The organism is Candidatus Baltobacteraceae bacterium, from assembly GCA_036488875.1.
GTDB lineage: Bacteria > Vulcanimicrobiota > Vulcanimicrobiia > Vulcanimicrobiales > Vulcanimicrobiaceae > JAFAHZ01.
The window spans coordinates 57,672-115,018 of the sequence record DASXGW010000012.1 but is presented as its reverse complement, the minus strand read 5'-3'; the positions used below and the strand labels follow the sequence as shown (position 1 = coordinate 115,018).

The 57,347-nt window shown below is 63.4% G+C and carries 58 protein-coding genes and 1 tRNA gene (1 of these 59 only partly in view); 27 read left to right on the top strand and 32 right to left on the bottom strand.

Annotated elements, in window-relative coordinates:
- Positions 1-10: 10 nt before the first annotated feature.
- A complete protein-coding gene (locus VGG89_13540) occupies positions 11-1,285 on the top strand; it encodes a hypothetical protein (GenBank protein ID HEY1977572.1) in 1,275 nt (424 codons plus the stop codon).
- A gap of 25 nt (positions 1,286-1,310) precedes the next feature.
- Here VGG89_13540 and VGG89_13535 read toward each other — a convergent pair whose 3' ends face one another.
- Genes VGG89_13535 through VGG89_13525 form a run of 3 tightly spaced genes read right to left on the bottom strand, consistent with a single transcriptional unit; the run spans position 1,311 to position 4,238 of the window.
- Entirely contained in the window at positions 1,311-1,805 is a 495-nt protein-coding gene (locus tag VGG89_13535; GenBank protein HEY1977571.1) for an isoprenylcysteine carboxylmethyltransferase family protein, read from the bottom strand.
- Positions 1,802-2,959: a sulfotransferase gene (locus tag VGG89_13530; GenBank protein ID HEY1977570.1), complete on the bottom strand. Its 1,158-nt coding sequence runs from the start codon at positions 2,957-2,959 to the stop codon at positions 1,802-1,804. Before VGG89_13530 ends, VGG89_13535 begins: the two co-directional genes overlap by 4 nt.
- A gap of 7 nt (positions 2,960-2,966) precedes the next feature.
- Positions 2,967-4,238, bottom strand: a complete 1,272-nt coding sequence (locus tag VGG89_13525; protein HEY1977569.1) for a 3-oxoacyl-[acyl-carrier-protein] synthase III C-terminal domain-containing protein — start codon at positions 4,236-4,238, stop codon at positions 2,967-2,969.
- A 148-nt stretch (positions 4,239-4,386) separates the two neighbouring features.
- Between VGG89_13525 and VGG89_13520 the strand changes: the two genes are divergently transcribed.
- The 4 genes from VGG89_13520 (at position 4,387) to VGG89_13505 (ending at position 7,978) form a co-directional block, all read left to right on the top strand.
- Positions 4,387-5,244 carry a PhzF family phenazine biosynthesis protein gene (locus tag VGG89_13520; protein HEY1977568.1) on the top strand — a complete coding sequence of 286 codons (858 nt, stop codon included), beginning with the start codon at positions 4,387-4,389 and terminating at the stop codon, positions 5,242-5,244.
- 131 nt (positions 5,245-5,375) lie between these two features.
- Complete coding sequence (locus VGG89_13515) at positions 5,376-5,654, top strand: hypothetical protein (protein ID HEY1977567.1); 279 nt, start codon at positions 5,376-5,378, stop codon at positions 5,652-5,654.
- A gap of 4 nt (positions 5,655-5,658) precedes the next feature.
- Positions 5,659-6,612: an L-threonylcarbamoyladenylate synthase gene (locus tag VGG89_13510; GenBank protein ID HEY1977566.1), complete on the top strand. Its 954-nt coding sequence runs from the start codon at positions 5,659-5,661 to the stop codon at positions 6,610-6,612.
- A gap of 28 nt (positions 6,613-6,640) precedes the next feature.
- Positions 6,641-7,978, top strand: coding sequence for a S41 family peptidase (locus VGG89_13505; protein ID HEY1977565.1), 1,338 nt, complete (start codon positions 6,641-6,643; stop codon positions 7,976-7,978).
- Here the strand turns inward: VGG89_13505 and VGG89_13500 are convergent.
- Complete coding sequence (locus tag VGG89_13500; protein ID HEY1977564.1) at positions 7,975-8,403, bottom strand: ATP-binding protein; 429 nt, start codon at positions 8,401-8,403, stop codon at positions 7,975-7,977. The genes VGG89_13505 and VGG89_13500 overlap by 4 nt on opposite strands.
- 109 nt (positions 8,404-8,512) lie before the next feature.
- Positions 8,513-9,745 (bottom strand): hypothetical protein, encoded by a 1,233-nt coding sequence (locus VGG89_13495; protein ID HEY1977563.1) that lies wholly within the window; start codon positions 9,743-9,745, stop codon positions 8,513-8,515.
- A 160-nt stretch (positions 9,746-9,905) separates the two neighbouring features.
- On the opposite strand from VGG89_13495, the gene VGG89_13490 reads away from it, so the two are divergent.
- From VGG89_13490 to ileS, 5 genes are all read left to right on the top strand, one after another.
- A tRNA-Val gene (locus VGG89_13490) sits at positions 9,906-9,978 on the top strand.
- Between the two features lie 122 nt (positions 9,979-10,100).
- Complete coding sequence (locus VGG89_13485) at positions 10,101-10,892, top strand: enoyl-CoA hydratase (GenBank protein ID HEY1977562.1); 792 nt, start codon at positions 10,101-10,103, stop codon at positions 10,890-10,892.
- A 173-nt stretch (positions 10,893-11,065) separates the two neighbouring features.
- Complete coding sequence (locus VGG89_13480; GenBank protein ID HEY1977561.1) at positions 11,066-13,075, top strand: DUF5693 family protein; 2,010 nt, start codon at positions 11,066-11,068, stop codon at positions 13,073-13,075.
- Complete coding sequence (csaB, locus tag VGG89_13475) at positions 13,076-14,161, top strand: polysaccharide pyruvyl transferase CsaB (protein ID HEY1977560.1); 1,086 nt, start codon at positions 13,076-13,078, stop codon at positions 14,159-14,161.
- On the top strand, positions 14,158-16,989 hold the full coding sequence (gene ileS, locus VGG89_13470) for an isoleucine--tRNA ligase (GenBank protein HEY1977559.1): 2,832 nt from the start codon (positions 14,158-14,160) through the stop codon (positions 16,987-16,989). The genes csaB and ileS overlap by 4 nt, the downstream gene beginning before the upstream one ends.
- Here ileS and VGG89_13465 read toward each other — a convergent pair.
- From VGG89_13465 to VGG89_13440, 6 genes are read right to left on the bottom strand one after another with little or no spacing between them, the layout of a single operon-like run.
- A complete protein-coding gene (locus VGG89_13465) occupies positions 16,972-17,637 on the bottom strand; it encodes a type 1 glutamine amidotransferase domain-containing protein (protein ID HEY1977558.1) in 666 nt (221 codons plus the stop codon). The two genes, ileS and VGG89_13465, sit on opposite strands and share 18 nt — an antisense overlap.
- Before the next feature lie 60 nt (positions 17,638-17,697).
- Positions 17,698-17,991 carry a hypothetical protein gene (locus VGG89_13460; GenBank protein ID HEY1977557.1) on the bottom strand — a complete coding sequence of 98 codons (294 nt, stop codon included), beginning with the start codon at positions 17,989-17,991 and terminating at the stop codon, positions 17,698-17,700.
- A gap of 21 nt (positions 17,992-18,012) precedes the next feature.
- A complete protein-coding gene (gene tgt, locus VGG89_13455; GenBank protein ID HEY1977556.1) occupies positions 18,013-19,110 on the bottom strand; it encodes a tRNA guanosine(34) transglycosylase Tgt in 1,098 nt (365 codons plus the stop codon).
- Complete coding sequence (locus tag VGG89_13450) at positions 19,097-19,996, bottom strand: RluA family pseudouridine synthase (GenBank protein ID HEY1977555.1); 900 nt, start codon at positions 19,994-19,996, stop codon at positions 19,097-19,099. Before VGG89_13450 ends, tgt begins: the two co-directional genes overlap by 14 nt.
- Positions 19,974-20,462 (bottom strand): signal peptidase II, encoded by a 489-nt coding sequence (gene lspA / locus VGG89_13445; protein ID HEY1977554.1) that lies wholly within the window; start codon positions 20,460-20,462, stop codon positions 19,974-19,976. The genes VGG89_13450 and lspA overlap by 23 nt, the downstream gene beginning before the upstream one ends.
- A complete protein-coding gene (locus VGG89_13440; protein ID HEY1977553.1) occupies positions 20,440-21,171 on the bottom strand; it encodes a cytochrome c biogenesis protein CcdA in 732 nt (243 codons plus the stop codon). The genes lspA and VGG89_13440 overlap by 23 nt, the downstream gene beginning before the upstream one ends.
- 20 nt (positions 21,172-21,191) lie before the next feature.
- Here VGG89_13440 and lgt point away from each other — a divergent pair, with 20 nt between their 5' ends.
- The 6 genes from lgt to VGG89_13410 are packed head-to-tail and all read left to right on the top strand — an operon-like array spanning position 21,192 to position 25,714.
- Positions 21,192-22,040: a prolipoprotein diacylglyceryl transferase gene (gene lgt / locus VGG89_13435; GenBank protein ID HEY1977552.1), complete on the top strand. Its 849-nt coding sequence runs from the start codon at positions 21,192-21,194 to the stop codon at positions 22,038-22,040.
- Positions 22,037-22,690, top strand: a complete 654-nt coding sequence (locus VGG89_13430; protein HEY1977551.1) for a YggS family pyridoxal phosphate-dependent enzyme — start codon at positions 22,037-22,039, stop codon at positions 22,688-22,690. Before lgt ends, VGG89_13430 begins: the two co-directional genes overlap by 4 nt.
- The gene (sepF, locus tag VGG89_13425; GenBank protein HEY1977550.1) at positions 22,691-23,116 is read left to right on the top strand and encodes a cell division protein SepF; all 426 of its coding nucleotides are present in this window, start codon (positions 22,691-22,693) and stop codon (positions 23,114-23,116) included.
- Positions 23,116-23,643, top strand: coding sequence for a DivIVA domain-containing protein (locus VGG89_13420; GenBank protein HEY1977549.1), 528 nt, complete (start codon positions 23,116-23,118; stop codon positions 23,641-23,643). The genes sepF and VGG89_13420 overlap by 1 nt, the downstream gene beginning before the upstream one ends.
- Positions 23,640-24,713, top strand: coding sequence for a 3-isopropylmalate dehydrogenase (gene leuB / locus VGG89_13415; protein ID HEY1977548.1), 1,074 nt, complete (start codon positions 23,640-23,642; stop codon positions 24,711-24,713). The genes VGG89_13420 and leuB overlap by 4 nt, the downstream gene beginning before the upstream one ends.
- Positions 24,710-25,714, top strand: a complete 1,005-nt coding sequence (locus VGG89_13410; GenBank protein ID HEY1977547.1) for a ketoacyl-ACP synthase III — start codon at positions 24,710-24,712, stop codon at positions 25,712-25,714. The genes leuB and VGG89_13410 overlap by 4 nt, the downstream gene beginning before the upstream one ends.
- 98 nt (positions 25,715-25,812) lie before the next feature.
- Here VGG89_13410 and VGG89_13405 read toward each other — a convergent pair whose 3' ends face one another.
- Positions 25,813-26,166: a hypothetical protein gene (locus tag VGG89_13405; GenBank protein ID HEY1977546.1), complete on the bottom strand. Its 354-nt coding sequence runs from the start codon at positions 26,164-26,166 to the stop codon at positions 25,813-25,815.
- Positions 26,167-26,219: 53 nt separating this feature from the next.
- Between VGG89_13405 and VGG89_13400 the strand changes: the two genes are divergently transcribed.
- Both VGG89_13400 and VGG89_13395 read left to right on the top strand, forming a co-directional pair.
- Positions 26,220-26,735 (top strand): flagellar basal body rod C-terminal domain-containing protein, encoded by a 516-nt coding sequence (locus VGG89_13400; protein ID HEY1977545.1) that lies wholly within the window; start codon positions 26,220-26,222, stop codon positions 26,733-26,735.
- 9 nt (positions 26,736-26,744) lie between these two features.
- Complete coding sequence (locus tag VGG89_13395) at positions 26,745-27,470, top strand: flagellar hook-basal body protein (protein ID HEY1977544.1); 726 nt, start codon at positions 26,745-26,747, stop codon at positions 27,468-27,470.
- On the opposite strand, the gene VGG89_13390 is transcribed toward VGG89_13395, so the two are convergent.
- Positions 27,467-27,694 carry a hypothetical protein gene (locus VGG89_13390; protein HEY1977543.1) on the bottom strand — a complete coding sequence of 76 codons (228 nt, stop codon included), beginning with the start codon at positions 27,692-27,694 and terminating at the stop codon, positions 27,467-27,469. The genes VGG89_13395 and VGG89_13390 overlap by 4 nt on opposite strands.
- 93 nt (positions 27,695-27,787) lie before the next feature.
- On the opposite strand from VGG89_13390, the gene VGG89_13385 reads away from it, so the two are divergent.
- From VGG89_13385 to VGG89_13375, 3 genes are read left to right on the top strand one after another with little or no spacing between them, the layout of a single operon-like run.
- Positions 27,788-27,970, top strand: coding sequence for a hypothetical protein (locus VGG89_13385; GenBank protein ID HEY1977542.1), 183 nt, complete (start codon positions 27,788-27,790; stop codon positions 27,968-27,970).
- Positions 27,967-28,635, top strand: coding sequence for a sigma-70 family RNA polymerase sigma factor (locus VGG89_13380; protein HEY1977541.1), 669 nt, complete (start codon positions 27,967-27,969; stop codon positions 28,633-28,635). Before VGG89_13385 ends, VGG89_13380 begins: the two co-directional genes overlap by 4 nt.
- Positions 28,619-28,927 (top strand): hypothetical protein, encoded by a 309-nt coding sequence (locus VGG89_13375; protein ID HEY1977540.1) that lies wholly within the window; start codon positions 28,619-28,621, stop codon positions 28,925-28,927. Before VGG89_13380 ends, VGG89_13375 begins: the two co-directional genes overlap by 17 nt.
- Before the next feature lie 148 nt (positions 28,928-29,075).
- On the opposite strand, the gene gpmI is transcribed toward VGG89_13375, so the two are convergent.
- From gpmI to VGG89_13345, 6 genes are read right to left on the bottom strand one after another with little or no spacing between them, the layout of a single operon-like run.
- Positions 29,076-30,623 (bottom strand): 2,3-bisphosphoglycerate-independent phosphoglycerate mutase, encoded by a 1,548-nt coding sequence (gpmI, locus tag VGG89_13370; GenBank protein ID HEY1977539.1) that lies wholly within the window; start codon positions 30,621-30,623, stop codon positions 29,076-29,078.
- Positions 30,620-31,363 (bottom strand): triose-phosphate isomerase, encoded by a 744-nt coding sequence (gene tpiA / locus VGG89_13365; protein HEY1977538.1) that lies wholly within the window; start codon positions 31,361-31,363, stop codon positions 30,620-30,622. Before tpiA ends, gpmI begins: the two co-directional genes overlap by 4 nt.
- Positions 31,356-32,555 (bottom strand): phosphoglycerate kinase, encoded by a 1,200-nt coding sequence (locus VGG89_13360; protein HEY1977537.1) that lies wholly within the window; start codon positions 32,553-32,555, stop codon positions 31,356-31,358. Before VGG89_13360 ends, tpiA begins: the two co-directional genes overlap by 8 nt.
- A gap of 7 nt (positions 32,556-32,562) precedes the next feature.
- A complete protein-coding gene (gene gap, locus VGG89_13355) occupies positions 32,563-33,576 on the bottom strand; it encodes a type I glyceraldehyde-3-phosphate dehydrogenase (GenBank protein HEY1977536.1) in 1,014 nt (337 codons plus the stop codon).
- A 35-nt stretch (positions 33,577-33,611) separates the two neighbouring features.
- Complete coding sequence (whiA, locus tag VGG89_13350; protein ID HEY1977535.1) at positions 33,612-34,487, bottom strand: DNA-binding protein WhiA; 876 nt, start codon at positions 34,485-34,487, stop codon at positions 33,612-33,614.
- Positions 34,487-34,762, bottom strand: coding sequence for an RNA-binding S4 domain-containing protein (locus VGG89_13345; GenBank protein ID HEY1977534.1), 276 nt, complete (start codon positions 34,760-34,762; stop codon positions 34,487-34,489). Before VGG89_13345 ends, whiA begins: the two co-directional genes overlap by 1 nt.
- Before the next feature lie 61 nt (positions 34,763-34,823).
- Between VGG89_13345 and VGG89_13340 the strand changes: the two genes are divergently transcribed.
- The 3 genes from VGG89_13340 (at position 34,824) to VGG89_13330 (ending at position 38,167) form a co-directional block, all read left to right on the top strand.
- Positions 34,824-36,158 carry a hypothetical protein gene (locus VGG89_13340; GenBank protein ID HEY1977533.1) on the top strand — a complete coding sequence of 445 codons (1,335 nt, stop codon included), beginning with the start codon at positions 34,824-34,826 and terminating at the stop codon, positions 36,156-36,158.
- Positions 36,159-36,227: 69 nt separating this feature from the next.
- Positions 36,228-36,746, top strand: coding sequence for a helix-turn-helix transcriptional regulator (locus VGG89_13335; protein HEY1977532.1), 519 nt, complete (start codon positions 36,228-36,230; stop codon positions 36,744-36,746).
- A 2-nt stretch (positions 36,747-36,748) separates the two neighbouring features.
- Positions 36,749-38,167, top strand: a complete 1,419-nt coding sequence (locus VGG89_13330; GenBank protein ID HEY1977531.1) for an MATE family efflux transporter — start codon at positions 36,749-36,751, stop codon at positions 38,165-38,167.
- On the opposite strand, the gene VGG89_13325 is transcribed toward VGG89_13330, so the two are convergent.
- Entirely contained in the window at positions 38,159-39,505 is a 1,347-nt protein-coding gene (locus VGG89_13325; protein HEY1977530.1) for an alkaline phosphatase family protein, read from the bottom strand. The genes VGG89_13330 and VGG89_13325 overlap by 9 nt on opposite strands.
- 53 nt (positions 39,506-39,558) lie before the next feature.
- Between VGG89_13325 and VGG89_13320 the strand changes: the two genes are divergently transcribed.
- Complete coding sequence (locus tag VGG89_13320) at positions 39,559-40,830, top strand: choice-of-anchor tandem repeat GloVer-containing protein (protein ID HEY1977529.1); 1,272 nt, start codon at positions 39,559-39,561, stop codon at positions 40,828-40,830.
- A gap of 18 nt (positions 40,831-40,848) precedes the next feature.
- Positions 40,849-42,252, top strand: a complete 1,404-nt coding sequence (locus VGG89_13315; protein HEY1977528.1) for a PQQ-binding-like beta-propeller repeat protein — start codon at positions 40,849-40,851, stop codon at positions 42,250-42,252.
- Here VGG89_13315 and VGG89_13310 read toward each other — a convergent pair.
- The 10 genes from VGG89_13310 to VGG89_13265 form a co-directional block, all read right to left on the bottom strand.
- Positions 42,249-43,262 carry an NHL repeat-containing protein gene (locus VGG89_13310; protein ID HEY1977527.1) on the bottom strand — a complete coding sequence of 338 codons (1,014 nt, stop codon included), beginning with the start codon at positions 43,260-43,262 and terminating at the stop codon, positions 42,249-42,251. The two genes, VGG89_13315 and VGG89_13310, sit on opposite strands and share 4 nt — an antisense overlap.
- Positions 43,252-44,592 (bottom strand): alkaline phosphatase family protein, encoded by a 1,341-nt coding sequence (locus tag VGG89_13305; protein ID HEY1977526.1) that lies wholly within the window; start codon positions 44,590-44,592, stop codon positions 43,252-43,254. The genes VGG89_13310 and VGG89_13305 overlap by 11 nt, the downstream gene beginning before the upstream one ends.
- A gap of 2 nt (positions 44,593-44,594) precedes the next feature.
- The gene (locus VGG89_13300; GenBank protein HEY1977525.1) at positions 44,595-44,951 is read right to left on the bottom strand and encodes a hotdog domain-containing protein; all 357 of its coding nucleotides are present in this window, start codon (positions 44,949-44,951) and stop codon (positions 44,595-44,597) included.
- A 23-nt stretch (positions 44,952-44,974) separates the two neighbouring features.
- Positions 44,975-46,171 carry a nucleoside triphosphate pyrophosphohydrolase gene (mazG, locus tag VGG89_13295; protein ID HEY1977524.1) on the bottom strand — a complete coding sequence of 399 codons (1,197 nt, stop codon included), beginning with the start codon at positions 46,169-46,171 and terminating at the stop codon, positions 44,975-44,977.
- 70 nt (positions 46,172-46,241) lie between these two features.
- Positions 46,242-47,171, bottom strand: coding sequence for a peptidylprolyl isomerase (locus tag VGG89_13290; GenBank protein HEY1977523.1), 930 nt, complete (start codon positions 47,169-47,171; stop codon positions 46,242-46,244).
- 123 nt (positions 47,172-47,294) lie between these two features.
- Positions 47,295-47,702 (bottom strand): ATP-binding protein, encoded by a 408-nt coding sequence (locus tag VGG89_13285; protein ID HEY1977522.1) that lies wholly within the window; start codon positions 47,700-47,702, stop codon positions 47,295-47,297.
- A 62-nt stretch (positions 47,703-47,764) separates the two neighbouring features.
- Positions 47,765-51,265, bottom strand: a complete 3,501-nt coding sequence (mfd, locus tag VGG89_13280) for a transcription-repair coupling factor (protein HEY1977521.1) — start codon at positions 51,263-51,265, stop codon at positions 47,765-47,767.
- Complete coding sequence (locus tag VGG89_13275) at positions 51,262-52,641, bottom strand: hypothetical protein (GenBank protein ID HEY1977520.1); 1,380 nt, start codon at positions 52,639-52,641, stop codon at positions 51,262-51,264. The genes mfd and VGG89_13275 overlap by 4 nt, the downstream gene beginning before the upstream one ends.
- The gene (locus VGG89_13270) at positions 52,608-53,876 is read right to left on the bottom strand and encodes an O-antigen ligase family protein (protein HEY1977519.1); all 1,269 of its coding nucleotides are present in this window, start codon (positions 53,874-53,876) and stop codon (positions 52,608-52,610) included. Before VGG89_13270 ends, VGG89_13275 begins: the two co-directional genes overlap by 34 nt.
- Complete coding sequence (locus VGG89_13265) at positions 53,873-54,811, bottom strand: glycosyltransferase family 2 protein (GenBank protein HEY1977518.1); 939 nt, start codon at positions 54,809-54,811, stop codon at positions 53,873-53,875. Before VGG89_13265 ends, VGG89_13270 begins: the two co-directional genes overlap by 4 nt.
- A gap of 78 nt (positions 54,812-54,889) precedes the next feature.
- Here VGG89_13265 and VGG89_13260 point away from each other — a divergent pair, with 78 nt between their 5' ends.
- Positions 54,890-55,489 carry a hypothetical protein gene (locus VGG89_13260; GenBank protein ID HEY1977517.1) on the top strand — a complete coding sequence of 200 codons (600 nt, stop codon included), beginning with the start codon at positions 54,890-54,892 and terminating at the stop codon, positions 55,487-55,489.
- On the opposite strand, the gene VGG89_13255 is transcribed toward VGG89_13260, so the two are convergent.
- Both VGG89_13255 and VGG89_13250 read right to left on the bottom strand, forming a co-directional pair.
- Positions 55,486-56,370 carry a hypothetical protein gene (locus tag VGG89_13255; protein HEY1977516.1) on the bottom strand — a complete coding sequence of 295 codons (885 nt, stop codon included), beginning with the start codon at positions 56,368-56,370 and terminating at the stop codon, positions 55,486-55,488. The two genes, VGG89_13260 and VGG89_13255, sit on opposite strands and share 4 nt — an antisense overlap.
- Positions 56,367-57,347, bottom strand: partial view of a hypothetical protein gene (locus VGG89_13250; protein HEY1977515.1) — the 3' portion only. The gene runs 939 nt beyond the window's last position; the window shows 981 of its 1,920 coding nt (coding positions 940-1,920); its start codon lies beyond the right edge, outside the window — the gene reads right to left on this strand; it ends in the stop codon at positions 56,367-56,369. Before VGG89_13250 ends, VGG89_13255 begins: the two co-directional genes overlap by 4 nt.

Here is a 57,347-nt window from a genome sequence, read left to right as displayed (position 1 = left end):
TAGTGAAAGCATGCCGCGCCTCGCCCCATTCGCTCTCTGCGCACTCGCCGCGTGCACCCAGCTCTTACCGGCAGAGCGGCAACCCCAAGTCGCGGGGACCGAGCGTGCCGCCGCGGAGCGCACCGCCGCGGCCGTCGTTTCGCTGCGCGGGATCGTCGAGGACGTCGGATCCGATCGATTCGTGCTTCGAACGCACGACGGGCGCATTCCGGTGAATCTCTCCTCGCACACGGTCGTGCGCGGCCGCTTGCATAAGGGCGAATTCGCGCAAGTCGTCGGCCACGGCGAGCGACCCGACCGCGCGCGCTACGTTGCGGTGTGGCGCTCCGCTCCATCGCTGCTTACCGTGACCGGGAGCGTGGCGGCATCGAGCGAGCTGGGGTTTTCACTCGATCGGACGGGCAGCTCGTCGGCAACGATCGTCGTCCTCGCGTCGTCGACGAAAACGCCGCCGTCGCTACCGGTCGGTCAAGACGTTACCGTGGTCGGTTTTGGCTCCGCGGCGCGCGGCATCGTCGCGACCCGCGTCGCGCTGAATGCGGCGTCGCCGTCTCCGTCGCCGAGCGTCGCACCAACCGGTACGTCTGCCCCGACCGCGACGCCGAAACCGACCCCTACGCCTAAGCCGACTCCCACGCCGGCTCCTACGCCCACGCCCAAGCCCACCGCGACGCCGAAGCCGCCCAGGGGGATCTCGCTGTATGACGGCGAGGTCGTGGGGGAGGATAATCTCTTCACACCGCCCGACGGCAACACGGCAAGCGGCGGACAGAGCCAGACCGTTGACGGTATTCCGTGTTCGCCGACCATGACCGTGAACGAGTACCACGTCCACGTCTACCTCGGCCTCTACGTCAACGGCAACCAGGTCGCGATTCCCGATCAAATTGGTCTGTACCAGCCGGGACCGATTTCGAACGGCTTTACGAACACGGCGAAGTGTTTCTATTACATCCACACGCACGATGCGTCGGGCAAGATCCATATCGAATCGCCCAGCACCGCCCCGAAAAGCTCATCGATGTTCACGTTGCAGAACGTCATGGACGTGTGGGGCATGACGGTCAATAGCAACGGCGTGGGGCCGTTCCAGGGGCCCGTTCGCGTCTTTATCGGCCAGGCAAAATACGGTAGTCAGTACGTGTACTCCAGCAGCTACTCCGAGTACTTCGGCGATCCCAACGCCATCGCGCTCTACTCACACACGGCGATTTGGCTGGAAGTCGGCGCTCCGTATCACACGCCGCCCGATTTACCCGTGATCAACTTCGAGAACGAGTACTAGCGGCGTTTCGCGGTTGCGACGGACGCTATCGCGCCGGGGCGAGGAGACGATCCTCGTCCCGAATGCGCCACAGAATCAGCGACGCGTACAGCGCCCCAAAGATAAGGCCGATATCCCAGCGGCCGAACGCAGCCGGCAGCAGCACGATCTCGGCCAAGACGGCGACGTAGTTCGGATGTCGAAGAATGCCGTACGGTCCGCGGCGTACCAGCCGCGCGCCCGGAACGAGCACGACGCGCGTCGACCAGTACGGTCCGAGCGAGGCGATCGCCCAGGAATGAAAGATCTCAACCATCGCCGCGGCGCCGAGAATCCACCAGTTGGGATTCCCGTGCGCCGGTATGAGGATAGCCATACTCGCCAGCCACGCGAACTGCGCCAACGCGATCGTCGGGAATTGAGCCTTGCCAACCTCGACGCCGCCTGCGGCGAGCATCTTCTTCGTATTGCCGGCGGAGTAGATCACTGTGACGATCCGCTGCGCGGCGACGACCGCGAGCGCGATCCACAGCACGCTCACGCCGGCGCGCCGCTCCTCGCCGCGAGCGCTTCGACGTCGTAACCGAACTTGGCGGCGACGTCGCCCGTAACGTTGACGATGTCCGCCAGCTCGGCCGGGCTGAAGCTCGGCTTGTAGTAGTCTGGGAACGATAATTTCTCGACGTACGCCGCGCGCGTCGCGCGGAACGGCTCTTCGGCCAGCCCGGTATGTGCGACGATGCGATCGATGGTCTCGGAAGGCGTACTGCAGAGATCCTCGTACCGTACGACCTCGACCGCCTCGCGAAGCGACGGATCCGCCGCGAGTAGCCGCAGCACGTAGTCGTAAATGTACGCCCAAATGCGAATGCGAGCGCGAACCTTGTCGCCGCCGTCGAGCATCGCGCGGATCTCGCGGATCTGCTCCCCGTTGCCGACGTTGGCGAGCACTTGATGCGAACCGAACTCGTGGTGCGCCGTCATTTCGAGAATCTCGATTTGCCGCGGATCGTTGGCCGCTACTTCGTCGAAGATGCGGTCTTGTTTGAGAATCGAGGCTATCTGGTCGACCGGGTTGCGAACGTACAGCAGGAAACGCGCGCTTGGAAAGAGCTTGCGGATGTACTGCATCCGCAACACGCACATAATCGCCTTCGACGCGTACCGCGAGCGACGATGCACGAGCAGCAGCTTGGCGATGTTTTCGCGATAGAACTTTTCAAACGCGGGGTTCGACGTAGTCGCGTCGAGCGTGCTGGGCTGCGACTCGTCGTAGAGATCGAAGAATCTGTCCCAAATAATCTCTTCGACCATCTCGACGCTATCGCGGGTAACCGATATGCGATCGCGATGAATGCGCGCGACCGGCTCCTTCATCGTGTTGACCGGTACCTTCGGAAAGATCCAGTTCCAGGCGTACGGCGCGTACGGCATCAAGAAATCGGCGTACTTGTGCGTTCCGACGTCGGGATGCTCGCTGAGCATCTGCAGCGAGATCGTCGTGCCCGCGCGCGGAAGGCCGCAGATATAAATCGGCCGGTCGATGGCGGCGCCGCGCAGCTTGCCTGCGAGCAGCTTCGACTCCAGGTTGCCAAGGCCCACGAAGAATCCGGCACCGGCGTGCACGCCGCGAACGCCCCAATAGAATGCAGGAGGAACCGAGAAGCGCTGCGGCTTCGTATCGTTACTGGCCATCGAGCTCCTAGACTTTTTCGAAAATGGCCCCGATTACTGTCAGCCCGGGTCCGAAGGCCATGCTAAGGACCTTCGTCCCCGCCGGAATCTCGGGCGATTCGGCGATGCGCTGCCAGATATGGGGTGCGGTGGCCGAAGCCATATTGCCGTGATCGCGAAGCACCTGACGGCTCAATGCGATCTGCGATTCGTCAATGCCCAGCTTGTTGCGGATTTGGTTGAGAATCGCCGGACCGCCGGGATGAATTGCGAAGACCATGTCGCCTTTTGCGCTCTCGAAGTCGAGGCCGGCTTGGCCGCAGAGCGACGTCACGAAATCGCCGACGTTGTCGCGGATCAAAAACGGAACCTTCTTCGATAGCGACATGTCGAACTGGAACGGTCCCGGGCGCAAGGTCATTTCCGGAAGCGAAGCGGGAAGAATTTGTTCCTCGATCGCCAGAACCTGCAGTCCGCTCTTGCCGGTGCGCGCGAACTCGGCCTGCGGCGACGCGGTGTACTTGATGAAACCGTCGGCAAACAGCGTCGAGGTAACGAAGTTGTCGGGCGCTTCGCCGAGCAGGTCGAAGTGCAGCGAAAGAAACTCGGTGTGCACCAAATCCACGCGCCGTCTAGGCTGCGGAAGCGACGAGTACGACGAGCCGACTAGGCCGACCGCGGTGCGAACTGCCGGGAACGCACCGTAACATCCCATGTGATACGAATGCGTGACCCCGGTGCGATACCAGCTGCGTTTAGACAAATAGGTCTGTACGGGGCTGGGCGAGAGATAACCGGAGCAGCTGACGTGCACGATATCGTCGGGCGCGGCCGTGGCTTCGGCGTAGATGCGTTCGAAAACGGTCTCCGCGGTGTCTTCGAAGAGCGACATCCTGGCGTCGAGCATTTCGCCGGTCGGCGTGCGCAAGCCGCCGTATTGCGCGACCGCTCCCGTCGCGCCGTCGATGTGTTTGACGAAGTAGGAGCTCAAAACGCTGACCTGGCGCGCCGCAATGTATTCGGCCGAGGTTCCGAAGCGTTCCATGCGATCGGCGATCGTTTGGCCCATCGCCTCGCGCTCGGTCGCCGAGGTCAAACCGCGCTTGGCGGACTGCGCCAAGGTCATGAAGTGCACTTGGATGCGCTTGAGCTCGTCTTGCGGACAGGGCTCGGTAAGCTGGACGCGCTGGAAATCGGAAAGCACCACCGGAACGCGCAGCGGCGCGGCCCCTTCGATGGTGCCGGCGTCGTGGGTTGCGGTCCGCGGTTGCGCGAAAGCGGATGATCTGTCCGGAGTCATAGAGCCGTTAGAGCATATAGTAAATCGGCGGATGCAGCTAGCGCCTGAGTAGCGCATGAGCTTTCCGTTAGTGATTAAGACCCATTTGGCAAACCAAGCATCACTGAAAGGTAACTAGAGTCAACTTTATATGCGCGAAGTGAGGTACATGCTGTTCGACGTCTTCACCGACGTGGCGTTTGCCGGCAATCAACTCGCAGTATTTCCCGATGCCGCGCTGGACGACGCGACGATGCAGCGCGTCGCGCGCGAGCTCAATCTCGCCGAAAGCGTCTTCTTGACGCCGGCCGAGGACGTCGTCGCATCGCTGCGCATCTTTACGCCGCTGGCCGAAGTGCCGTTTGCGGGACACCCTACCGTCGGTGCCTCGATCGCCCTCGTCGATCACCTCTGGTGGATCGGACCGAACGAAACGGAGTTCGTGCTGCGCGAAAAGATCGGCGACGTGGCGATCCGCGTCGAGCGCACAAAGCCCACCACCGCGTGGCTCACGACGCCGCCGGTGGAGTTCGGCGGCACCGTCAGCCGGCCGGACGCCGCCGCCATCTTGGGCCTCGACACCGGCGACGTGCGCGACGATCTTCCGTGCGAGTTTGCCGGTGCCGGCAACATCTTCTTGTACGTGCCGCTGGTATCGAAGGAGGCCGTGGACGCAGCCATCTACGATACGAGCGCGATTCGCCGGCTGCTGCCCTGGGCCCCGATCGTGGACGCCTATTGCTTCGCGCAGTCCAGCGACGGCGCGTACGCGCGCATGTTCGCGCCGATGTTCGGCATCGCCGAAGACCCGGCGACCGGAAGCGCCACCGGTCCGCTCTACGCCTATCTGGCACGACACGACAAGCTCGAGCGCAAGGAGCGATTCACGGCCGAACAAGGCGTGGCGATGGGCCGGCGGTCGGTGCTGCACGTCAAACTCGCGTGGGACGGCAACGACCTTCGCGCCGTGGAAGTCGGCGGCAGCGCCGTCTTCATGGGCGAGGGGAAACTCAGAGTTCCGTCTTAACCGGCGCTGCAAGGCGCTTTCTGTAAAGGTTCGGCTTTTTGGCCGGAGGGGTGCCCCTTCGGTCGTATCCGCGACGTGTGCGCGGAAGGCATGCTCTCCAAACAGTTTCACTTCGTTTTTCGGAGGATCGTTTGAAGAAGCTCGCTGCCACCATGTTGTTCGCTGCTGCGGCCATCGCGCCGGTCGCATCGTTTGCCGCAACGGTGGATTCCGGTTTGATTCCGGACGGCACCTACGTCGTCAAAGTCGAGAAGGTGCAAGACTCGCAGCACGTTCTGGTCGTGATGCAGAACGGCGTCGAGACGACGTTGATCGCGCGCAGCAACATCGATTTCAACAAAGTGAAGACGAACGACGTCATCAAAGTCTCGCTGATCAAAGGTATCGTTCCGGTTTACGTAGTTCAATAACGGTGTGCCCGTCGTCGACGCGAACGCCGAAAGCCTAAACCGCGCAGCATCGCTGCTGCGCGCCGGCGGCGTGGTCGCCTTTCCGACGGAAACCGTCTACGGGCTCGGCGCCGACGCGTTCGACGCGAAAGCCGTCGCACGCATCTTCGAAATCAAAGGCCGGCCCGCGTTCGATCCGCTGATCGTTCACGTTCTCGACGAAGCGATGCTCCGGCGCGTCGCAGCCGACATCTCACCCGCGGCCTCGGAGCTTGCGGCCCGCTTCTGGCCCGGGCCGCTTACGCTGGTGCTGAGCAAACGCCCGGAGGTCCCGGAAATCGTTACCGCGGGTTTGCCGACCGTCGCGGTTCGCATGCCGGCCCATCCCGTCGCTCGCGCGCTGCTCGAGCTTGCCGCCCGGCCACTGGCAGCTCCAAGTGCCAATCCATTCGGCTACCTGAGTCCGACTCGTGCGCAGCACGTCGCGCGCATGTTGGGCGACCGTGCCGATCTCATCCTCGACGGAGGCCCCAGCGACTTCGGCTTGGAGTCGACGATCGTACGCCTCACCCCTCGGCCCGAACTGCTGCGCCGCGGCGCCATTGCGGTCGAGGAGATCGAAGCGGTCGCCGGTCCCCTCTCCGAGCCCGAGGGCGAAGCGTCGCCGCTTTCGCCAGGCCGGCTCCCGCAACACTACGCCCCCGCGACCCCGGTTCGGATCGTCGAGTTCGCAGCCGTGCCGTCGGACGACCGAGCGGGAGCGGCGGCACTAGCGTTCCGCGACGCCCCCGCAGGGTACGCCCACGTACGCGTATTATCCGAGCGCGGCGAACTACGCGAGGCGGCCGCTCGTTTCTTTGAGTGTATGCACGATCTCGACGCGGCGGGACCGTCGCGCATTGACGCGGAGCCGCTGCCGGAGACGGGGCTCGGCGCGGCGATGATGGAACGCCTGCGCCGCGCCGTAGCCTCAGCTTGACTTGGGTTTGGCCGATAGAGGAATAGCGATGACGAGAACCTTTTCCGCAGCGCGGCCGATGGCCGCGTTTGCCATGTCTCTGTTCTTTTGTTTGGGGGCGGCGCCCGACCAACCGATTCCCGGTCCGGTTGCCGCCGACGTTCACGAAAGCTATCGGCTCCTGACGTCGAGTTACTACGATCCCGTCGATCCGCAGACGCTGCTGGCCGCCGCTTCCGACGCGCTCGTCGCCGCGGCCCGCAAACACGGCACGACGATCCAGCCCGCGACCTTGCGCGCGGACGGACAAAACGACGAAATCATGGCCGAGCTCGACGCCGCCATCGCATCGGCCGCCGATTCCGCACACGCCCCGGTCACCGAGTTCGCCTACGCCGCGATCGAGGGAATGACGCACGCCATCGGCGATCGCTACACGCAGTTCTTTACGCCCGAACAGTTTCGGCAGTTCAACGATGCACTCGATCCGGAAAAGATCAGCGGCATCGGCGTCATGATCGCGGCCGACGATGCGTCGGGTAGCGTGCACGTAACGTACGTCGTTCCTGGGACGCCCGCGGAGCACGCCGGTTTGCGCGTCGGCGACGTGTTTATCGCGATCGACGGGACGGTCGTGAAAGGCATGACGGTCGACAACGCCAGCCGTTTGCTGCGCGGAAGCGCCGGAACGCTCGTCGCGGTGAACGTGCAGCGTCAGGGTGACGCGCAACCGCTCGCGTTTTCGATCAAGCGCGAGGAAGTCCAGCCGCCGACGGTCGTTTTCCGCATGCTGCAGGGTGACGTCGGCTACGTGTGGGTGATGGCGTTTGGAAAAGGAACGCCGGATGAGTTCAATACCGCGATCACGCGGCTCAAGGATCAAGGCGCCCGCGCGCTCGTGTTCGATTTGCGCAACGACGGCGGCGGATACGTCGACTCGGCGCTGCGAATCAGCCAGCGATTCATCGCCAACAAAGCCCTCGTGACCGTCGAGGAGCGCGGCGAGCACGCCACGACGATCGAGGCCGACAATCAAGCGACGATTGGGTTGCCGGTTACGGTGCTGGTCAACCAATATACGGCGTCGGCGTCGGAGATCACGGCCGGAGCTCTGCAGGACGACGGCATCGGCGATCTAGTCGGAACGAAGACGTACGGCAAGGGTGTCATGCAGACGCTCACCCCGCTTCCGGACGGCGCGGCGATCAAAATCACGACGGCGCACTATTTGACGCCGAATCATCGCGACATCAATCTACGCGGCATCGATCCCGACGTGCGCGTCGAGGAGCCGCGCGACGCGCGATTCGGCGACGTGGACAAGGACGCGCAACTGCGCGCGGCGCTGCAGCTGTTGCAGCGCAAGATCGCGTCGGCGAAGCCTTAGTCGAAGATCGCTCGAACGGTCTGATCGACCTCGGCCTGCCGCTTACGCGCCAGCCGAACGAGCGTGCCGTTGTGCGAGTACGAGACGTCGTCCATCAAACGACGCATTAAATAAATGCCCAGACCGCGTTCGCGATCGATCGGCGGAGTCGAAACGTCGTCGAAGGGCGAGAAGCCGGAACCGTTGTCGCGCACTTCGACCACGAGCTGATCGCCGTCGAAGGTGCAGCGCACCGAGAAACCACTCGAGCGAGGGCTCTTTCCATGCTCGACCGCGTTGCCGAGCGCTTCTCCAGCCGCTAATCGAATGTCCGCGACCTCTTCTTCAGAGAAGCCGCACACGCAGGCAAAACTCGCGATGCTCCTACGTGCGAGTGACGCATTTCGTGGATCGCTGGTGAAGGTGGCGCGGTAACTAGTGCTCACGATAGTTGTTCCGGGACGCTAAGGCTCTACCCGAAAGCCATTGTGAATAAACGAACGAGCGCCGGCAAAGTGCCGGCGCTCGTCAACGCGTATACGCGACGTTAACGCGTTAGTACGGGAAGCTCACCGTATTCGAAACGCCGCCCGCAGCGATTCCGGTGACGGTGACGTTCGCGCCACCCGCCGGCGTACAGTGCGTCGGATTCTCCGTGGGGGCGAACTGCACGTACACTTGCGTTTGCGTGCTCGTCAACCGGTACGTCGACGTAAACGTCGCCGGATTGGTCGTCGTCCCAAACGTTACGGCGCAGGAGTTGCTCGAGAACTGGATCGGGTTGGTGAGCGACTCACCGAACGGAATCGTTCCGCCCGAGCCGGAGGCCGCGACGAACAGCGGATACACGCCCGTGGCCGCCGTGTCCGGATTGTTCAAGAACGATAGCGTGAGCCCGGTGACGGTCGCCGTTCCTCCTAATATCGAGAACTGCGCCGTGTTGGGTGACGCATCGACGTCGAAGGCCGTAAGAACGATCGTCGTCGGCGGCGTGCACGTCGTGCTCGGCGGCGAGTACGTAACGGTTACCGAACCCGGCGCCTTCGCCAGAGTTACGGACGTTCCCGAGGTGCCGTTTGCCGAGTAGCTGATGCTGCACGACGAGTTGCTCGTCAGCTGGATGGGATTAACGAGCGTCGTACCGGGCGTGAGCGCCGTTCCGGTCGGTCCGAAGGCCGTTACGACGAGCGTGAAGGTTCCGGGGCTCAGCGGGTTCGGCGTCGCCGGCATCGCGAGCGAGATCTTCTTCACGATCGGCTGCGGCGGCGGCGTCGGTGACTTCGTCGGTTTGGACGTCGGTCCAGTCGACGGCGTTGCCGAGGGCTTCGTCGACGGACAATCGGCGACGACGTTAAAGGTGTCGTTTTGCGGACTGGCGTTCTGGTTGAACGCCACGATGCCGACCACCGGATTGCAAGGATCCGACGGTGCGGTATACGTTACCGTAATCGTCGCCGGCGCCGATCCGAACGCGGCCGAGTTGACTTGCTTGCCGTTAACGGCAAACGTCACGCCCGTCCAGTTGGTGTGCAGCGTGATCGGATTCGCGAGCGTCGTTCCTTGCGGTATCGCTTGACCCTTACCAGTGTAGGCCGTGATGTACAGTTTGAAGACCGCGTGCTTGGTGTTCGGACCGGCGACGATCGGCATCGACAGCGCAAGTCTCTTGACGACCGTCGGTCCCGGCGTTGTCTGACGGAACTCCCCGAAATGATCCCCTGTATCGCCGCATGCCGCGAGAATCGCGGCGGAGATCAGCACTAAAAACGCAACGGTCAAGCGACGCATGAAAACCTCACCTATAACGAATACCGAATGTGGCAATTGCCGCAGCCGGTTCTTGCGTGTGGCGTTCGCCGATGGTAACTTCGGTCCTCCGGGCAGCCGCCCGCACTATCGGTTTGACGCACCCGTCCCGCTCGTGCGAAGATGCTTGCGCACGCGCTGTGGGCGATTAGCTCAGCTGGGAGAGCGCCTCCCTTACAAGGAGGATGTCGGCGGTTCGAGCCCGTCATCGCCCATGATTCCCCAAACGCTAGTCGCGTTTGGGGACCCCTGAAGTTTGATAGGCACTCCGCATCGTGCGCGATGCTGCGCGCCCCCCCAACTGCGTTGGGGCCCCCTTACGGGACCAAGGATTCAGATGCAAACAAGTTCATGCGTTAACGTCGAGCGCGACGGCGATGTCGCCGTTCTCACCCTGAGCCGTCCCGAGAAGCGCAATGCGCTGTCGCTCGACATGATGCGCGAGCTGGACGGCGCACTGGCCAGCGCCGGGGCCGATCCCGAGGTTCGCGCCGTCATCCTGCGCGCCGAGGGCCCCGCGTTCTCGGCGGGCCACGATCTGCGCCAGCTCGTGGGCCGCGACGTCGAGGCCTATCGCGAGGTGTTCGACGTCTGCGTCAAGCTCATGGAGCGCGTCCAGTCTATTGCTCAACCGGTCATCGCCGAGGTTGCCGGCGTGGCGACCGCGGCGGGATGCCAGCTGGTGGCGACCTGCGATCTCGCGGTGGCGTCGACGCAGGCGACCTTCGCCACGCCGGGGGTACGCATCGGCCTTTTCTGCAGCACCCCGATGGTCGCGCTGACCCGTGCCGTCGGCCGCAAGCGCGCGATGGAGATGCTGCTTACAGGAGATTCGATCGACGCGGAAACGGCGCGCGACTGGGGGCTGGTCAACCGGGTCGTGCCGCCGGACGAGGTGCACGCCGAAGCCGTCGAGCTGGCGCGAAAGATCGCCGCGGCCAGCGGCGTGGTCGTTGGAATCGGTAAGGCCGCGTTTTATCGTCAGATCGATTTGGAACAGTCGAGTGCCTACGAGTACGCTAAGGAAGTGATGACGTCAAATGCGCTCGAGGAAGACGCTCAGGAAGGCATGAGTGCCTTCTTGAACAAGCGCGTTCCGCAGTGGAAGGGGTCGACTTCGAAGGGTTGAAACGTAGCCGTCCGCGCTGCCGAATCGTGGGCTTACGGCACGCGCGATGAACCACAGACGTCGCCCACACCCGGTATGTGCAAACCCGACAAAAAGGGCATCGCGCATACGCGACGGCAACAGGACTCGCCTATGGCGGGTCCTGTTGTTTTTGGCTCGAAATGGGCGGCTTCGTGAAATTCATCGACTCGCGTACGCGTTATGCCGCAATCGTCTTGCTCGTTGCCCTGCTCGCTTCGCTCGCCGTCGCGGCGTTTCGAGCGCGCGCCGAATCGCACGCCAAACGCGTCGAGCTAGCGATGGACTTCCAAGATTTCGCCGCGCTCGCGCGCTCGTATAACTATAATCCCAGCGCGTTTTTGATCGCGTTGCGGCGCGCGGGGCTCACGTCGCTCGCGCTGACCGAGGAGCTCGGCGGGGCCGTCGGCTACGACGGTAAGGCCTCCGTCTCGACGGGCGCGCAGCTTTTGAATCAGGCGGACATCTCGCCCATCGGCAACCCCACGATCGCGGGACTCATGGCGGCCAAGCGCCTCGACCCCGGCGCGGTGTACCTGCTCGTTGCCGATCCCTCGTCGTACCATCGCTACTTATCGCAGCTGGCGCTGCACTTCGAGCCTAAGAGCGTGCGCGTGCTGCACGCCTCCAAGCCGTATCTCATCGAAGTGCGCACGCAGATCGATTACTTCAACAACACCGCACTGGGAATTCCGACCGATCAACTCGAGCTCGCGCATCATCTCGGCCTGCTCGTCATTCCGCGCTTCCAAAACGACGAGCGTTTCCAAGAGCCGCAGATGAACGCGCTCTTTCGCGACGTACTGAAATACGATCCGAAAGTATCGACCGTCATTTTCTTCGGGCTGCGCAATCAGGTGCTCGGATATCCCGATCACATCGACGACGCGGCGGCAGCGTTCAAAGCGCACACGTTCAACTTCGGAACGATCGAGACGTACGACGACAGTCAGATCCAAAAAGGCAACGTCAGCTTGGCGCGGCTCATCCCGGGCCGCACCGTTCGCGTGCAGGCGATCGCCAAGACCGAGCTGGACAAGATCAAGCTCGACGAGGTCGTCGGGCGCTACGTGCTCGGCGTGCGCGAGCGCAACGTTCGCGTCGTGTACTTGCGGCCGTGGGACCATCAAGACGGATCGCTGTCGATCGAAGCCACCAACGTGGAAATGGTCAAGGCCGTCGCCGACGAGCTAAAAGCCAACGGGTTCAAACTTGGACGCGCGACGCCGATTCTGCCGTATCGCGGCAACAACCGGGCTCTCGTGGGAATCTGCGCGCTTGCCGTTCCGTCGATCTTCGTGCTGCTGCTCGGCTTCTTCGGCTGGTATCGTCCCGGCTGGGCCATCGCGGCCTACGCGCTGACGATCCTCGTGTACGCGGCGGGTGTCGCCAGTCATCACGACTTGGTGGCGCGTTCGATCGTCGCGCTCGCCGGCGCGCTGCTCTTTGAGATCGCCGCATTCCTCGTATTGATTCCGGCGTTTGCCGAGACGCCGTCCCCGCGCAGCGGCGAACAGATCGCGCGCAGCCTCGGCTGGACGCTCGCCGCAACCGGCGTCGCGCTGCTCGGCGCGCTCGTCGTCGTGGGCTTGATGAGCTCGCCGCTGGCGATGGAGGAGATCGAGCGTTTCCGCGGCGTCAAAGCGGTACTGGCCTTCGCGCCGTTCGCCGCGCTGGTGCTCTATATGTTCGACAAGCGGTACGGCTCGGGCGTCGAGCGTCCGCGCGACGTGTTCCTGTCGCCCGTACTGACGTATCAACTCTTCGCGGGCATCGTTATCGTCGCCGCCGGCATATTGCTGGTGATGCGCAGCGGCAACGAGAGCGACGTCTCGCCGTCGCAGATCGAGCTGACGTTGCGGCACGTGCTGACGAGTATTTTGAGCGTGCGTCCGCGCTTCAAAGAGTTCTTGATCGGATTCCCGTGCATGATGCTCGTGTCCGCGCTGTTGCCGCTGCACCGGCGCGCGATCGGCTGGCTGCTCGCGCTCGGGATCGGCGTCGGCATCGGCGACGTTGTCGATACGTTTTCGCACCTGCACACGCCGCTGGCCGTCTCGATATTGCGCGTCTTCAACGGCCTGTGGGTTGGAGCCATCATCGGCATCGCGCTCATTTGGCTCTATCGCCGGTTCGCTCGGCCTGTCTCCACAACGACACGATAAATGCGCGTTCTGATCTCGGGCTACTACGGGTTCGGCAACCTCGGCGACGAGGCGTTGCTGGAAGTCATCGTGCAGCGTCTGCGCGAGCGCTTTCCGCAGCTCGATCTCGAGGTGCTGTCGGCCACGCCGCAAGCGACCGCCGCGGCATATAACGTTGCCAGCGTGCCGCGTTGGCAGTGGCGATCGGTACGCGAAGCGATCGGGCGCGCCGACGTCGTGGTTTCGGGCGGCGGCGGACTGCTGCAAAACGCCACCAGCTTGCGCAGCCTGCTGTATTACGTGGCGATTCTGCGCGACGCGATTCGCTCGAAACGCAAAACGATGATCTTCGCGCAATCGGTCGGGCCGCTCGACGGATTGGGGCGCTTCATCGTGGGGCGCTACTGCCGCGGCCTCAAACGCGCGACCGTTCGCGACGAGCGCTCGCGCGAGCTGCTGCAATCGATGCTGCCGCGGACTCCCGTCGAGCGTACGTCGGATCCGGTGTTTCTGTACGACGCACCCGACGCGGAGGTCGATCTCTCAGGCGAAGGGTTAGGACCGGAAAGCGGACCGTACGCCGTCGTGAGCGTGCGCAAAACGAGCGGAATGCAGGACGGCGGCCGCGTCATCGCGCGCGCGGTCGACCGGTTAGCCAAAGAGCACGGCATCCGGACGGCATTTTTGCCTCTGGGCGGGATCGGCGACGCCGAGGTGTCGACGGCGATCATTCGGCAATGCACCTCGACGCCGGTGTTGCTGCCCGAGTCGACCTTACCGCGGGCGGCCGCGGTGTTGCGCGGCGCGCGCGTGGTCGTCGGCATGCGGCTGCACGCGTTGATCCTGGCCGCGCGGTACGCAGTGCCGTTCTTGGCGGTTCCCTACGATCCCAAGGTCGCGGCGCTGTGCAGCGATCTCGCGTATCCGCTCGAACCGCTATGGACTCCCGGGCGGCCCAAGTCCGACGACGAAACGGTCGACGCACTCGTCGACAGGCTGGTTGCCGAGCGCGACGCTCTTTCCGCCCACCTGTCCGGGCGGGTCGAGGCGGTACGGCGGTTGGCCGAGCGGAACTTCGACGTCCTGGACGAGTTAATGAAGGAGTGAGCGAGAACACCGTGGCCCGCGATTATCGCGAGACGTTGAACCTACCCAAGACCGAGTTCCCGATGAAGGCGGATTTGCCGAAACGGGAACCCGACCGCGTGCGCTGGTGGAAAGAGCACCGGACGTACGAGCGCCGCTTGGAGCATAACGCTCCCAACGGCCCCTGGGTCTTTCACGACGGACCGCCGTACGCCAATAACGAGCCGCACATGGGCGGTTTCTTCAACATGGTTCTCAAGGACATGTTCGTGAAGATCGCGCTGCTCGGCGGCAAGTACGCAAAGTTCGTTCCGGGCTGGGACATGCACGGACTGCCCATCGAGCTGGAGACGCTCAAGCATTTGGGCATCAAGGATTTCCACGACATCGACCCGCTCGAGCTGCGCCGTCAGTGCGCGGAACGCGCGCTCTTTTGGCTGGACAAGCAGCGCGAGATTCGCATCCGCATGGGGAACTTCGGGTTGTGGGATCAGCCGTATCGCACGATCGATCCTTCGTTCGAAGCGACCATCGTCAACGCCCTCGCCGATCTCGCCGAGAAGCAGCAAATCTATAAAGGTTTGCGCTCGACGTTGTGGTGCGTGCACGACGAAACCGCGCTGGCCGAAGCCGAGATCGAGTACGAGACGAAGAAGTCGCCCTCGATCTACGTCCGCTTTACCGCTAATGACGAACAGCGCAGCGCAATTGCTAATGTCATCCTGAGCGTAGCGCCCGAAGGGCGCGAAGTCGAAGGGCAGGCGTTTCTCCACGATAGCAAGATCCGGCTCTCGTTTCTCATTTGGACGACGACGCCGTGGACGTTGCCGGCTAACGTGGCAATCGCGCTGCGCCCGGACGCCACCTACGGGTTGTATCGCATCGGCGAAGAGTTGCTCATCCTTGCGACCGCGCTCGCGCCGCAGGCGCTGGGCGAGCGGTTCAAGGATGCCGAGCTGCTCGCGCAGGTTGCCGGCAAGGAGCTCGACGGATTAGCGGTGCGCCATCCGTTCATGGATCGCGATTGCGCAATCGTGCTCGCCGATTACGTCGACCTCGAAACCGGAACGGGCGCGGTGCACACGGCGCCGGGGCACGGAGCCGACGACTTCGATACGGGCGTCAAATACAATCTGCCGATTCTCAATCCCGTCGACGCGCGCGGACACTTCACATCGGAAGCGGGTCCGTACGCCGGCCAGTTCATCTTCAAGGCCAACAAAGCAATTGTGGAAGATCTCGAGCGCAGCGGCGCGCTGTGGAGCGCCGGCGAAATCGAGCATTCGTATCCGCACTGCTGGCGCTGCCACAATCCGGTGATCTTCCGCGCGACCGCGCAGTGGTTCATCGCGATGGATCAAAACGTGCTGCGTCAGCGCGCCGTCGACGCAATCGACGACGTCGAGTACACGCCCCAATGGGGCAAAATGCGCCAGCGCCAGATGATCGAGACGCATCCGGAGTGGTGCATCTCACGGCAGCGTACGTGGGGCACACCGATTCCGGCGATCGTCTGTCTGAACTGCGGCGAATCGACGCTCGACCCGCGGGTGGCGCGGCTGGCCGCAAAACGCTTTGCCGACGTGGGTGCCGGCGCGTGGTGGAGCGATCCGGTCGAAACGTACCTTCCGGAAGGTTTTGCCTGTCCGTCGTGCGCCGGTACGACGTTCGAAAAAGAGTTCAACATCGTCGACATCTGGTTTGAGTCCGGCGTCACGCATCTGGCAGTCCTGGGGCGCGAGGGTCTTCCGTGGCCGTCGGACATGGTGCTCGAGGGCGCCGACCAGTATCGCGGCTGGTTCCGCAGCTCGCTCATCACGGGCGTTGCGATAAAAGGGCGCGCGCCGTACAAGCACGTCGTGACTCACGGCTGGGTCAACGACGAACAGGGTCGCGCGATGTCCAAATCGCTCGGCACCGGCATCGGGGCGCGCGAGGCAATGGAGAAGTTCGGCGCCGACGTATTGCGCCTCTGGGTTGCGTCGGTCGAGTTCTTCGACGACGTGCGCTTCGGTCCGAACGTGGTCGATCAGATCGGCCGCGTCTACCGGAACCTGCGTAATCGCATCCGCTTCATGCTCTCCAATCTCGAGGATCTCGCGCCCGCGGACGTCGTCGAACGCGACGCGATGCAGCCGCTCGACCGGCTCGCGTGCAACGTCACCGATCTGTTCGTTACCGGCGTCAAGCTCGCGTACGACCGGACGAACTTGCACGACGCATATTTGGAGATCGTCAATTTCGAGAGCGCGATGTCGGGCCTGTATTTCGACGCGCTCAAGGATCCGCTCTACTCGCGCGCGAGCAACGATCCGCGACGGCGCAGCGCGCAATCGGCGCTGCTCTACGTGTTAACCAGCTTTCTGACCGCGATCGCGCCGGTGCTGTCGTTTACGGCCGAGGAAGCGTGGCAGGCGCTCCCCGAGGCGCTGCGCGGCGACGCCGAAAGCGTCTTCGACACGTCGTTCCGCACCGTGCACGGAAAGGCGGAATCGCTGGAAGCGGACCTCGCGCTGTGGGACGACCTGCGCGCCTTGCGCGCGCGCGTCGCGGCCAGCGAATCGCCGCGCGATTTCGAAGCACAGCTGCGCCTGGACGTGGCCAAACCGTTGTACGCGAAACTGGCGGCACTCGGCGACAACCTGCGCGAGGCGCTCGTCGTCTCGCAGCTCGAGCTCAACGAGGCGCAGACTACGGACGGCGCGACGGGTGTAACTGGATTCGAGCTACGCAACGCCGCCGGCGAGAAGTGCCAGCGCTGCTGGAAGTTTCGGCCGTTGGGTGTCGACCCCGAGCACCCGGCGATCTGCGCGGATTGCGCCGCGGTCGTCTCACACGCGCGCGCGTAGCGCTTCGATCACGGCTCGAGCGGCGCTCTCGCTCGATTGCGGATTCTGTCCGGTGACCCAGTTCCCGTCGACCTCGACGTGATCGGACCAATCCGGCCCTTCGACCACGTTCGCGCCTTGCGAGCGCAGCTTGGACGCGAGCAGAAACGGCATCAACGCGTCGAGTTTGGTCGCGCGCTCTTCGGCATCGGTAAAGCACGTGATACGCCGTCCGTCGACGAGCGTGCGCGGCTGGGCGGCGCGAATGGCGTCGACGAACGCGGCCGGTCCGTGGCAGACCGCCGCGACGATCTTTCCCTGCGCGTCGAGCTCGCTGACGAGCGCTTTGAGCGGCTGGCTCTTCGCGAGGTCGAACATCGTTCCGTGACCGCCGGGAAGAAAGACCGCGTCGTATTGGTAGGCGTCGCCGGCCTGCTGCAAAGTCACGGTGTTCTCGAGCGCGTGCATCACCGCATCGTCGGCTTTGACACCTTCGAACGAGCGCGGATCGACCGGCGTCGCTCCGCCCCGTAGACTCGCGGTAACGACGTCGAAGCCCTCGCGCCGGAAGGCCGCGTACGGCGCGGCATATTCCTCGTACCACAGTCCCGTTGGGTGCTGCGCGTCGATTTCGGAGTGTCCGGTGACGATTATCAGTATCTTCGCCATAACTCACCTTCGAACAGCGCAGCACCGTGACGGGATTCAGGGGTCGGGTCGGTCGCTAGGTTAGCACCAGTGACCCGGAGTGTACCACCATCCGCGCGCTGGTGTGTGGTGCCACCCGCCGGGGCACCAGTGTCCCGCATGCAGTACATAATGCCCGTGTACCCACACGTACCGCACGCCGTTCCATCGGTAGTAACCCGGCACCCAAACGTAGCCGTGCCCGGGCGAAACGGGAATGGTTTCGACTACCGGCGCCGGTGGGGCGACGGTAACGTAGACTTGGGCCGCTGCCGGCAGAGCCGCTGCGAAGAACGTAACAGCCGCCAGCACAGCCGCTGCGATGTGCTGTTTCATCTGCCCGTTCTACCCAGACGGTTACGATGGACCCGCTTGCTTGAGGTGCGCGTCCCTGAAATCTAACCAACGATGCGACGCGATCGCGTCGCGAGCCGCAGACATGAGTTCGTCGAGAACGCAGACGTTATGGAGCGAGAGCAGCCGCGGTCCGAGCATCTCCTTCGAGCGAAAGAGATGCGCGAGATACGCGCGTGAGAACGTCGTGCACGTGTAACAGCCGCACGATGCATCGACGGGCGCGAAGTCGTTGACGAAGGCCGCATTGAAGATGTTGAACTCGCCGTCGCGCGTCATCGCGCGCCCGTTGCGTCCGCAGCGCGTCGGGTAGACGCAGTCGAACATATCGATGCCGCAATCGACTGCGGTCAAGAGATCGCGCACCGTTCCGACGCCCATGAGGTAACGCGGTTTCTCCGCGGGCAGCAGCGCCGCCGTCGCGCGCGCCGTCCCGTACATCTCTTCGCGAGTTTCGCCGACCGAAAGCCCGCCGATCGCGTATCCCGGCAGATCGAGCTCGGCGATTTCGCGCGCGCTGCGCTCCCTTAAGCTCGAGTCTAAACCGCCTTGCACGATGCCGAAGAGCGCGCATCCGGATCGCGTTCGCGCGGCGGCAGAACGGCGCGCCCAATCGGTCGTGAGCCTTACGGATTCTTCGAGTTGCTCGCGCGTCGCGGGAAGCTTCACGCAGACGTCGAGCACCATCGCGACGTCAACGCCGATGTTCTCTTGAAATGCGACGACGTTTTCCGGCGTGAAACGATGCTCGCTGCCGTCGAGATGCGACCGAAACGTCACGCCCTCGTCGTCGAGCTTCCGGCGGCCCTCGAGGCTAAACACTTGAAACCCGCCCGAGTCGGTCAGAATCGGGCCGTCCCACGCCATGAAGCGATGCAGACCCCCGGCGGCCTCGATCGTCGCCAAACCCGGACGCAGCCACAGGTGATACGTATTCGCAAGCACGATTTGTGCGTGCGCTTCGCGCAGGTCGCGCGGCGTCAAACCTTTGACCGTTGCCGCAGTTCCGACCGGCATGAAGCAGGGCGTTTCGACGGTGCCGTGCGTGAGCCGCAGCGTCCCGCGGCGTGCCTGCCCGTCGGTTGCGTTAAGGGCGAACACGCAGCGACTCGCGGGCTTGCGTGTATTCGGGCGGAGGATCGGCTTCGAAGACGAGCGTCTTGCCCGTGCGTGGATGGTCGAGCGAAAGACGCCACGCGTGAAGTGCTTGTCCGGGCATTCCGTACTGCGACTCGGACCGTCCGTAGACCGGATCGTTGAGAATCGGATGACCCATCGCGGCGACGTGCACGCGAATCTGATGCGTCCGTCCCGTCTCCAAGGTAAACGTGAGTTCCGCGTGGCGTGCGAACGTTTGGCGTACCGCATAGTGCGTGACCGCGGGTTTGCCGTCGGCGACGATCGCGAACTTCAAACGGTTGTGAGGATCGCGGCCGATCGGACCGTCGATCGTGCCGCGCGCGTGCTCGGGAACCCCGTGTACGAGGCCGAGATACTCGCGCGAAATCTCGCGCCGTTTCATCGCGATGCCTAACGCCGATAGCGCGCGCTCGGTCTTGGCCACGACCAGCAGCCCCGACGTATCGCGATCGAGCCGGTGCACCAAGCCCGGACGGACCTCGTGCCCGGGCAGCGCGCCGCCGGCGTGCGCGAGCAGCGCGTTTACCAGAGTTCCGCTCGTGGCGCTGCGCGCGGGATGCGTGATCATCCCGGCCGGTTTGTCGACCACGATGATGTCCTCGTCTTCGTAGACGATCGGGATATCGATCGCCTCGGGCTGTGCGATCAGCGGCGGCGCCGGCGCAACCTCGTACTCGAGCAGGTCGCCGTCTTCGAGCAGGCGGCTTGCCTTAGCCGTCTCGCCATTGACGCGCACGCTTCCGTTTCTAATCGCGGTGGCGACGAGCGAACGGGACGCGCCGGTGCGCCGCGCGACGGCGACGTCGACGCGCTTGCCGGCCTCCTCAGGCGTGACGGCGTGAGACAAGGGAAGAAAGGAGCAGCAGCGCGACGCCCACGGTAATGCAGGAGTCGGCTACGTTGAAAATGTTGGGCCAAATGCGGTAGAAGTCGACGAAATCGATGACGTATCCGTAGTGCAGCCGGTCGACGATGTTCCCGATCGCGCCGCCGACGATCATGCCGAACGCGACGCGGACGAGCCGCGAGCGTTCCGCCGCGTCGCGGAAGCTGTACCAGAAGAGGACCAAGACGACGATCGCCATGCCGATGAGCAATACCGCGTTGCTGCCGAAGAGGCCGAACGCGCCGTGAAAGTTTCGCTCGTACGTCCACTTGAGAAAGTGGGGAACGACGTAGCGGCTTTCTCCCGGCAAGAACGACCCGACGACGAGGTGTTTGGTGTACTGATCGAGCCAAAGAACGGCGATGGCCACCGCCGCGATCACGAGCGCGTTGACGAGGCCGATATTAAATTTTCGGTTGCGGAACAAAACTGTAAAACCATCCTGCGACGTTGAGAAATGCGTTGTTGATCAAGACGAAGCCGACGGCGATGAGAAACGCACCCGAAGCGAACTCGATCGCGCGAAGGTAACGGCGCAGTCGCGCCAGTGCGGGAAGCACGGCGCCGATGGCGGCGGCCGTAATGAGAAACGGCAGCGCCAGGCCGAGGGAGTAGAAGGAGAGCAGCGCGGCGGCTTCGCCGTTATGCTGTTGCGACGCGAGCGCAAGAATCCCAGCGAGAATCGGGCCGATGCACGGCGACCAGCCGGCCGCAAACGCCATGCCGACTACGAGCGACGTCCAAAACGATCGCCGGTCGTGCTGCAGGTGCGCGCGTTTGTCCATCATGAGAAACGGAATTCGAAGAAGACCCATCATTTGCAGGCCGAGAATAACGACCAGCACGCCGCCGATCTGCGAAATGAGCGTTCGGTTCGCGTTGAGCGCGCCGCCGATGGCGCTGGCCGTGAGCCCCAGCGCGATGAAGACGACGCTGAACCCGAGCACGAAGGCGACCGCGTGCCCCATCGTCTGCGCGCGCGCGTTTGCCGCCGTTTCCGCCTTCAAATCCTCGAGACTCTCGCCGGTGAGCAGCGACAGGTACGCGGGCACCAGCGGGAGGACGCACGGCGAAACGAAGGAAACCAGGCCCGCCAGGAAGGCAATGCCGGCCGTAAGATGCGTTGTCGAGCTCATGCGATTGAAGTGGATTTTTGATGCAACATTGGTTCACCTATCCGACGAATATCGACCCCGTAGCCATCCACCTGGGGCCCATCCAGATCCATTGGTACGGAATCGCCTATCTGGTTGCGTTCGCCCTCGTCTACCTGTGGCTGAGCCGCCCGGCGGGGCGGGCTAGGCTGGGTTTGACCAGGGAACAGATACAGGACTTCCTTTTTTATGCGCTGATCGGCGTTTTGGTCGGCGGCCGCACCTTTTTCGTCATCAACGACATCATCAGCAAGCACGACCTTTCGTTTTATACGTCAAACCCCGTTAATTTCGTCGCCGTCTGGAACGGAGGCATGGCGTTTCACGGCGGTCTGGTGGGCGTGATCGTGGCGATCGCCTTATTCGTGCGAAAACACAAGGGTTTGCGCTATACCGTTTTGGGCGACGAAGTCGTCGTGACGCTTTCGATCGGCATCGCGCTCGTTCGCATCGTCAACTTCATCAACGACGAGCTGTGGGGCGACGTCTGCAATCCCGACCATCCGTGGTGCATGGTTCCCAAAGACACGACGGTTTGGCAGGGCTACTATCGTCACCCGGCCCAAATTTACGAGGCGATCCTCGATATTCTCACGTTCCCGATCGTGCTGCTGGTCTACCGGCTCAAACCCAAGGACGGCGTGGTTGCGTGGACGTGGTTTACGCTCTACGGCATCACGCGCACGATCGCCGAAATTTGGCGCCAGGCCGATTTTACGTGGATGGGATTGACCGGAGGTCAGCTCTACGCGCTTCCGATGATCGTTATCGGCGTCATCGGCATCGCGTTCTGCATGCGCCGTCCAGGACCGCGCACCGACGTCGCGCCGTCTTCTACACCGGCGGTGTGATCGCGGATCGTTACCAATCGCTCGTTCGTGAGGTCGATGAGGAGCTCGTGAAGTACGGCCGCTCGCGCGGGAGCGTGACGGTCGTCGGCGTGAGCAAGCGCCAGCCGCTCGAGCGTGTCGCGGCGGCGATCGCCGCCGGCCTGACGGACATCGGCGAAAACTATCTCCAGGAGGCGCAGGCCAAGTTCGCCTCGCTTGCGCCGGTGAGGAAGCACTTCATCGGCCACCTGCAGACCAACAAGGCCAAAGCCGTGGCGCAGCTCTTCGACGTCGTTCAAAGCGTCGATCGCATCGAGGCCGGCGAGGCTCTGGCGCGGGCCGCTCGCGCCTTGGGGAAGACATTGCCCGTGCTGCTGCAAGTCAACGTCTCGCCGTCGGAGCGCTTCGGCTGTCCGCCCGCCCAGGCGCCGCAGCTCGCCGAGGGGCTGCGTGCCTTGGAAGGCCTCCGCTTGGACGGCGTCATGGCGATCGGCCCGTTCACCTCAAGCGCGGATGAGATATCGCGTGGCTTCGAGCTGGCAGCCAAGACGTTTGCCCTGGTTGGTGGAAGTACGCTGTCCATCGGCATGTCGGGCGACTGGCCGCAGGCCGTGCGCGCAGGGTCGACGATGATTCGCATCGGGACCGCATTGTTCGGTGGGAGGCATTAGGTGAGCGTGTTCAGCAAGATCGGGTCGTTCTTCTCGATCCGTGATGACGAGGAAGAACTCTACGACGACGACCCCGTGCCGGCCGGCGGCCGCGTCGTTCCGCTCGCGCATCCGCGCCGGGGCGGCACCGAAGTCAGCGTCTATTCGCCGCGTACGTATCAAGACGTCGTCGAAATCGCCGATTCGCTGCGCAACCGTCAAGTCGTCATCATCAATCTGCAAAACGCCGACCGGACGCTGCTGCAGCGCGTGGTGGATTTTACGTCGGGCGTCGCCTACACCATCGACGGAAAAATTCAAAAACTCGCGGAGGCCATCTACCTGGTGGTCCCGGCCGGAGTAGTCGTCAACGCCGCCGGATTGCGCGACTCGATGTTGGGTAACGACACCACGTTAGACTTCATGTCTACGAGGGGCACCATTTAGTGGAAAAGATTACGCCGATCGACATCCAGCACAAGCAGTTCAAAAAAGCGCTGCAAGGCTACGACCGCGCGGAGGTCGACGGGTTTCTCGACGAGGTCATCGAGACGCTCGAAGACGAGGCGCAGCACCGCGCGGCGCTCGAAGCGGATATTGCCGATCTCAAAGAGCGCATCAGCCATTTCAAAGCGATGGAAGAGTCGCTGCAGAACACGCTCGTACTGGCCCAGCGCACCGCCGATGAGGTTAAAGCCTCGGCGCACAAGGAAGCCGATCTGATCAAAGAGCAAGCGCGGCTTGCCGCCGAGCGCGAGCTGGCCAACTATAACGACGCGACCTCCGACGCTCGCCGCGAGCACCAACGCGCCGTCGAGGCCGCCGAGAAGGCGCGCAGCGAGCTGCGCAGCCTGCTGATGACGCACCTCGCGCTGCTGGAAAAAGCCACGATCGAGCCGCCGGCGCCGTCGAGCGGCAACGCCGTCAACGGCGGTACGCCCAGCACCGACACCACGCGAATCAACGTGGTTTGAGCGACACCGTCGCATTGTTGCCCGGCGACGGCGTCGGGCCGGAGGTCATGCGCGTCGCCGCGTCGGTGCTGTCGCACGTGCGTCCCGACGTCGAGTGCGTCGAAGCCCCAGTCGGCGGAGCGGCGTTATCGCGCGGACTACCGGCATTACCCGACGAGACGCGCGCGCTCTGCGATCGCAGCGACGCGATCCTCTTCGGCAGCGTCGGACTTCCACAATACGAAGGCAAGCCGCTCGAACAACGGCCCGAGTACGCGCTCTTCGTGCTGCGCAGAGATTACGAGCTCTACGCCAACATTCGTCCCGTGCGCGTCTTCGCCGGTCTCGAAGACGCGTCGTCGCTGCGGCCGGAGCTCGTTACCGGACTCGATCTCATCGTCGTGCGCGAGTTGACCGGCGGCATCTATTACGGCCGTCCTAAGGAACAGCGCACCACGGACGGCGTCGAGGAGGCGGTCGACACGATGATCTATCGCGCGCCCGAGATCGAGCGCATCGCCCACATTGGATTCGAGCTGGCGCGCGGCCGGCGCAAACGGCTGACGTCGGTCGACAAGCAAAACATTCTCGAAACGTCGCGCCTGTGGCGCCGGGTCGTCGAGCGGGTCGCTAAGGAGTATCCCGACGTGGTGCTGGATCATTTGCTCGTCGATAACGCGGCGATGCAACTGGTGCGCCGGCCCGGCGACTTCGACGTGATCGTCACCGAGAACATGTTCGGCGACATTCTCTCGGACGAGGCGGCCATTCTCACGGGTTCGATCGGAACGCTTCCCAGTGCGAGCTTGGGAACGAAAGGAAGGCCGGGGCGTCAGTTCGGTTTGTACGAGCCGATCGCCGGGAGCGCGCCCGACATCGCGGGTAAAGGCGTCGCCAATCCGACCGCGGCGATTCTTTCAGCCGCCATGCTGTTGCGGTACAGCCTCGACGACGACGCGGCCGCGACGCGAATCGAGCGTGCGGTGGAAGCCGCATACCGCAACGGAGCCCGAACCGCCGAACTCGCGCGCAACGGCACCGCGCCGTTATCGACGCACGCGTTCGCCGGCGCGGTGGCGGCACAGCTATGACGACCGATACGCGGCAACGGGTCGTTAGCGCGCCGGCGCGAATCGCGGGGCTGGGCATGTACGCGCCGCCGCGCGTGCTGACCAATGCCGACTTCGAGCGCATGGTCGACACCACCGACGAGTGGATCGTCAAGCGTACGGGCATCCGGCGTCGCCACGTCGTGAGCGAAGGCCAGTATACGAGCGACTTGGCAATCGCGGCCGTCGACGATCTCTTGGCGCATCATCCCGACGTGAACATCGAAACGATCGACTACATCGTCGTCGGCTCCACCACCCGAGATTACGAGTATCCGAGCCTGTCGGCGATGCTTCAGGCGCACTACAAGTTGCCGCTGACGGTCGGAGCGTTCGACATCAGCACGGCGTGTGCGGCCTTTGCGTACGGTCTGAACCTCGGTGCCGGATTGATCGGCACGGGCCAGGCCAATCGCGTCTTGATCGTCACGGCCGACGCGCTGACGCGCTCGGTCGACTACACCGATCGCTCGACGTGCGTTCTTTTCGGCGACGGCGCGGGCGCCGCGTTGCTCGAGTACAGCCGCCACCCGGCCATCTTCGGTATGGATGCCGGCGCCGACGGCAACGGGGGCAAGTTTCTCTATCGCACCGCGATGCGCACGGAAATCAACGGTATCGAAGACCCGTCGCGACTCTTACGCCAAGAAGGCCAGGCGGTTTATCGCTGGGTGATGGAAAACGTGCCCGAATTTACGTATCGCGTCGTCGCGCGTGCCGGCTTGGCGCTCGAAGATATCGATTGGTTCGTGCCGCACAGCGCCAACTTGCGCATGATCGAAGCGCTTTGCAAACGCTTGCCGTTTCCGATCGAGCGCACGTTGCTTTCGGTGGAAGAGTACGGCAACACGTCGGCGGTGAGCATTCCCCTCGCGCTCGTTCCGGCGGTACGCGACGGCCGGGTGCAGCCGGGGCAGCGTATCCTGCTCATGGGCTTCGGCGGCGGCTTAGTCACCGCCGGCAGCGTCCTTGTTTGGACTTAAGAGGTCCTGATCTATCCCAGCTCTTCGTCGCTACGGTCCTCGTGTACCGTAGTACACTTCGGCCCTAGGCTCCTCGATCTGGAATACATCAGAACCTCTTAAAGTTTGGCTTGATTGGTCCAGATCGTGCGGCCGATAAAATCCATGAGCTTTAAGTGGATCGTTGCGTGTTGGCCGGGGTGAGCTTGTTGCCACGCCTTGCGCCACGTCGCGGAGATGACCTTTTCCATCGCGTCCTGATCGTCGTCACCCATCCCGTTATAGTTCTGTAGGTCGAGGCTGACGATCAGCGTCTCGTTGGGCTTGAAATCGAAGCCCATCACGACGTCTTGATACTTCTGCTTGAGGGGCGTCAAGGTCGCCAGCTCCTGGTTTTGCGCGGCTTCCTGCGGCGAAGGCGAAGAACACGACGCCAGCAGCACGATTGCCGCCGCGGCAATAAAGCGAGACATTCCGAACATATACCGGCATCGTTTCGGTCACTCACGCTCGATACCATGCGTCCATGGACGGCATCGCATGGGCGGGCAGCGCGATGGAGGCGGCGCAGTCGCGACTCGACATTGCAACCGGGAATCTCGCCAACGTCTCCACCGGCGGCTTCGAGCCGCTCGTCGCGCGCGGTGCGCTGACCAAAAACGGGGTATCGATCGTCGTCGAGCGCGGCGAACGGCACGGGGCGCTGCGGCCGACCGGCCGCGACCTCGATTTGGCTATTGCCGGCGACGGTGCGTTTATCGTTCGCGATCGAAACGGAAAGCTTTGGCGCACGCGTGACGGCGCGTTCGTGCGCAATCGCGACGGCTCGCTGAGCGATCCATTGGGCCGCACGCTCGTGCGAACCGATGTATCGCGCGGCAGCGCCGTTCGCCACGGCTTCCTGGAAACGTCGGGCGCCGACGCGATCGCGGAGATGATCGACGTCCTGTGGGCGCAGCGCTCGTTCGAAAGCGCCCAAAAGGCAGTTTCAGCTATCGACGGTGCTCGTCAGCGCGCGGCCGACGCCGCGCGGCTGAAGTAGGCGCTCGGGATGGATCGCGCGCTCTTCATCGCGGCGGGCGGCATGGCCGCGCAACAGCAGAATCTCGACACCATTGCCGCCAATCTCGCTAACGCCGACGTTGCGGGATTCAAAGGATCGGTGCGCCGGTTCGCCGAGCTCGACGCGCCCGGCGAGTCGCTCGGTACCATTGCGCTGGGCGAACGCGTGCTGCTTACGCAGGGAAAACTCACTAAAGGCGGCGGCCCGTGCGATCTGGCGATCGACGGTCCGGGATTTTTTGCCGTCGACGACCCGCGCGGCGGCATCGCGTACGTGCGTGGCGGCGCGTTCGCTCGCAGCGCCGACGGCGGCCTGCGCGACGAACGCGGTTTGCGTCTGCACGGCATCACCGTGCCGAGCGACGTCCTGTCGATGACGATCGCGGAAAACGGCAGCGTTCGTGCGACGTTTGCCGGCGGCACGCGCACGATCGGCAGGCTCCAACTCTACGAGTTTCCCGCACCCGACCGTTTACGCGCGGTTGGCGGAACGCTCTTCCAGCGTACGCACGAATCCGGCGCACCGCACGCGATCGAGTCGGGTCGCACGAGCGGTCCCACGATTCGCTTCGGGATGCTCGAGCAGTCCAACGTCTCGATCGTCGACGCGATGATGCAAATTCTTACCGCGCAGCGCGCGTACGAAGCCAACGCCAAGGGCGTACAGGCCGCCGACGAACTGTTGCGGATCGCGAATAATTTGCAGCGAAGTTAGCGGGAGTCGCGGGCGCCGTCATCATCCGCGACGACACGCCGGATGCAAAGTATCGCATTGCCGACGATTTCTTCCCCGCCCTCGTCGATCTGACGGTTGAGGGGCAAGGAACGCTGACGTACAACCGAATCGTTTCGGCAGACGGCCGCTGGTTGGGATATCGCTTGAAGATTTTTAAGCAAGGCATCTACGGCCAGATGTTCTTCAACACGCGCATATCGCATTACGCATCCAGGCTCGACGAGGTCATGGCGTCGCCGGCTTAGCTTACGCCGGCTCGTACTGCGGTCGCTAATCGGTAACGCACGGGCGACAATTTGGCAATAGCCGCGACGTACTATCGCGGCATGAACTTTTCCGCACAAGTCATCGTTCCGGCGGAGGCGATGCTGCTCGAGCCGGTGCTCGCGCCGCTCTTCGCCGGGTGCGATGCGATCGGACAAGTCGAAGCCGGCGAGTTCGCCCTCCAACTCGCAAAGCAGCTGCAGGTGCGGCCGTGAACGATCGCGAGGCGACGATCGCGTCGTATTTGCCGCTGGTTCGCAAGATCGCACGTCGGATCAAACGTCTGGTTCCCGGTCTCGATCTCGACGACTTGGTCGGCGACGGCAGCGTCGGCTTGATTCGCGCGATCGATACGTTCGATCCGCAGCGCGGGCCGTTGTTACGGCAATACGCGCGCCGCTTGATCGTCGGCGCGATGCTCAACGGGATCCGCCGCATGGATCCGGTTTCCGAACGCGCGCGGCGCACCGCGCGCGATGGTGAGAATCAGCGCTACGCAATCGCGGTGGAACGGGGCGAGCTTCCATCGATGGCCGAGATGAACCGGCGGACGCCGGGCTTCGAACGCGCGGTCGCTGCAACGCGGTGGGGACAACCGCTCTCCCTCGACGCGCCGTTGCCCGAAGGCGAGAGCGTGACCACGAACTGGCACGGGGATCCTGCGCGCGTCGTGGAGTCGCGTCACGATCGGGCCGCGCTGCAGCAGCTGATCGGAACGCTGCCGCCGCGACAGCGGCGCGTCGTGACGTCGCACTATTTCGGAGGCCGATCGCTGCGCGCGATCGGCGCGCAGCTCGCAGTCTCGCCGCAGCGCGTATCGCAGCTGCATCTTACCGCCATTGCCGCCTTGAGGGAGCGCGCGCGTGCTGCGCAGCGTTGAAGCGGACGAGCGTGCAAGCGCGCTCGGTGCGGCTACCGTAACGCGCGCTTCCGAACCGGCGGTTACCGCGCTGGCCGAGGCGAACCTGGATGACAACCAGCTGCCCAACGATCATCCGCGGTGGGTGCGCGACGCCGTCGCGATCTCACGTGCGGCGCGCGACCTCGTCGCGCGGCTCAGACCGATCGTCATCGGGGTGCTGACGATCTGGGATCACGGCGTGCGCTGCATCGCCATAGGCGGCCGCCGCGTCGGCGTCGACGCGAGCGGCAGCTACAGAATCGAGTCTTAGCGCAGGTGCGCTGCGACCGCTGCGGCGACCGTCGCCGCGCCGATGAACACGAAGTAGATCAGAGCGGACGCGATCTGGATTTCTTCGGTGCGTTTCATTCCGCCATTGTGGCGGCTTAGGCTGGTAGGCGGCTGGATCGCGGCTGAGGCTAGGATGAGAAAAGCTCTCTACCGGTCATCGCTTTGGGTACGGCAAGGCCCATGATCTCGAGCAGCGTGGGCGCGAGGTCGCCGAGCTTTCCGCCGGACTCTAGCGTGCCGTGCAGACCCTTTGCGATCAGGAGAAACGGAACGGGGTTGGTCGTATGAGCGGTGAGCGGATTGCCGTCGGCGTCGATCTTCTCTTCGGCGTTGCCGTGATCGGCGGTGATGGCGAGCAGGCCGCCCGCGGCGAGCGTCGATTCGGCCAATCGTTCCAGGCACGCGTCGAGCACCTCGACGCCTTCGATCGTCGGCTGCCACTTGCCGGTGTGTCCGATCATGTCGGCGTTGGCGTAGTTCATCACGATGACGTCGTAGGTACCGGCCTTGATTGCGTCGACGGCGAAATCGGTAATCTCGCGTGCGCGCATCGCCGGCGCGAGATCGTAAGTCGCGACGCTGCGATCCGACGCAATGAGCTTGCGGTCTTCGCCCGGCAGCTGCTCCTCGCGTCCGCCGTTGAAGAAGTACGTCACGTGCGCGTACTTTTCGGTTTCGGCCAGCCGCAGCTGGCGTAGTCCCGCTTTCGAGACGACGTCGCCGAACGTGTCGTGCTGCGGGCGCGGACCGAACAACACCGGATTGGTGTAGTTCTCGTCGTACTTCGTCATCGTCGCGAAGAGGAGCTTGTCGTAGCGCTTCGGCGCGAACTCGTGGAAGTCGCCGTGAAAATAGATCGTCGTTCCCGCATCGAACGCGGTCGTCAGCTGGCGCGCGCGGTCGGGCCGGAAGTTGAAGAAGATGCATGCGTCGCCGTCTTCGACCGGGCGAGCGTCGCCGACGGTCGTGGGCTGCACGAACTCGTCGTCCTCCTTGCGACCGTATCCCATGTTCACCGCATCGGCCGCAGTGCCGGCGTGGAAGCCGCTCTTGCCCGTCGTCAACATCGCGTACGCGCGTTCGGTACGATCCCAGCGCTTGTCGCGATCCATCGCGTAAAAGCGGCCGCACACGTCGGCAATCGACCCTTGCCGGCCGACGGCCGCGAGCTTTTTCTCCAGCCGATCGACGTACGTTAGCGCGGAGCGCGGCGGCGTGTCGCGGCCGTCGAGAAAGCAGTGGACCACGAGGGGCACGTCCGCGGCGACCGCGGCGTCGACGAGCGCGAAGAGATGCTCGATCGAGCTGTGCACCTGACCGTCCGAGAGCAGTCCCATGAGGTGAAGCTTGCCGCCGTTGGCTTTGGCGTGCGCGATCGCGTCTTGCAGCGTCGTGTTCTTCGCGAAAGCGCCCGATGCGATGTCGTCGTCGATGATGACGACGCCTTGCGGCACGACGCGGCCGCTGCCGATGTTGAGATGGCCGACCTCGCTGTTGCCCATGATGCCCTTGGGCAGTCCAACCTCTTCGCCCGAAGCGTCGAGCATCGTCCAGGGATACTTGTTGAAGAACGCGTGCCAGTGCGGCAGGTCCGCGGCTGCGATGGCGTTCCCGTGCGTCTTGTCACTGCAGCCCCAACCGTCGAGCACGCACAGCACGACGGGCCGGAACTTCATACTGCGGCGTTCTCGACGAGCGCGGCGAAGCCGTTGGGATCGAGCGACGCACCGCCGACCAATCCGCCGTTGACGTTCGGTCGCTCCATGTACGACGCGACGTTTTCGGGTTTCATGCTGCCGCCGTAGAGAATCGGCGTATCCTCTAACCCCGAAACGCAATCGCGAATGACGGTCATGACGCGATTGGCCTCCCCGGGATCGCAGTTCTTTCCGGTGCCGATCGCCCAGATCGGTTCGTATGCGAGCACGACTCGGTCGAGCAGGTTGCGAGCGATGCCGTCGAAGGCCTCGCGCGTTTGCGCGATGACGCGGTCGTCGGTCTGTCCGGCGTTGCGCTCGTCGGCGGTCTCGCCGACGGCGACGATGGGCGTAATGCCCTGGGCGAGTGCGGTGGAAACCTTGAGGTTGACGCTTCGGTCGGACTCGTTGCAGTACGCGCGGCGCTCCGAGTGGCCCACGATGACGTAGCTGACGCCGAACTCCAGCAGCATCGTCGCGCTGACCTCACCGGTGAACGGCCCCTGCAGCTCCCAATGCATCGTTTGCGCGCCGAGTTTGATGTTGGTGCCCGACAAGCGCGTCGCGACGGCGGGAATCGCCGTAAACGGCGGCGCGATCACCACTTCGACCGCCGGCGGCAGCGAAGCCGCGCGCGCGAGGAACGCATCGAGGAACGCGCCGGCTTCCTGCGCCGTCTTGTGCATCTTCCAGTTGGCGGCGACGATCGTTCTAGGCACGCGGTTGTGCAGATTCCAACGCGGCGACGCCGGGAAGCGTGTGCCCTTCTAAGTATTCCAGAGTAGCGCCGCCGCCGGTCGAGACGTGCGTCATTTTATCGGCAAAGCCGAGGATGTGCGCCGCTGCCGCCGCGTCGCCGCCGCCGACGACGCTGACCGCGCCGTTTTGCGTCGCGCGCGCGATCGCGTCGCCCACGACCGCCGTTCCGGCGCGATACGCGGGTTTCTCGTACACACCCATCGGCCCGTTGAAGACGACCGTCTTGGCCTGTTCGATGGCTTTGGCGTACGCTTTTGCCGTCTCGGGGCCGATGTCGAGGATCATGTCGCCGGCGCCGACCTTGTTGATCGACACGACGTGAGCTTGGTCGTCGGCGTCGAAGGCCGGTGCGACGACGGCATCGATCGGCAGATGCAGGTCGACGTGGCGCTGCTTGGCGAGCGCGAGAATATCGTTGGCGGGCGTGAGGTCGTCGTCGCGCAGCGATTTGCCGACGTTGACGCCTTGAGCGGCCAGAAACGTATTGGCCATGCCCCCGCCGATGCAAAACGCGTCGACGCTCTCCATCAGCTTGCGAAAGAAGTCGATCTTGTCTTTGATCTTCGCGCCGCCGATGACGCAGACGAACGGCTTGGCGGGATGTTCGATCAAACGATGCAGCGCAGACAACTCCGCGAGCATCAGATCGCCCGCAGCGTGCGGCAGCAGGTGCGCGACGCCCTCGGTCGAGGCGTGCGCGCGATGCGCCGTTCCGAACGCGTCGTTGACGTACACGTCGCCCAGCTTCGCCAGCTGCGCGGCGAAGGCGGGATCGTTGCGCTCTTCCTCGGGATGAAAGCGCACGTTCTCGAGCAGAAGGACGTCGCCATCCTTGAGCTCCGACACGGCTTTTTCGGCTTCGGGACCCACGCAATCGCCGACGAATCCGACGCGAATGCCCAGCCGGTCGGCAAGCGCCTGCGCGACCGGACGCAGCGAGTACTTCGGATCGGGCTTACCGTTGGGCCGGCCGAGGTGGGACATCACGATCGTGCGCGCGTCGTGGTCGTGCAGCCAGCGCAACGTCTCGATAGCTGCGTCGACGCGAGTGTAGTCGGCAATCTCCGTGCCGTTCATGGGGACGTTGAGATCTTCCCGGACCAAGACGCGCTTGCCGGCAACGTCGAGATCCTCTACGAACGGAAACGCCACCCCTGCGCTACGCTCGGGCCGGGATTTTATCCAATACCATCGCGGTCAGATCCGCGAGCCGGCACGAATATCCCCACTCGTTGTCGTACCAGGCGGCGATCTGCACCATATCGCCGTTGGCGTTGTTGAGCTTGGAGTCGATGATCGAGCTGTGCGGATTGCGCTTGAAGTCGGCCGATACGAGCTCTTCCTCGGTGTACTGCACGTACTTCTGCAGCTCGCCGTCGGCCGCGCTGCGCAGAATCCGGTTGAGCTCGTCCTTGGTCGTGGCTTTTTTCGTCTGTGCGACGAGGTAGATCATCGAGACGGTCGGCGTCGGCACGCGCAGCGCGAAGCCGTCGAACGTTCCTTCGACTTCGGGGATCGTGAGAAACAACGCTTTGGCGGCGCCGGTCGACGTCGGTACGATGTTGGTTGCGGCGTTGCGCGCGCGGCGGATATCCTTGTGCGGCGCATCGAGGATGTTCTGGTCGTTGGTGTACGAGTGGATGGTCGTCATAAAACCCTTGACCCATCCTAAGTTGTCGACGATCGGCTTGACCGCGGTCGCCAGACAGTTGGTGGTGCACGACGCGTTCGAAATGACGTTGTGCTTGCTCGGATCGTACGACTTGTCGTTGACGCCGAGAACGAGCGTGATATCCTCACCTTTGGCCGGCGCCGAGATGATCACTTTCTTCGCGCCGCCGCCGTCGATGTGCGCGCGCGCTTTGACGGCGTCGGTGAACAGCCCGGTCGACTCGATCACGAGATCGACGCCGAGATCTTTCCAGGGAAGCTTGCCGGGATCGCGTTCGGCCAGCACTTTGACGCGTTTGCTGCCCAGTGCGATCGTGTCGCCGTCGGCGGAAACGGCGCCGTCGTAGATACCGTAGTTGCTATCGTACTTGAAGAGGTGGGCGCACTCGGCCGCGCTGGTCAGATCGTTGACGGCCGCGATGTCGACATGCGGATAGTGCTCCAGCAGCGCCTTAGTGAAATTTCTTCCAATGCGGCCGAAGCCGTTGATCCCGATGCGCATGTATAACTCCGTACTGGAAAGAGTAGCCCCGGCTTTTACCGGGCCCGATTATCCGGCCCCTTCCCGCCGCGCAGCCGCGCGGCCAGGCGGGTCAGCGCCCCCAGACGGCTGCCGACGGTGGGCTTGGCAATCGGTGGGTTGCATCGGCACCCCAGCTCCGCCAGCGACTCGTCGGGATAACCCAGACGCAGCTCGGCGATCTCGCGCAACGCCGGCGACAGGCGCGCTAAACCGTAGGCGTTTTCGATGAACGCGATCGTGCTGCGCTGAGCGGCGGCGGCGGCGGCGGTCCGCTCGAGGTTGGCGGCTTCGGTATTGACCAGCCGGTGAATGCGGTTTTTCGTTTCGCGCAGCGCACGCACGTCTTCCAGACGCAGAACGGCCGAGAACGCGCCGACGAGCGTGAGCACCTCGACGATCGCGTCGAAATCCTTGTAATAGACGACCGTGCGCCCTTTGCGCTGCGTCGTCTTGGGCGACGTGCCGGCGCTGCGCAGCATCCAGATCAACCGCGCCGCGAGCTCGTCGTTGGAAACGACGAACTCCAGATGATAGCCGTGCGCGCCGGCCGTCAGCGATCCGCAGGCGAGAAACGCCGCACGAATCTCGACCAAACGGTCGCACTTGTGCGGCGGTTTCGACGGAACGCCGCGCAGCCGCTCGGGCACGCCGATTGCAAAGGTGGGAAGGCGCTGCAGACGCGTCACGGCACGCGTTTCAATCGGATGCGACTTTCGGTCTTTGTCCAGCAGCGACCAGAACAGCCGTGCGACGGCGTTGCGATGCGTCACGAACTCGTGACGCCGTCCCGCGGTGCCGTACAGCGCAAGTCCCGCCAGCAGCGCTTGCCGGCAGTGTGCCGCTTCGGGAACGTCGCGCGCGAGCGCATCTTTCGTGTCGGCGGAAATCATTAGATCCAGTCGGCCGGGTCGTCTTTACGCGTGTCGAGCACCTCGTAAAGTTCGGCGGGCTTGACCGCAGGCGTTACGCGCAGCGGGACGTCGATCACGCGCACGGTGACGAACCGCGTCGCATAATGGATCTCCAGCACGTCGCCCGCTTTGACCTGATAACCGGGCTTGAGCGTCTTGCCGTCTTTGGTGATGCGTCCGTGCTCGAGCGCTTCGTGCGCTTCGCTGCGCCGCTTCGACAGGCGCGACACCTTCATGAACTTATCTAAGCGCACGATGATGGGCCATTCGACCCTCTTTAATGCGCATCCTTAGAAGGGTCGATATACTGCTGGTATGCGTTACCGTTCGGGGTTGACCTTCGGCGGCGTCGTCGTTTTCGCGACTGCCGCTTGGGTCGCCGGTTGTTCGGGTCCGAGCTCGCAGGTTCCGCAGATCGCGTCCCAAGCGCCCGCAATCGTCGTGAAGCCGGATATCAAGATCTCGCCGTCGTCGCTTGGCGTCGAGATGGGTAAGTCGACGAGCTTTACGGCGAAGCAGAAGAACTACCACGGCAAATTCCATAGCGTTGGTTCGCGACAACCGTGCAAAGGCGTTGCGACGTGGTCCCCCCATCGAGGATCGGGCCCAACGCTGCACGTTACGGTCAAGGGCGTCGCACCGGGTTACTGTGTCTTCGGATTAACGAACGCGATCGGAAAGAGCGTGGCATGGGCTCGCGTTACGGTGCAGCCGACGCCCTCGCCGTCGCCGACGCCGCCCAATGTGAAGCTTTACTCAATCCCAGTTAGTAGTGGCGGCGGCAACGACCCCATCGGTATTACCGTTGGTGCAGATAGGAATCTTTGGTTTACGATCTCGAGCGGCGCCATCGGACGCATCACGACGAGCGGCAAGATCTCTCTTTTTACGAAGGGCATTCCCGTTGCAAGCGGTCTTCAGGGCATTGCCGCCGGCGCGGACGGTAACGTGTGGTTCACCGGAAAATTTGGCGTCGGACGGATTACGACGTCCGGGGCGGTTACGCTCTTCAAATCTTCGTACCCCGGGTTCGCGCCTGCGGGTATCGCGAGCGTGCAGGGAGGCGCGCTGGCCGTTTCCGGGTGCGATTCCACGGACGGCTGCGGGGCCTACTCGGTTAGCACGACTGGCACGATCGCGTTCATCGGTCGCGCGGCATGCGACACGGGTTACCCATCGGGGCCATTCAGTATTGCCTCTGGTGCCGGCAACACGGTGTGGACCGGCGGCGGAAGTTGCGTAGCGGAGTTCGGTAGCTCGAGTGGTGCGTTTAACTTTCTTTACGGCGACGAAGAGGTCACGTCCGTGACGGAAGGCCCGGACGGTAACGAGTGGTTTGTGACGGGATCCGAACCCGAGGTCGGCAACGCCACTTCGAGCGGAACCATAACGCGGTACCCCACGGGCTTAACCGGTGCTGGAGAAAGTTGGATAACCGCGATCGCATCGGGCCCTGACGGCAATTTATGGTTCGCCGCGTCCGACAGCGAGCGCGGGGGTGTGTATCTTGGCCGCGCGACCACCACGGGCGTCGTTACGCTCTTCAACATGGGCAGCCACGGGCCCGACGGCTTGACCTTCGGTCCGGACGGCGGCATCTGGTTTACTACTCCGGGCGCAATCGCCCGAACGCCCCTGCCGCCCGCGTAGGCGGTCGTATTTATTGACATATTCCGATATATCGAATAGCATATCGATATATCGGGAGGATGTGGGTTCATGCATCACGGGTTTGCGTTCCGAATGGGCGACGTCGGCAGGCACTGGAAAGCCGGCCGAAAGCTGCGCCGGGGCATTCTGAAGTTCGTCATTCTCAAGTTTCTGGCTGAAAGCGAGCGGCACGGCTACGACCTGATGCGGCTGTTTGCCGAGAAGGGTTGGCGGCCGCCGCGTCCGGGTTCGATCTATCCGATTCTCAATGCGCTCGAGGAAGAGGGACTGGTTCGCAGTCGCGCCGAGGGCGAGCGCCGCATCTACGAGATCACCGAAAAAGGACGGCGTCATTTGGAAGAGCACACCGCCGGCGCGGGAAACTTCTTCGAACATCTTTTTGAGGACGATTCCGAAGAGAGCGAGGCCAAGGCTACGCCGAACTCGGCGCTGCGTGAAGCCGCGGAGCGGTTGATGCAGGCGATCGCGCAAATCGGGCCGTCGTCGAAACCGGAAACGATCGAAAAGGTTCAAGACGTGTTGAACAAAACGCGCAAAGAGATTTACACGCTGCTCGCACAGGAGTAATCATGAGTCAGGCCGAGACTGCGCCGCCGGCGGAGACGCCGCAGCAGGCGCGACGGCACGGCGTCAACGTTTTCGAGGAGGGGAAGCCGATGTGGCAGATCCTCCTCGTCTTTCTCGTCCCCTTGATGCTCAGCAACGCGCTGCAGTCCGCGTCGCAGACGTTCGCCAGCATTTGGATCGGGCGGCTGATTTCCACGCAGGCGCTCGGCGCGGTGTCGGCGGTCTTTCCGGTCGTTTTTTTGCTATTCTCGTTCGTCTTCGGCGTCAGCAGCGGCGGAACGGTCCTGGTGGGTCAGGCCTTCGGCGCGCGCGACATCCATAAAGTCAAGCGCATCGCGGGAACGGTACTCGGTGCGGCGCTCTATCTCGGCATCGTCGTCGCCGTCGTCGGATACTTCGGATCGGCGGCGATGCTCGCGTGGTTGCGCACGCCGTCCGACATCATCGGCATGGCCGACGCCTATGCGAAGGTCATCTTTTTGGTCATGCCCGCCTTCTTCGTCTATTTCGTTTACGCGACGATTTTGCGGGGAACCGGCGACTCCACGACGCCCTTCTACGCGCTGATCGTTTCCAGCGTTTTGGCGATTGCGATCACGCCGCTCTTCATCGTGGGCTGGTTCGGTCTGCCGAAGCTCGGCGTGGTCAGCGCCGCCGTCGCCGGTCTCATCGCCAACGTCGCGGCGTTGACCTGGATGATCTTCTACTTGCGGTGGCGGGACAATCCGTTGAAGATCGATCGCGAAACGATTTCCGATTTCGTCATCGACTGGAGCATCCTGTGGTCGGTGCTCAAGATCGGCGTGCCCACCGGCGTTCAGGTCATGATGGTCTCGCTGGCCGAGATCGCGGTCATCACGTTCGTCAACCATTTCGGTTCGAGCGCAACGGCGGCGTACGGCGCCGTCAACCAGATCGTCGGCTACGTCCAGTTTCCGGCCATCTCGATCGGCATCGCGGCTTCGATCTTCGGCGCGCAGTGCATCGGAGCCAAGCGCGAGGACAAGCTCGGCAGCGTGATCCGCTCGGCGGTGGGGCTCAACTACGTCGTCGGCGGCATCTTGATCGCGCTCTGTTACATTTTCGCATGGGTGATTCTCGGGTGGTTCATCACCGATTCGCACACCTTGCAGATCGCGCACGAGCTGCTGATGATTACCTTGTGGAGCTACGCCGTCTTCGGCAACAGCGCCGTGCTCAGCGGTACCATGCGCGGCAGCGGCGACGTCTTATGGCCGACCGTCATCGGCATCGCGGTCATTTGGGGTGTCGAAGTTCCGGTTGCGTGGATCCTCATGCAGAAGGTCGGACTCGACGGCGTCTGGATCGGTTATCCGGCCGCGTACTGCGTGAGCTTGCTATTACAGTTTTGCTACTACGAGTTCGTCTGGAAGCGCAAGACGCACGAGCGCCTAGTATGAGTCGACGATCGCTTCTTTGCCGCTAAACGGCGGGCGCTTCAGGAAATACTCGAGACGATATTTTGCGGAGATCGGCGCGAACTTGCGGGGCGCCTGCGTGAAGTCGAAGCAGTCGGCGATGCTCGTCGCGCGGCGGTCGTTATGTCCGAGCCGGCCCAAATGCCAGTTGTCCTCGGCGAACTTGAGAATGCTGGCAAACTCGTACTGCGTGTGCGAAACGTAGCCTCGCTTGGCGTACGGTGAAACCACGAGCATCGGGACACGAAACCCTAAACCGCCGTAGCCGAGCTGCGGCGGCGGCACGTGGTCGTACATGCCGCCCCAATCGTCCCATACGATGACGATCGCCGTCGAGTTCCAATACTTGCTCTTGCCGATCGCGTTGACGACCTGGGCGACCCACGATGGACCCGTGTCGGACTTATAACCGGGATGATCGGAATCTCCACCTTGCGGTATCACCCACGAGACAGCCGCGAGCCGGCCGCCGCTCAGATCGGAGAAGAGATTCGTGTTCGGCCAGGACACGTTGGTGGCCCACTCCGGCCCGTGCCGCACCGCGTCGATCGCGTCGAACGCATCCCAGATACGTCCGCCTTGCTGACGCGGATGGCTTGAGGGCGTGTAATACTTCCAGGACTGTCCCTTGGCGTCGAGGAGATCGCGCAAGGTCGCATACTTGTAGCACGGAAACGGACCGCCGAGGGGGATGTATTGGCCGAAGCGCTTGATCGCCGCGGTGTGCGTTCCGGCCGGCGCGTCGCATCCCCATGGAAGGCCGTTGGGCAGGTCGATGGCGCGCTCGTCGGGAGCAAACGCGGTATCGCCGGCAATTAAATCCTGATGCGCGGTAAAACTCGAGCTGCCTTGCGTCTGGAACATCCGGTCGCCGAGAACGTAGCGCCGCGCAATGGTCCAATACGGCGCAATCTGCGCGGGATCGACGTATTGGTACGGTGCGAGTCCTGAAGCACCCACAAGATTTGCCGAAAGATCGAAACCGTCCATTTTCTTGTGGTCGTAATCCCAACGGTAGCACTGATACGAATGGCATATGTCCTGTATCTGAATCAGACCGGACTTTTTGAGCGGATAGGTTGCGCCGCTGTGGACTCGACCGCTCGTGGTGCCGTCCGCACCCGGGAACGTCGCGAAGAAGTTATCGAAGCTACGGTTTTCCTGGACGACGATCACCAGATGCGCGATCTTTCCGGGACGCGCGGACGGCGCGCGAGCGGGAAGCCCGATCGGAAAAGCGCCCGAAGCAGAGATGCTCCCCGGCGATGGGGAGCACGCTGTTGCGATCGCGATGAAAAGCAGCAATACGCCACGCGGCACGTCGCGATGTTGGTCGGCAGGCCTATGGTTGCCTTTCGGCAGAACGATACCGCATGTCCAAGACCACCCTGATGCGTGTTCTTCTTTGCCTTACCATTGCGGGGTGCGGCCCGCTTGGCGGCACCGCCGGCACGACTCCGAACGTCGTTGCGCGTCCGCTTATCCCCCCGCGTGCGCCTACGTACCAGCTTCTGTACGGCTTTAAAGGCGTTCCCGATGGGGTGAACCCGGAGATGGGATTGGTCGTCATGGGTGACAAGCTCTACGGGACAACCTACAACGGGGGAGCCTACGGTCAAGGCTCGGTTTTCGAGATCACGACCCGCGGTCGAGAAAAGGTGATCTATAGCTTCAGAGCTACCGAGGACGGATCGAATCCCTACGCAGGTCTGACTGCCGTAAACGGGCTGCTTTACGGCGTAACGACGAGCGGCGGCGGCGGACATTGCCATTATGGAAACTACGGCTACGGCAGCGGCTGCGGTACGGTATTTTCCGTCGACGCGTCGGGGAACGAGCGGATCCTCTACAGATTTCATGGAACGACCGATGGCTCGACTCCCCAAACCAATCTCGTCGAGCTCAACGGCTGGCTCTACGGTACTTCAACGTTCGGCGGCGGCGGTACGTGTAAGGTGTTAAACGGTTGCGGCACCGTCTTCAAAGTGAGCCCGTCGGGTGTGTTTCGAACGGTGTACCATTTCAAAGGCGGCGGTGCTGCGGGCGACGGCGACGTGCCAATCGGAAATCTTACGTATCTCAACGGCGCGTTCTACGGCACGACGGTAGCGGGAGGTTCGAAGTGGGAGGGTACCGTTTACGCGGTGAGCCCAACCGGCGCGGAGAAGGTGCTCTACGCGTTCAGAGGCGGTAACGACGGCGCGAGTCCGCGTGCCGGCTTGATCGCGGTAGACGGCTCGCTTTACGGCGTTACGTTTTCCGGTGCGGGAACGGCGTGCACGGGCGGCCGCGGCTGCGGGACCGTGTTCAGCATCACGACGACCGGCACCGAAAAGATCCGTCAACGATTCGGCAACGGCTCGGAAGGCGGCAACCCGTACGAGAATCTGACCAACGTCGACGGTGTTTTGTACGGAACCACGACCGTGGGCGGCAGCGTTCATTGTTCCCAACGATCGTTGGGGTGCGGAACGCTTTTTGCAATCGACGAGAACGGCACGTACGACGTCTTACATGAGTTCGGGGGAGTTTCCGACGGCGCCGTCGCTCAAGGCCAGCTCGTCGAGCTCAAAGGAGCACTGTACGGCACCACATTTATCGGCGGGAGCCATGACAGCGGGACGATTTACAAAATTGCGCTCTAACTTCGCGAGGGCTTGACGGTGCGTTACCGCGCTTGCTTACTTGCTTTGCTCTTATCCGGCTGCGCCGCGGGGTCGCCCGTCGCGCAGAACGCTTTCGGCTTGGAACCAAACGTTGCGGAAAATGCATACGCTGCGGACGACTGGACGACGTTTGCTCACGACGATAAGCGCTCGGGTTTTCAGTCGAGCGCCGGCATCACCGCCGCAAACGTCAAGTCCCTGCGCCTCAAGTGGAAAAGTTCCGTCAAAGACGCGGTCATCGCGAGCCCGCTCGTATGGGATGGTAACGTCGTCATCGTCACGCTTGGCCTTGCGAAGCTCGGGGCGACCGTTTACGATTTTCGGGCACAAGACGGCAAGCTGCTGTGGAAAACGGTTCTCGGCGGCAAAGCGGTGCAAACGCCGGTCATCGATCCCGCAAATGGAAAGCTGTTCGTCGGGAACGAGCTCAGCAGTCCGCTTGGATTGGCTGCTCCTTCATTTTTCTTTGCAATCGACATGCTCACCGGAAGAATGCTGTGGCGTCACCGGACAGACGGCATCGCACACGCCGCTGCCATCGCTGTTGGCGGCACCGTGTACACGGGATCGGCGGGAGGGGATGCCCCGGGATGCCTTAACGGCGGGGTGACGGCGTTCGATGAAGCGACCGGTGCGGTCCGCTGGGACTGGCACGTTAACCCCAAAGTCACTCCATACGGAGGAGGCGGGGTTTGGGGCGCGCTCGCTTACGACGGAACGCATTTGATTTTCGGAACCGGCAATACGTGTCAGAGCCCCGTTACGACGGCCGACGGTGCCGTCGCACTGAAACTCGACGGAAAAGTCGCGTGGACGTTCGTTGCGGTGAAGCAATCCCTCGAAGATTCCGACACCGGAGGCGGCGTACTCGTATCCGCCCACCACGCGTCCTTCATCAACAAGAACGGCACGTTCTATTCGCTGCTCGCATCGACGGGGCGAGAAGCGTGGACGAGCACGCTCAACAACAGCTACGGCGGCGTCGGAGGCTTCGCCACGCCTTCCACGGACGGATCGACGATCGTCGTCGGCGCCGGAACGTTTGCATCGTCGGAAGACGCCGCGATGCTGCCGGATCGGGTCATATGCGCGATTGAACCACGCGGATATCCGAAGGAGGCTTTCGTTGGTCACGTCGCCCGCGTCGTAGCGATGAATCAAAGCGGAACCGTTCTGTGGTCTCGCAGCATGCAGAGCCGTTTGGTCGGATATGTGGCGATCGTTCCCGGCCTCGCCTTCGCCGGGCTCGATCAAAACCTCGTAGCACTCGACCTGCGAACGGGGAGAGAGCTATGGAAGTACGCGGCGCCCGCGGATTTCGGTGCCTCGCCGGCCATCGTCCCAAGCGGCGTTTACGAGGCGGACAGCGCCGGTAACGTTTACCGCTTTATGCGGCGTTAAGGGCCGATCGCAACGGCTTGCGGATAACTGACGCCGCTAGCGATCACGCGGCTGACCGTGGTGCTGCCAAATCCATAGACCGTGACGACGCTGCCGAGGCTTGCGACGTAGAGGTTTCCGCTGCCGTCGAGCGCGAGCCCGACGGGAAACACGACGCCCTGCGCGATCGTTCGCATCACGGCCGTACTGCCCGGTGCGTAGACGGTGACGAAGCCTAAAGCGTTGGCAACGTAGAGATTTCCCGCTCCATCGAGTGCGAGAGCATCGGGATAGATGATGCCCGAGCGAATCGTCCTTACCGGAGCGCTGCCGCCGGGAGCGTACACGACTACGCTGCCGGCATCTGCATTGGCGACGTACAGATTTCCGGCGGCGTCAAACGCTAGGGCGCGCGGATAGTTGAACCCTTCGGGCACGATGCCATGTTTGATCGTGCGCAACGGCGACGTACGCGCGGGAGCGTAGACCGTAACCGCGTCGCTGCTGCCGACGTAGAGGTTGCCCGACGCGTCGAAGGCGAGGCTGCTCGGCTGACGCAAGTGCTTCAGCGTCCTCGAGGCCGACGTGCTGCCGGCTCTGTAAACGGTAACGCCCGCGTTCAGATTTGCGACGTACAGGTTGTCGCTGCCGTCGAAAGCCAGGGCCACCGGGTGCTTCATGCCCTGGCTAACGGTTCGCAGCAGCTTCTTTTGCCCCGCCGCATAAACGGTCACGTGGCCGCTCGCGCTGGCGACGTAGAGATTCCCTCGCGCGTCGAACGCCAGCGCCTGCGGATACCGAATGTTTTTCCCGATGGTGCGCACCGCCGAGCTGCCTCCGGGTGCGTACACGGTAACCTTGTCGCTGCCCCCGTTTACGACGTACAGATGGCCGTTCGAAGCGGAGGCGTCGATCGAGCGCAGCGCGGAACGTGAAATCGCGGGCAAACCACCGCGACCGGCACAAGCGGCCAGCGCGATCGACGCAAAAAGAACGCCGGCGAGAGCGACGCGGTTGCTTCTATTCATCATCTACGGGCACATTGCTTGGCGGTCGATGCAAAAAGTACTGCAGCGTATATTTTGCCGTTATCGGAGCGAACGGGCGCGGCCGCTGCGCGAAGTCGAACGAGTCGACGATGCTGTTGGCGCGCCGGTCGTTACGATTGAGGCGACCCAATCGCCAATTGTCTTCGACGAACTTCAAAATGCTCGCGAACTCGTATTGGGTGTGCGAAACGTAGCCCTTCTTCGCATAGGCGGAGACGATAATCCCTGGGACGCGAAAACCCAAGCCGCCGTATCCGAGCTGCGGCGGCGGGACGTGGTCGTAGAGACCACCCCAATCGTCCCACACGATGACGATTGCGGTCGAATCCCAGTACTTGCTCTTTCCAACCGCGTTGACGATCTGAGCTACCCAAGACGGTCCCGTGTCCGAGGTCCGCCCCGGATGGTCCGAGTCGATTCCGTCGGGGATCACCCAGGACACGTTCGGCAGCGCCGCGGCCGTAATATCCGCGAAGAAGTTCGTGTTCGGCGACGAGACGTTCGTGCGCCACTCCGGCCCGTGCCGTACCGCATCGATCGCCTCGAAGGCGTTCCAAATCCAACCGCCTTCTTTTCTTTGCTCGAGTGAGGGCGTGTAATACTTCCACGTTACGTGCGCCGCATCTAAGAGATCGCGGATCGTCCGATACGTAAAGCACGGGAACGGACCGCCGAACGAATACGCTCCGAAGCGTCCGATCGTCGGCGTGGTGGTGCCGGCGGGCGCGTCGCATCCCCACGGGGCACTGGCGTCGGGTACGTCGATGACGTCGGCGTACGGATCGACCGGCGTATCGCCGGCAATTAAATCCTGGTGGGCGGTGAAGCTGGCACTGCCCTGCGTTTGGAACATGCGATCGGCAAGGACGTAGCGTTGCGCCAAAGTCCAGTACGGGCGAATCTGCGCCGGGTCGACGTACTGATAGGGCGCCAATCCCGTAGCACCGACGAAATACGCCGACGTGTCGAATCCGTCCATCTTCTTTTGGTCGTAGTCCCAACGGTAGCACTTGTACGAATGACACAAATCGGGGATTTGAACGAGGGTCGATTTTTTCAGCGGGTACACCGCGCCGCTATGCGTCGCTCCGCTTCGAGCGCCGTCGGCGCCGGGAAACGTGGCGAAAAAGTTGTCGAAGCTGCGGTTCTCTTGAACGACGACGATGACGTGCCGAATCTTGCCGCGCGAGCCGATCGCGAGCGGCCTCGCCGGTATCATACCGCCGCTGCCCGCGGCGACGTCTGCATCGGGGCCGGCGCAAGCGCCGGTCGAGAGTGCGAGCAGGAGCGCGAGCGCGTCTCTTGCGTTCACGCTCAGCGCCGCTTTTTGTCCTTGGGCGTGACGCACGTTCCGGAAGCGCGGCAGACCACCGTGGGTGGGTCGAGCACGTCGGCGGCGCTGTCGTTAACGTCGGTGCGAGCGGCGACGACTTTGCGCGCCTCGAACTCCATGCGCCGCGACGTGTTTCCGAATTTTACGATGCGTCCCTCGGCCTCGATATAGTCGCCGGCATAGACCGGTGCGAGAAACTCGACCTTGTCGTACGCGACGAACAGCCCTTCGTCCCCGTCTAGGCGGATCAACAGCTCGGTGGCGACGTCGCCAAACAACGCAAGCATGCGGGCACCGTCGACGAGGTTGCCGCCGTAGTGCGCGTCGTGCGCGCTCATACGCAGACGAATGAGCGAATTTCCTACGCTGCCAGTCTCTTCGCTAGTTGCCACAGTTCCTCGAGTTCGTCAAGTGAAAGATCGGAAAGGGTCTTACCGTCGGCGGCCGCGCGCTCTTCCATGAAGAAGAAGCGCTTGTGGAACTTTTCGTTGGCCTCGCGCATCGCCTGTTCGGCATCGATGCCGAGCGCGCGCGAGAGGTTTACCAGCGTGAAGAAAACGTCTCCCAACTCCTCGCGCACGCGCCGGTCGTCCTGTTTATCCCGGCGGACCTCGGCGAGTTCGGTCATCTCTTCGTGCAGCTTATCGAGGATGCCGTAGACGTTCGGCCAGTCGAATCCAACGCGCGAAGCCTTTTCCTGCATGCGCTGTCCGCGTTGCAGCGCGCCGAGCTCTTTTGGAATCCCGTCCAGACGGCTCTTGCGCTTCTGTCCGGTTTTTTCTTGGGATTTGAGCTTCTCCCAGTTTTTCCACTGGGCGTCGACGTCTTCGATGACGGCGTCGCCGAAGACGTGCGGATGACGCCGCACCATTTTGTTCGAGAGCGCGTCGACGACGTCGGCCACGCTGAACTTTCCCGTTTCGGTCGCGAGTTGCGAATGGAACACGATTTGGAGGAGCAGATCGCCGAGTTCCTCGCACAGTGCGTCCAGGTCGTCGCCTTCGATCGCTTCGACGACCTCGTAGGTTTCCTCGATCAAATACGGGACGAGCGTGCGGTGCGTTTGCTCGCGGTCCCAGGGACACCCCATGCGCAGCCGCGCCATGATCTCGATGAGATCGTCCCACGAATGGTGCGCGGATTGCGGCGGCAACGGTACCAGCGGCATGGCGATCGACGCCGACAACGTCGCCCGGGGCATGCCGGGTACGATCTCGGTCCGTATCGAGCGGCGTTCGAGCGTACGCAGTAGGGGCGGCAACCCGGCGAAATCGGAAAGCGGGTTGCCGAGCACGCCTAAACCCAGGTCGCGTCCGTCTTGGAGCTGCGCGACGCGATCGGCGAAACGCTCGATCTCTTCGGAGCTGCCGCGCACGAAGAGTGCCGGATCGTCGACGAGACCGCGAACGACGTCGATGCCGTTGTCGCGCAAGTACGCGCTCAAGTCGGGAGGTGCGAGCACGGCGACGGCGCGCCCGATTTCGCGAAGCGCCTCCAAGCTTCCGATCGTTAACAGCTTGGGGTCTCCGGGACCTAATCCGGCGATGCGCACCAGCATGCGCGACCCTTCTCCGAAAAAGAAAAGACCCCGGCCACCGCCGGGGTCTTCCGTTTTGACCTGCTTTGGGTTACTTGGTCGCTGCCGGTGCGGGTGCCGCCGGTGCCGCGCTCTCGGCCGCGCCGGGTGCGGGCGAGGGGAAGAGGTCTTGGAAACGCGGATCGGTGGTGATCGTTGCTTTCTGCTGCAAGCCTTGTAAGAACGGCTGAATCAGCGGCGCTTCTTGCTGCTGGCGAAGCATTTCGGTGATGCGCTCGGTGCTGTTTGCAAGCGTCCCGGTTTGCCCCGGCTGCTTCCCTTCGACTTGGATGATGTGATAGCCGAACGGCGACTTCACGGGCTGGCTGATCGCGTTGACGGGAAGCGTGAACGCGACTTTGTCGAACGCCGGGACCATCTGACCGCGGCGGAACCATCCGAGATCGCCGCCCTTGTCCTTGCTGCCCGGATCGGTCGAGTACTGCTTCGCGAGATCCGCAAAGTTCTTGCCCGCTTTGAGCTGCGCCTCGATTTTGTTCGCCGTCGCGAGATCCGGCACGAGAATGTGGCGCGCTTCAACCTGTTCGGGCTTGTCGAACGCCGCGTGATTCTTGTCGAAATACTGCTTCACTTGAGCCGGCGTAATCGTGACGTCTTTCTCGAGCGCCTTATCGAGAATGATCTGCTCGCGCAGCGCCGTCTTGACGTCGGCTTCGGTCAGGTTACGAGCCTTGAGCATTTCGTCCCACGAACCGCTGGGGAAGTTCGCCTTCAGCTCGTCTTCACGCTGACTGATTTCGGCGTCGGTGACGTTGATGTTGTTGTTTTTGGCGTACTGATTGATTAGCGCTTCTTGCACCATCTGCTGCAAAACGTTGCGCGCGACGGAACTCGATTCCAATTTCTGTTCGAAATCGGCGCGGCTGATCGGCTGGCCGTTGACGGTCGCGATCGATCCGCCGCCGCCGGCACAGGCCGCGAGGGTCGACGCGGCGAGCAAAAGGGCGAGGCCCGCGAACATCCGTTGGGCTATCGACATTGTCGGCTCCACTGGAAAAGTCGGTGTGTAATGAGGCGGGGACGAGAGCCCCCGCAAACAAGGTCGCGACGTTCTCCCGGAAGGCCCGAGGTCCTTTTCGAGATCCTATATTTTCGCCTTGAACGCCTCGCTGAGGAGGACCGGCAGCCACGCCGTCGCCTCCGTCCCGTTCCCGGGAATGCGGCGGACGCGCAGATTACGCGCGACGCTATAGGCGATGAACAGGCCGCGCCCGGACTCGGCGTACCGTTCGGGGAGCCGCGCGTTGCCGTCCCAATCGAAACCGGGGCCGCGGTCGATGACGCGCAGCACGGCTATGTCGTTATCCCAAAAAATATCGACGGCAATGGGTCCGGGCGCGTGGCGGACCACGTTGCCGACCAGCTCGCCGAAAATGAGCGCGGCGGCGTCTAAATCGGAGCCCTGCGCCGCTCGACTCTGCAAATACGTCAGTAAGTCGCGCCGCACGCCGTACGCCCGACCGGCGTCGGCTGCCTCAAAGCTCCACCGCACGATTTTCTTTTTTTCAACAACCCGGCCCTTACCCTCGCTGGCCGGCGCTCGGTCGCTTTCGGCTACAACGCCTCGAGCAGCTTGCGCAGCAGCGGCATCCAAATCTCTTCGGTGCGCTGTTTGTCGCGCGGGGCCGGAAGATCGACTAAAATTTTCCCCTCGGCAAAACGAAAGCGGTTCTTCGTCAGCGATTGAAACTTCGGAATCATCGTCGGATCGAGCGAAAAGCCGCTGCCGACGCCGAGCGTGAGGCGTTTGTCGTCGACGACGACGCGCGTTACGCGTTTCTGCAGCGCGATCGCGCGCAGTTTGGTGAGCTCGATCAAATGCTCCAGCGGCAACGGGAACGCTCCGAATCGGTCGCGCACGCCGGCGGCCACGTCTTCGACTTCGTCCTGCGTGCGCGCTTTGGCGAGCTGTTGATAGACCGCGATCTTTTGCGAGACTTGCGCGATGTAATCGCTGGGAATGAATGCGTTGATCTTCACGTCGATGACGGCCTCGCGCCGATCCTCCAGCGACGCCGTCATGCCGCGCCGCTGCGCGATTGCTTCCGCGAGCAGCTCGCAATACGTGTCGAATCCCACCGATGCGATGAAGCCGGACTGCGCCGAGCCCAAGAGATTGCCGGCGCCGCGGATCTCCAGGTCGCGCATCGCGATCTGCAGCCCGGAGCCCAAATGCGCGAACTCGCGAATGGCCTCGAGCCGCGCCTTGGCCTCTTCGGTGAGCGCCTTGTGGCCCTGGTACAGCAGATAGCAGTACGCCTGATGGTTCGACCGGCCCACGCGGCCGCGCAGCTGGTAGAGCTGCGCCAATCCGAACTTGTCGGCATCGTTGACGATCATCGTGTTGACGTTGGGAATATCGATACCGTTTTCGATGATCGTCGTGGCGACCAATATGTCCAGATCGCCCTCGATAAAGGACTGCATCACGGGCTCGAGCTCCGACTCGCCCATCTGGCCGTGCCCGACGCCGATGCGCGCGCGCGGCACCAGCTGCTGCAGCGCGTTGCGCACCGCAAAGATCGATTCGATGCGGTTGTGCAAATAATAGATCTGTCCGCCGCGATCGAGCTCGGCCGTAATCGCGCGCTGCACGACCGCGTCGCTGGACGGAACGACGACGGTTTTGATCGACATGCGATTTTTCGGCGCGGTTTGAATCAGCGACAAATCGCGCACGCCCACGAGCGACATATGAAGCGTTCGCGGGATCGGCGTCGCCGACAAGGTCAGCACGTCGACGCTGGCGCGGTATTCCTTGAGGCGCTCCTTGTGCATCACGCCGAAGCGCTGCTCTTCGTCGACGACGATGAGCCCGAGATCTGAGAACGCGACGTCTTTTTGCAGCAGGCGATGCGTGCCGATGACGATGTCCACCTTGCCCTCGGCAAGATCGCGCAGAATCGTTTTCTGCTTCGGCTTGGGAGTAAACCGCGACAGCTCCTCGACGCGCAGCGGAAAGCCCGCGAAGCGCGACGAGAACGTGCGGTAGTGCTGGTCGGCGAGCAGGGTCGTCGGGACGAGCACCGCGACTTGCTTCTTGTCGGCAACGGCCTTGAACGCGGCGCGCATGGCGACTTCGGTTTTGCCGTAACCGACGTCGCCGCAGACGAGGCGATCCATCGGCCGCGCGTTTTCCATATCGCCTTTGGCCGCGTCGATGGCTTTCTGCTGATCGGGCGTGGGCTCGTACGCAAACGCTTCCTCCATTTCGGCCTGCCACGCCGTGTCGGGGCCGAAGGCGAAGCCGCGCGTGAGTTCGCGCTCGGCGTAGAGATGGACGAGCTCGTCGGCGATCTTGGCAAGCGATTCGCTGACGCGCGTTTTCGTGCGGGCCCAATCCGCGCCGCCCATCTTGGATAGCCGGGGCGACGCGCCTTCGGCCGCCGAGTATTTGGCGACTTGATGCATCTGCGTGACGGGAACGAGCATCCGATCGCTGCCCGCATATTTCAGGTCGAGATAATCTTGGGTCGCGCCGAGAATCGTCTCGGCGCGCAGGCCGAGATATTGACCGACGCCGTGCACCGCGTGCACGACGTAGTCGCCGACGCGCAGATCCGCGAGCGTAACCGGCACGCCTTCCTTGACCGCCCGCATCTTGACGCGCTTGGGCGGCGCGCCGAAAATTTCACGATCGCCGAGCACGTGCAGCCGCAGCGACGGTATCGCAAATCCGCCGTCGATGCTGCCGTGGTCGACGATCACGGTGTCTCCCCGTTCGACCCCCGCCGCACGCAGCAGATCCGTCGTGCGCGCTACCGCGGTGCTCACGACGACCAGCGTGTCGCCGGCGGCGACCCATTCGCGCGCGCTCTTGGAAAAGAGCTCGACTTGCCGGTTAAAGTGTTCGACCGGGCGGCATTCGAGCGTAAACGCCTCGAGGATGCGCGGTACCCACGTTATCGAGGCCGCGTGCTCGATCGCGCCGGGAAAAACGAGCGTTGCGTGGCGCGCGATGGAATCGCCGAGCGCATCGAGCGACAAGTGCGGCACGGCGACCTCCGCCAGTAACGCTTCGCTTAACATGCGCTCCGCCTGCGGCTGCGCGCCCCCCATCGGCAGAGCCGCTGGGGTCCCCCCGTCGCGGTCTGCGAGGAGCACGTGCTGCTCGCGCGTGCGCTCCTCGTCGAGCGCGCTGGAGATCGTCGCGATCATGCCGGGCTCGTCGAGGATCACGATCGTTTGCGGCGACAGATAGTCGAAGAGCGTCGCGGGTTCGTCGAACGCCAGCGGCAGCCACGTCTCGGGCACGTCGGATTGCACCGTAAGGAACGCGGCCAGCTCGCGGCGCACCGCTTCGGGACCGTTGAAGCGCTCGAGAACGCGCGTGCGATAGCGTTCGTCGCGCGGAATCTCCGTCCACGCGACCAGATCCGCGAACTCGACCGGTTCGTCGCTGCGCTGCGACTCGATCGAAAACGCGCGCACGCTTTCGACGGCGTCGCCGAAGAACTCGACGCGCAGCGGCCGCTCCGCGGTTGGAGGGAAGACGTCGAGGATGCCGCCGCGTACCGCGTATTCGCCGGCCGCGCTAACGACGTCGGTGCGGCGATACCCCATACGATACAGCCGCTGCTGCGTCGGCTCCCAACCCGCTTGCGCGCCGGGCACCAGTCGAAACCGCAGCTCGTCAAAGACGGCTCTCGGTACGAGATGCTGGCGCAGGGCGCCGACGGGTGCGAGAACGATGCGCGGGCGTGCGTCGGCGAGATCGGCCAAGAGCGCCATGCGCGCGCTGCGCTCCGACGGGCTTTCAATCGCGCCGATCGCTTCGTCGCGCGAACGAAAAAGCGCCAGCTCCGCGGCCCGCTCCTCACCGAGGTAGTAAAGAAGGTCGGCGAAGGCGCGCTCGGCGACGTCGGGCGTCGGTACGGCGACGAGCAGCGGTGCCTGCGCCGTATCGCGCAACGCGGCGATCAGCGCCGGGCGCGCGGCCGCAATCGTTTCGTGCAGCGCGTACGCGCCGGGCTTGCGCGCCGGAAGCGCCGCAAGCGCGCGCAGTCGCGAGATCGCGTCCGCGAACGTCGCGCTGCTCGAGATCCTTCGAATCACCTAGCGCGAAACAGCGCCAGGAACGGCAGCGTTGCAATCGCACCCAAAATTGCGGCGCCGGCCGGCGTGGGCGCGCCTACCGCGTCGGGCACGTAGCGCAGCACGGAAAAGAGCGAAAGCCACAAGGCGACGGCGGCCGGGCGCGTGTTCGGGACGACCGCCGCCAGCGGCAGCAGCCAGAGCGAATACCATGGGTAGGGATTTGGAATCAGCAGCCAAGCGCCGAGCGCGAAATATAACCAGCCTTCGAGGCGCCCGTTGCGTAAGCGAGCCACGCCGCGAGCCACGCACGCGAGCGCGCCGATAGCAGCGACCATCGAGGTGAGGATGGTTACCGCAGCGTCGTTATGCATGACGGCAAAAGCGAGCGGCTTCACGAGCGCTTCGAGCGAAGCTTCGGGCGCAAAGCGTCCCTGCGGCGCAAGTTCGGTGGTCACCGCGTGCAGCAACGGAATCGATGCGCCCAGCGCCGCGACCGCTCCAAGCGCCGCGCCGATGCGCGCGCGACCTTGCGCCATCGAGCCGGGAATCGCGCCGAAAACGCCTTGAAACTTCACCGTTCCGGCGAGCGCCGCGATGGCGGCACCCGCGAACGGCTGCCCGTTGCGCGCCAGGGCGACGCCGCCCAAAACGACGGCGAGTGCGAGCGCGTCGTTGTGACCTTCGGCGGCGCACCAAATCGCGACGGGATTGAGGCCGATGGTAAAGGCGGCGACGCCGCGCTGGAACGGCGTTCCCGGATATGCGGCGTACGCTAACGGAATGCACAGCAGCAGCGACAGCATGGCGATCGCACGTAAACCGTCCAGCTGTACCACCGTGGCGAATCCGTGCAGCAGCGTAATCACCGCTTGTGCGACGACGATGAAGAGCGGTCCGTACACGCAAATGGGTAACGGATTTCCCCACTGCCAGATCGCCGCGTCGAAGACCGGATCGCCGGCGGGGAGCGCAGCGTGGGCGTACGGATCGTGGCCGAGGCGTGCGAGCTCGCCGTAAGCCGCATACGCATAGACGTCGCTGGAGAGCAAATAAGGAACGAACCACGCGAAGATCATGCCGAGCGCCGACAGCACCGCGATCCAGCCGGCGCGCTGCGCGTAGCGATCGTCGTGGTCCCACAGGTTGCGGATGACGTGAAAGTACGTAATCGTCGCAATGGCGATCATCGCGAACAAGACGCCGAAGATCGTTCGTCCGTACGCGCCCCAGTTGGTCGCTACGACGAGCGGTTGCGCGAGATCGGCGACGATTTCGCGCGGCGCGGCGACCCGCAGCAATCTCGCGATCGCGGCCGCAAAGAGAAAGGCGGCCGGAACGCCGATTGCGATCGTGCCGCGCGTTACGCGGCGGCGGCGATCCCCAGCAGCAGCCACCACGTCATGCCCACTTTCGGAAAGAAAATCAAATAATCGGCGATTTGATGCAAGCAGATCGCCAGCGATGCGGCCGCCGCGCCGGCGATCCACGGCGAACGGCGCACCTCGCGGACGAATGCCGCAGCGATCGCCGCGATCACCGCCACGGTCGCGCCGAAGAGCAGAATACCGCCCTCCGCCAGCGATTGCAAATACCAGCTGTTGGCGTGCGTGCGTACGCCGAGAACGCCGTAAAACGGAAGCTCGAGTTCGTAGTTGCCCGCGCCGACACCGAGCAACGGATGCCGCCGCCACATCCGCAGCGCCGCGTCCCATAGCTGACCCCGGTTGCCGACGCCGCCGGCGTACGCGCTCTCCACCGAAAGACGAAAGACGTTCGCACTTTGCGCGTACGCGCCCCAGCCCGCGACGACGAGTACGCCCGCGATCGTGCCGGCAAAAGCCGGGCGCAGCACCGTCAGCATCGCGCGGCCGTTCACGGCAACGAGCGCCGCGGCGGCGATTGCTACGGCGATCAATCCCGAGCGTGAAAACGTCAGCACGTCGGCCATCATTGCAAGAAAGAGCGCGGCGCTGGTCAACGCGGAGCGCCGCGTAACGGCCAACGCGGCAACGACGGGAACGACGAGGTCGAGGTAACCCGCCAGTTGATTCGGCCCTTCAAGCACGCCGGCTACGCGCGGTACGATCGCTCGTCCGACGTACAGTCCCGACGGCGCGCCTAGAATTTCTTGTGCGAGCGCGGTCAGCGAAACGACGATCGCAATTGCGGCAAGCGCCGTCGCGGGCGGACCGGGGTCGGGATCGAGACGATAACACAGATACGCCGCCCCGAAGAACAGCGCGTATTCGAGCACCTTGAGCGTTTCACGAACGACGAGCTCCGGATGGTGCGCGCCGATTCCCGACAACGCGGTTGCAGCGAAGTAGGCGCAGAGCGCGCCGAGCAGTAACAGCGCCGGCCGCGAACGCAACGTCTTCCAGCATCCCGAATACGTCGTCAGCCCTGCCAAAACGCCGAGCAATACGGGACGCGGCAACGTCATCGCCGTGGCGAAGACTTCGCGATAGAGCGCGAACGGCGTGACGAGAATCAACGCGCACAGCCCGTAGGCCGGGCGTCGCGCTGTCAGCACCAGGGCGGCGACGAACGCCGCCGCGAATGCGGCTGCCGACCATGGATCGAGCGGAGTAATGACCGGAAACTGATCGACGACCGGATGATAGGTCAACTGCGTTCGATGTCGCTGACGAGATAAAGCGGACGTCCTTTGACCTGATCGTAAATGCGGCCGAGATACTCGCCGATGATGCCCAGGCTGATGAGCTGGACGCCGCCCAGGAAAACGACGGCGACGATTGTCGACGCCCAGCCCGGCGTATATCCGGGAGCGTTGACCCGGAACAGTTTGGCCACGATGACCACGATGGCGTAGATAAACGCGAGGGCGCTGACGGCGAACCCGAAATACGCCGCAAAGCGCAGCGGAATGTCCGAGAACGACGTGATGCCGTCGACGGCAAACCGGAGCATCTTCGGCAGCGGGTATTTCGTCGTTCCGGAGTGCCGCTCGTCGCGGTCGTACGCGACGCCGGTTTGATTGAAGCCGACCCAACTCACCATGCCTCGCAAGAATCGATGTCGCTCCGGCGAGCGGCGCAGCGCTTCGACGACGCGCCGGCTCATCAAGCGAAAATCGCCCGTGTCGACGGGTATTGCAACGTTGGTGAGGCGCTTGATCGTGCGATAGAAGAATCGTGCCGTGAGCACCTTGAACGCGCTTTCGCCTTTGCGTGTGCGCCGCACGGCATAGACGACGTCGTATCCCGCGCGCCAGCGCTCGACGAACGACTCGATGAGCTCGGGCGGATCCTGCAGGTCCCCGTCCATCAACACGACGGCCTCGCCGGAAGCCAGCTCGATGCCGGCAGTTGCCGCAAGCTGATGTCCGAAGTTTCGCGAGAGGTTGATCAGCACGATGTGCTGCTGCGCGCGCATCTCGTTGCGGATCGCGGCAAGCGTGCCGTCGGTGCTGCCGTCGTTGACCAGCACGATCTCGTACTCGGGACGATCCGGCAGGCGCTCGAGGATCGTCACGATCCGCTCGAGGAGCGGAGCGACGTTATGTTCCTCGTTAAAAAGCGGAACGACGACGCTGATGGTCACAGCGCGAGCCGTTCGTCGCCTTGCGCTCCGCGCCTAGCAAGCGGAACCAAAACGGCGGGCGAGAATCCTGCCCCGGCTGTGTACCGCCTCAATGCATTGCTGGTTCTCCTCGTCGCCGCCGGCCTGGCCGCGTGTGCCTCGCAGCCGCCGGCGCGGGACGACCAGCCGTCGACCGGCGCTGCCGCGACGGCGGCGCCGACCCTCGAACCCATCGCATCGCCGGCACCCAAAAAGCGCCGGCCGGATTTCGCGCGAACGGTCGCGTTCGTGACCGTGCCGCCGACCGCCACGCCCTCTCCGGCTGCATCGGCGTCGGCTACTCCATCTGCGACTCCGTCGGCGACCGCATCACCGGCTGCACGCAAGCACGTCGTCGTACCGGTGCGTAAGCCCGACGCGCCGCCGCAGATCGTCGATATCGAGATGAACACGAACAACGTCGGCTCCGGCGACACGTTATGGGGGAAAGTGCTGACCAGTTCCAACGTCGCCAGCGTCGAAGTTCGTATCGCCAACTTCGGCGTCGGCTTGAACAAGGTCGGCGTCGGACGATTCACGTTAGCGTATCGTTTGGGAGCGATCCCGTTTTTCGCGCACGGAACGTATCCGATGCACGTCATCGCGCGCAACTCGCGCGGCGATAAAGCGGAGCGTACGCTGCAGCTAACGATTCACTAGTCGCTGGGGGGACGCGGCGTCCGGGTGACGCCGCATGCCGGCGTCGTACACGGCGGCGGAGCGCCCGGCGGCCCCACGCCCGGCGGTAGGTTCGGGAAGGGCGCCGGATTGTAGGGCGTCGGAACGCCCGTCGGCGATTGATTGTAGCTGCCGCCGGTCGTGTCGATCCACGCGTACACGTTGTCGCGAATCGCGCGAACGTCGGCGTCGTTGACGACGATCTGGCGCGGCACGCGCTGCAGACCGTTCTGAGCGACCTCGACCGATTGGAACGAGCCCCGATCGTACAGATAGCGGAAAATCGTGCCCGAGTTGAGCCGCCGGGTGATCTGATAGTGCAGCGCGTCGATGCGGTCCATCGGTATCGCCTGCGCGTTCCAGCCGCTTGCATCGGTGGTGATGTACACGGTCGCGGTAAACGGCGTGTTCGGCGGAACTTCGGTCGTAAACGTCACCAGCACGGGGCGCCCCGAAAAGTGGCGCTGCTCCGGCGCGATGGATTGGCCCGGCGCGGGCGTCGCCGGAATCAAATCGGGATTCGGCACGGGTGACGAGAGCGCGACGGCAAAGCGCGAGACGTCGTCGAAGCTGCCTTCCGGCGGCAACGGCGAGCGCGAAAGATCGAGCTGGGTGACGGTGCCGGTGGAATCGAACGTTGCGCGAGCGTAGACGCGCGGACCCGGGACGATCGTGGCCGGGCCGTTCGTCTTGGCGTCGTGAATCACAACGTTGGGCGACACGTGAAAACCGTCGCCGGTCGTAAAGAAGACGTAACCCTCCTGGTACGCAAGCAGCTGTCCCGTGACGACGATCCCCGGTCCGGCCGCGATCAGCACGATCGCGAGCGCAGCGATGAAGACCGAAAGGGCGCGACGCATCATATCGGCAGCACCTGGATGACGGTTTGCGGGCTCCAGTTCTGCGAACCGTAGTGGAAGTAGTACGTGCGCGCGACGTCGATTAGCATGTGCGGCAAGAGCTTGAACCGCACGTCGCCGGTGATGTCGTTGGGCGGCTGCCCCAAGTACGTCGTGTAGAGGGGCTGGCCGAGTACGTTGACCGGCGGCTGCGTGTAGAAGTTGGGAGCCGGCTGCGGAAAGTCAGCGTGGTGGCGGGCGAGCACCGAAAAGTTGAACTCCGGCGACGGCACGTAGTTGACGCCGAGCGAGAGCGTTCGCCAGGTCGCGACGCCGCGAAACGTGTCGAGGCCCGGCGGACAGAGCGGGCCCGGCGTGCACGTCGTGTAGCCGCCGTGCAGATAGTAATCGCCGGTGTTTTGCACGGAGTAGCTGAGATACGAGTTGACCTGACGCTCGAACTGCCGGCTCAGGCTGACGTTGGTAATCTCTTGGCGGATACGGTGCGGCAGTGAGTTCCACTGCTCTTGATCGTTGAAGCTGGCGTTGAGATAGAACGTCTTGTACGGACCCTCATCGCCGAACACGGGAATCGACGTCGCGTAGAGGTTGAAACCGGCCACGGCATTGTAGATCGTCGTGTACACCGGACAAAAATAGACCGGGGCTGAGGACTTGTACGGCGCGTTGTAGTTGCATTGCGAGCCGTACGCCTGAAGCCCGGGCACGTTATTGGGAGGAGCCCATGGACTGGCGGGCAGGCCGCAGTTCGCTTCCCGGCAGCCTTGCAGATACTGGTCGGGTCCGACCGTGTCGTGATTGAACCCGTAGCCGCCGTAGATCTGCTCGTAGAACGGCGTTTTTCCGATCCGGTTCTGGAAGCTCGAGACGTTGATCTGCAGCGACGACGGATGCGACAGACTGCCGGCTCCCGTTTTGATGCTGTTGCTGTCGGGATGCGTGATCTCATATACCAGCGGGTTGATGCCCAGCATGTTATA

What these genes read in the sequence shown, in the direction of transcription:
- VGG89_13540 (HEY1977572.1), top strand. Translation starts at nt 11, where the DNA reads ATGCCGCGCCTCGCCCCATTCGCTCTCTGCGCACTCGCCGCGTGCACC.
- VGG89_13530 (HEY1977570.1), bottom strand. Translation starts at nt 2,959, where the DNA reads ATGGCCAGTAACGATACGAAGCCGCAGCGCTTCTCGGTTCCTCCTGCA.
- VGG89_13525 (HEY1977569.1), bottom strand. Translation starts at nt 4,238, where the DNA reads ATGACTCCGGACAGATCATCCGCTTTCGCGCAACCGCGGACCGCAACC.
- VGG89_13520 (HEY1977568.1), top strand. Translation starts at nt 4,387, where the DNA reads ATGCTGTTCGACGTCTTCACCGACGTGGCGTTTGCCGGCAATCAACTC.
- VGG89_13505 (HEY1977565.1), top strand. Translation starts at nt 6,641, where the DNA reads ATGACGAGAACCTTTTCCGCAGCGCGGCCGATGGCCGCGTTTGCCATG.
- VGG89_13495 (HEY1977563.1), bottom strand. Translation starts at nt 9,745, where the DNA reads ATGCGTCGCTTGACCGTTGCGTTTTTAGTGCTGATCTCCGCCGCGATT.
- VGG89_13485 (HEY1977562.1), top strand. Translation starts at nt 10,101, where the DNA reads ATGCAAACAAGTTCATGCGTTAACGTCGAGCGCGACGGCGATGTCGCC.
- csaB (HEY1977560.1), top strand. Translation starts at nt 13,076, where the DNA reads ATGCGCGTTCTGATCTCGGGCTACTACGGGTTCGGCAACCTCGGCGAC.
- VGG89_13465 (HEY1977558.1), bottom strand. Translation starts at nt 17,637, where the DNA reads ATGGCGAAGATACTGATAATCGTCACCGGACACTCCGAAATCGACGCG.
- VGG89_13460 (HEY1977557.1), bottom strand. Translation starts at nt 17,991, where the DNA reads ATGAAACAGCACATCGCAGCGGCTGTGCTGGCGGCTGTTACGTTCTTC.
- VGG89_13440 (HEY1977553.1), bottom strand. Translation starts at nt 21,171, where the DNA reads ATGAGCTCGACAACGCATCTTACGGCCGGCATTGCCTTCCTGGCGGGC.
- lgt (HEY1977552.1), top strand. Translation starts at nt 21,192, where the DNA reads ATGCAACATTGGTTCACCTATCCGACGAATATCGACCCCGTAGCCATC.
- VGG89_13410 (HEY1977547.1), top strand. Translation starts at nt 24,710, where the DNA reads ATGACGACCGATACGCGGCAACGGGTCGTTAGCGCGCCGGCGCGAATC.
- VGG89_13405 (HEY1977546.1), bottom strand. Translation starts at nt 26,166, where the DNA reads ATGTCTCGCTTTATTGCCGCGGCGGCAATCGTGCTGCTGGCGTCGTGT.
- VGG89_13400 (HEY1977545.1), top strand. Translation starts at nt 26,220, where the DNA reads ATGGACGGCATCGCATGGGCGGGCAGCGCGATGGAGGCGGCGCAGTCG.
- VGG89_13395 (HEY1977544.1), top strand. Translation starts at nt 26,745, where the DNA reads ATGGATCGCGCGCTCTTCATCGCGGCGGGCGGCATGGCCGCGCAACAG.
- VGG89_13390 (HEY1977543.1), bottom strand. Translation starts at nt 27,694, where the DNA reads ATGCGATATGCGCGTGTTGAAGAACATCTGGCCGTAGATGCCTTGCTT.
- gpmI (HEY1977539.1), bottom strand. Translation starts at nt 30,623, where the DNA reads ATGAAGTTCCGGCCCGTCGTGCTGTGCGTGCTCGACGGTTGGGGCTGC.
- gap (HEY1977536.1), bottom strand. Translation starts at nt 33,576, where the DNA reads ATGCGCATCGGGATCAACGGCTTCGGCCGCATTGGAAGAAATTTCACT.
- whiA (HEY1977535.1), bottom strand. Translation starts at nt 34,487, where the DNA reads ATGATTTCCGCCGACACGAAAGATGCGCTCGCGCGCGACGTTCCCGAA.
- VGG89_13340 (HEY1977533.1), top strand. Translation starts at nt 34,824, where the DNA reads ATGCGTTACCGTTCGGGGTTGACCTTCGGCGGCGTCGTCGTTTTCGCG.
- VGG89_13335 (HEY1977532.1), top strand. Translation starts at nt 36,228, where the DNA reads ATGCATCACGGGTTTGCGTTCCGAATGGGCGACGTCGGCAGGCACTGG.
- VGG89_13330 (HEY1977531.1), top strand. Translation starts at nt 36,749, where the DNA reads ATGAGTCAGGCCGAGACTGCGCCGCCGGCGGAGACGCCGCAGCAGGCG.
- VGG89_13320 (HEY1977529.1), top strand. Translation starts at nt 39,559, where the DNA reads ATGTCCAAGACCACCCTGATGCGTGTTCTTCTTTGCCTTACCATTGCG.
- VGG89_13310 (HEY1977527.1), bottom strand. Translation starts at nt 43,262, where the DNA reads ATGATGAATAGAAGCAACCGCGTCGCTCTCGCCGGCGTTCTTTTTGCG.
- VGG89_13300 (HEY1977525.1), bottom strand. Translation starts at nt 44,951, where the DNA reads ATGAGCGCGCACGACGCGCACTACGGCGGCAACCTCGTCGACGGTGCC.
- mazG (HEY1977524.1), bottom strand. Translation starts at nt 46,171, where the DNA reads ATGCTGGTGCGCATCGCCGGATTAGGTCCCGGAGACCCCAAGCTGTTA.
- VGG89_13290 (HEY1977523.1), bottom strand. Translation starts at nt 47,171, where the DNA reads ATGTTCGCGGGCCTCGCCCTTTTGCTCGCCGCGTCGACCCTCGCGGCC.
- VGG89_13255 (HEY1977516.1), bottom strand. Translation starts at nt 56,370, where the DNA reads ATGATGCGTCGCGCCCTTTCGGTCTTCATCGCTGCGCTCGCGATCGTG.